The sequence below is a fragment of the Acinetobacter sp. GN11 genome (assembly GCF_054823985.1).
The window spans coordinates 1-43,344 of record NZ_JRVL01000028.1; the positions used below are offsets into that span (position 1 = coordinate 1).

Here is a 43,344-nt window from a genome sequence, read left to right on the forward strand (position 1 = left end):
TGAAATGCATGCAACTTTATATATTGAAAAAAGTAACAAGCAACCAGCTGAACTTTCAAATCAGATTAACCAATTGATGAATCAGGCACTTGCTGTTTCTCGTAAATATCCACAAGTAAAAGTGGAAACTGGTGCTCAAAGCACTTACCCAATTTACGATAACGATAGTAACAAGCTAAAAGAATGGCGTGGCCGCGCTGAAATTCGTCTTGAAAGTAAAGACTTTAAAGCTGCAAGCCAGTTAGTCAATGAATTGCAACAAAGCTTCCAAACTCAATCCATTAATTTTACAGTTTCAGATGAGCAACGTAAAAAAGTTGAAAATGATTTGATGGTCGAAGCATCTAAAAACTTTCAACAACGTGCTCAAATGTTGACTCAAGCATGGAATAAAAGCCAATACACGCTCGTTAACTTAAACTTAAATACTAACAACTATTTCCCACAGCCTGTAATGCGTGCCAGCATGGCTAAGTTCGCTGCTGCCGAAGCGGCTCCAGCTCAAGACATGGCAGCTGGTGAGTCTAAAATTACTGTGAATGCAAACGGTTCAATCCAATTTAAATAATTTCTTTCTCTAAAAAAGCCACATGAAATATGTGGCTTTTTTTATGTATAAACCAAAATATTTAACTCAAATTTTGCAGAGAATCCCAAGCAGCTTTCGCCAAAATATCTTTATAAACTTTTGGATTTGAAGGCACACGTTGAGATAACCACGCACGGCAATAGTTCTCTGTAGATCCAATCACTAATGAAAGTAATAGCTCATGAGGGATAGATTTTAAAAACTCAGCCTCAGCATAATTTGAAATTTCGCTAAAGATCTTTTGATTTCTTAATTTATTTTTCTGAACAAGACATTCCTGATCTTCCCCCTGCATCACACTAAAACGAGCAGATATTAAAAATTTAGCGAACTCAGGCTGTTCACTTACCCAATCAACATAGCCATGAATAAAAGCATATAACACTTCTTGAAGAGAGTTTGTACCCTCCAAATAGTCATCTCTTAATGCAGCTTGGTCATCTAAAGCTGCAAAGAATAAAGTCGCAACAATCCCTTCTTTATTTTTAAAGTGGTGATAAATAGCCCCTACACTGCTGTCAGATTTCGAACGAATCATTTCAATGCTAGTGGTTTCAATTCCATTTTCTAAGAAACAAGACAAAGCATCTAATAAAATCTGTCTTTTTAAAGCAGCCCTTCTGCCTGGATATAACCGTTCTAATAACTCTTGTGCAGATTGCATTGTTTGTTCCCTAACCAGTTATCGGAGATATTCTGAATGACTTGACTCACTTTTGTAAACAGAATTATATTCCGTTAAAGAATATAATTCTGTTTTTATTAATATGGAGCTTTAAACCATGGCAACTACTTTAGAACTTTGGAACAAAGTGTCTACTTTTCCGAAAGGAAAATGGACTTTCTCACGCATGCTATGTTTAAAAGCACCGTATTTCGGCAGTATTTCGCCGCTATTTATTGAGTTAAAACCGAATTATTGTGAAATAGCCATTAAGAAAAAACGTTCTGTTCTCAATCATATTGGAACAGTTCATGCGATTGCGATGTGTAATATGGCCGAGCTTGCAGGTGGCACAATGACAGAAGTTACTGTGCCTTCCACACATCGCTGGATTCCCAAAGGTATGACTGTCGAATATTTAAAAAAGGCAGGAACAGACTTAATTGCAGTTGCAACGCCTGTAGAGAAAAATTATGACTGGGATAAAGCTGGGGAATATTTAGTGAATGTAGAAGTCTATGACTCTCAAAAAGAGAAAGTCTTCCAAGCTATAATTACCATGTGGATTTCTAAAAAGAAGTAATAAAAAAGCCCTGAACTGATCAGGGCTTTTTTTGTTTATTTTTTAAATGGTAAGGCATATTTTAAGATACGACCAACAACCTGACCAAACTGTTTAGTCAAACTTGCGTTGTTATAATTCAGGCCATATTTTTTACATACAGCTTCAACTTTTGGTGCCATTTGGCGATAACGGCGCGCTGGAACATCAGGATATAAATGATGCTCAATCTGATGGCTTAAATGTCCGCTCAAAATATGTAATGCTTCTGAACCTTTTAAGTTTGAAGAACCACGAATCTGGCGCATGTACCAGTGACCACGGCTTTCATCCTGTAAAACAGACTTTGGAAATACTTCTGCATCTTTAGTAAAGTGACCACAGAAAATAATCGTAAACGTCCAGATATTACGAAGACCATTCGCAACCAGATTTCCTGTCAATACAGGTAATGCTGCTGGCCCTGCAATTAATGGGAAAAAAACGTAATCTTTGAAAAGCTGGGTACCAATCTTTTTATTTACTGGTTTTAATTCTTCCACGAATTTTGCCATGCTCTTACGCTTATAAAGAACGCGACCAATTTCAAGGTTCTGAATAGCTACGCCCCATTGGAACAATAAGCAAAATGGAATGCTATAAACCGGTTGAAACAAGAAACCTGGTTTCCAGCGTTGCTCTGGGAATAAGCGAAGTAAACCATAACCAATGTCATCATCGATACCTTTAATGTTGGTATATGTGTGATGTTTATAGTTATGCGTTTGACGCCAGTTATCAGAAGTACCAACTGTGTCCCATTCGTAAGTTTGACCATTAAATTTAGGATCGTTCATCCAGTCGTATTGGCCATGCATAACGTTATGACCAAGTTCCATGTTTTCCATAATTTTAGAAAAGCCTAATAGACCTGTTCCTAAAACCCAAGCTGGTGGGAACCAACCTGCAAATAAACATGCTCGGCCTAAAAAGCTACTGTAGCGAACTGCTGCATAGACACGGCGGATATATTTAGCATCTTTCTCACCCAAATCATCCAATACTTCTTGTTTGATCTGATCAAGCTCTTTTGCAAATGCGTCAAGTTCTGCTGGAGTCAAATCTCGATTTTTAGGATTTTTAAAATATTCGACTTTCACTGGCATATTCATAAAAGTTCTCTCTTAAAGATCAATAACTAGATCAGATTGTGCTGAGTTCACACAAATTTTGAGTAATTGGCTTGGTTCGGTATTTTCACTACCGTTGAGTAAGTTACGTGTAGAACCTTGAGCTTTACTACAAACGCACTTATTACAAATTCCCATACGGCAGCCGTGTGTTGGCTTGAGGCCTTCATGTTCCAGACTCACCAAAATTGATTCGCCTTTTGGAATTGCAATAACCTTATTAGACTGGGTTAATGTGACATTTACATAACCAACTTCAGCCGTACTATCACGCGTTAAGCTAAAAGCTTCTGTTAAGACAGTTGGTGCTTTTTCAAAAAGCTGTTCCACTGTTGAAACGAAACCAGAAGGTCCACATGCATATATGGTGCTATTTTCCAAATCGTCTACTAATGCTAAATGCTCTGCATTTAAACGTTCATCATTTGGTGTTTCTTGTGTATAGAAAACCTGATAACTAAAATTTGGGAATTGCTGCGCAACTTTTTCAAAGTATTCAACAAAAGCTGCATCTGAGCGTTGCTTTACCCAATATAAAAGCTGTACTTGAACTTTATCTAACTGCTGACTTTGTTTAATTGCAGTGATTAAGCTCAACATTGGGGTAATACCACTACCCGCAGCCAGCATAATTAATTTGGGTGTTTTGATATTTTGTTGCATGTCGCCATAAGGCTGACCAAGCTCAAAAACATCGCCAATTTGGCTTTCAGTCATAAACCAGTTACTGACGATACCATCGGCTACTTTTTTAATCGTTAAACGTAAATGTTGTTCGTCAATTTGCGTCAAGCTATAAGTACGTTCATAACGACGACCAGCAATTTCAACAATGACAGGATGATGCTGACCAGCAACCCCTATTTTCACTAAACGGTTACATTTTAGTGTAAGACTTACCATGTCATGAGCGACAAATTCTTTTTTTACAATTTGAACAAGCCCATGTTTTACAGACCATAAAGGATTAACTTTTTGTAGCCAGAAGTTAGCCATTTCTTTATCAAAAATGGTTTGTGTCAATGAATTGAATAGAGAATTTCTCTTTTCGATTGCTTGCATAGCTGGAGGCTCTGTCGCTCTTTTTTAATTATTATACACATGTATATATATTTGTATATACACCCGTACTTTTAATTACAATTTCACAAGTTCAGCTTCTAAGGCTATAATCCTAAGAGTTTACAAATATATTGAACAGCATGACCCAATCTTCACTTTCTCAGAACCTGAATGACACACCTCTACAACAAGATGTCATTGAAATTAAAACAGCTACGCGTTCTGTGGGAAGAAAAGCGACAATTACTAAAGAAGAACTTTTTCAGGCTGCTCTGAATCTGATTGGCCCACAAAAGAGTATTGCTTCATTAAGTTTACGTGAAGTAGCACGAGAAGCTGGCATTGCGCCAAATAGTTTCTATCGACACTTTAAAGATATTGATGAGTTAGCCATTTCTTTAATTGACCGTGCAGGTATTGTTTTACGTAAAATTATCCGTCAGGCTCGCCTACGTGCTTCCTTACAAGAAAGTATTATTCGCAGTTCTGTCGATATTTTTCTTCAGCAGCTCGATGCCGATGAAGGTAATTTAAGTTTATTACTACGTGAAGGCTTTACAGGTTCTACCTCTTATAAAGCTGCGGTTGATCGTCAATTAAACTTTTTCCAGCAAGAGTTACAAGAAGATTTAATTCGTCTAGAGCACTTAAACAACAACCACCTATACCACCCTGAACTTGTTGCAAAAGCAATTACGCAACTTGTGTTTCACATGGGCGCCAAAGTGATTGATCTTCCAATTCATCAACGTGCGGAAGTGGCTGAGCAAACGATGATTATGATTCGAATGATTTTAGAGGGTGCTCGGCATTTGGATAAAGCAGAAATTCGTTAAAATGATCTAATGAATGGCTTGTTAATGAACAGGCCATTTTTACATCTAACTCCTCTATTTTCCAATAAAAATATAATTCACTGATTGAAGCGAATAGCTTGCAAGAGTATAAATAATTATTCCATTGGCTCTTTTTTCTATATTCCCAACGATCTCAGGGATCAACATGCAAAATTTGAATAATCGTCAAAGTCTGATTGCAAGCTACATTCTTATGGGCATCTTTTTGCTTTCGGTTATCCCATTACATCTATTAGCAAGTTTTTTTGCAGGCTTTCTTATTTATGAAATTATTATTAGCTTAAGCTCGGTTGTAGAGCGTTATATTGATGGTCAAAGAGCCCGCATTTTTATTAGTATTTTATTAAGTATTATTACAATTTCACTCATTGCATTTTTCTTTACAAGTTTAATTAGCTTTGTTGTTCATGATTTAAAAGGTGTAGGCATCCACAACATCAACAGCAAAGTTGATCAAACCCTGCTGCATTTACAAGCTGAAGTCAGCAAATATCTTCCGGGCTATATTCCTGATAGCGTGACAGAATTAAAAGATGAAATTTTCGCGTTTATGAAAGATAACGTGACTATATTAAAAAATACCAGTTCCGATATTTTGCATAACTTCGTGACGATGGTTATGGGCCTCATTATCGGTATTTTGGTCGCTATACATGGTTTTCACCGCCGTACTCCGCAACCTGTTTTTAAATCTCTTCTGATCCAACGTATTCAGAAATTATCAATTTCATTTAAAAATGTCGTTTTTGCACAAATAAAAATTTCAGCAATTAATACGCTGCTCTTTATTTTATTTGCCTTTATTATATTACCGCTTTGGGGAGTCCACCTTCCTTTTGCCAAAACTCTTACTATTTTGACCTTCATGTTTGGACTGATTCCAATTTTAGGTAATCTTATTTCCAATACATTAACGTTCATTGCCGCTCTTACTGTTTCCCTTGGACTCGCAGGTGCAGCGTTGCTCTATCTCATTCTGGTTCATAAACTCGAATATTTTATTAATGCTAAAATTATTGGGCATAAAATTAATGCAAATGCATGGGAGATTTTATTAGCAATGCTGGTATTTGAGTCAATTTTTGGCTTAGGTGGTTTAATCGCAGCTCCAATTTTCTATGCATATTTAAAATTAGAACTAAAAGATGCTGGTCTCATCTAATTCAAAATAGATCTATAAAAAAAAAGCGCCCTCTAGGCGCTTTTTTTTATTTGAAGTTAATTATGGCTTAACCACAACTAATACTTGAATCGCTTCTGGCGTAACAGTTAAACCTTCAAGCAAGCTCAAACCTTCTTTTTGCAGCTTTTGTAAACGGTCAATTTCATCTTGACGAATACTTGGGTTGAACTGTTTTAAATAAGTTAAACGGTCAATTTCATATTGCCATTTACTACCATAATGCTCTTTTGCTTGCTGCTGAAGCTGTGGCAAATCAACTTTTGCAATATCCAACGCTTGTTTATAACGTTCCTCAATGATATCACGGCGAGCTTTAACCACCTGACGACAGCTATTGCCATCTAAGTGATGTAAATATGGTTTCAAAATTGCTGGATCAATTTTTTCAGACAAATCTTGACCAGTTTCGCTTAATAGCACACGAATTAACTGCTTAGGTAAGCTCGATGGTAGATTCAACGCCTTAGGCGCAACTACATCGACTTTAAACCACACTTCAATTAATACTGAACCCTGCTTTAATGCATTAGATTTGAGTACAGCAACATTGGTACTACCAAATGATTGCGTACGGATCATTTCCATTACACTTTCAATGAATGGATGCTCTAAAGTTAAATATTGAGCATCTTCACGAAGCTGAGCCTGATCACGATAGAAAGTAGCTGTCATGCCTTCTTCGTCTAGAGCCAAACCTTGCACTTGCATTTGGTCTGTTGGACGAATAATCACAGTACCGTTACTTTGCTCATCAAAGTCAATATTGGTTGATGACATGAAACGCTTCACAAACATTGGTAGCGTTGTATTGTCATCATAATCTTCTAAAGCCTGAACAATCTCTTGCGCCACGATAGGACGACATGAGTTATATTCAAGTAAACGATCTCGGCCCGCTTGAAGTTCAGCTTCTAAAGCTTGACGTTGAACATTCACTTCTTCAAGCAAATCTTCAAATGTTTGACCTTGGTCTGCAAGTAAGCAATCTTTCAATTCAACAATAAAGTTTTCTTGCAGCGTTTGCGCTGTTGGTGAAATATTGCTGAAAATATTAAGTGCTTCATTGTACCAACGGAACATACGCTCTTGAGCTGTTCCAACAAGATATGGCACATGAATCTGAATACGGTTTTCTTGACCAATACGGTCTAGACGTCCAATACGTTGCTCTAAAACATCTGGATTAGCTGGTAGATCAAATAAAATTAGATCACTGGCGAATTGGAAATTACGGCCTTCAGAACCAATTTCCGAACACAGAAGAATCTGTGCACCATAGCTTTCTTCAGCAAAATAGGCAGCCGCTTGGTCACGTTCAAGTAAGCTCATGCCTTCATGGAACATTGCAGTACGAATGCCTGCATGCAAACGCAATACATTTTCTAAAGCTTCAACAACGGGTCCACTACGCGCAATTAAAAGCACTTTTTTATGCTTAAGATCTCTGCGCAGAATTTCCATTACCCATAGCACACGTGGGTCATTTTGCATCCACGAACCATCAAGGTGTGCTTCTTCAGGCCACATCTGCTCACGCAGTTTTCCATCTTTTGACCAATCTTCTGGTGCTGGTAATGGTGCTGGCTGACAATCACGCCCTGGGAAGCCTTGAATTGCTTCACGCGTATTACGGAATAAGATACGACCCGTACCGTGACGGTCTAATAATTCGTGAATTGCTCTAAAGCGTTGGTCCGGCTGGTCTTCAATACTGTGACCTAACAAACCTTCTAAAGCAGATAAATGCTCTGGAGCTAAAGGCTGATCAGACATGAGTACTTCAGCAATTTTTGCAGTCTGCTGATACTGAGTTTCTTCATCTAAGAAGCGCTCTAAACTACTAAAACGCTGCGGATCAAGTAAACGTAAACGTGCGAAATGACTTTCCACACCAAGCTGTTCAGGTGTTGCAGTAAGCAATAACACCCCAGCCGTATTTTCAGCTAGCTCTTCAATTAAATCGTAACGGTCATTACCGCCTTCTTCTTCGCTCCACATCAAATGATGTGCTTCATCGACCACGAGCAAATCGAAGCCAGCTTCTATTGCTTGCTCACGTAAGTCATCATGGTCAACCATCAAATCAACGCTGGCAATAATGCATTGCTCAGTCAAGAACGGGTTGAGTTCTGGATCATGTTCTTTAATAGATGCAGTACGTGTTAAATCAAACAGAGAGAATTGCAAGTTAAAACGACGGCGCATTTCAATCATCCACTGATACTGTAGAGAATCAGGGACTAAAATAAGAATTCGTTCTGAGCGACCGGTTTTAAGCTGTTGGTGGATAATTAAGCCAGCTTCAATTGTTTTACCCAAGCCCACTTCATCGGCAAGTAAAACACGAGGTGCAAAACGTTTACCAACTTCATGTGCGATATAAAGCTGATGTGGAATTAAACCAACACGTGCCCCAACCATGCCACGTAAAGGGCTATTCTGCATTTGTGCTTGCATAAGCATCGCTTCAATACGCAGGTCATACCACTCTTTATAATCAACTTGACTTGCAAGCAAACGATCTAAAGGTTTCGACAACTGAATTTGCGCACCGATACGTGTTTCATTCAGTGCTTTACGATCTTGTTCACCATTTTCTGAGGTACGAACAACGTTGTAACGCAAAACGCCATGTCGGTCTTCAACAGACTCAACAATCCACTTCTTGCCTTCCTGATCTTGAACTTCATCATTAGTGTTAAAGATGATACGAGATAGTGGAGCATTATTACGTGCATAGACACGTGTCTCATCACTTTTGGGGAATAAAATGCTGACAGATCTTTCATCTACATCAATAAGCACACCTAAACCGAGCTCAGTTTCTGTGTCTGATAGCCAACGTTGACCAATAGCATACTGCTGCAATTTTTCCACCTTTCTCTCAAGTTCGCACTACATATTGTACGATGCAAATTAGCTTATTTTTGCATCTTTTTATGTAGTCTTTAAAGCAAAATTTTGAAGCAAAAACCAATTAAATGACTTTGCTACAAAAAATCACGCATTAAAATTTTTACATTAAAACGGTACAGGACAGTCAAAAGTTAATGTTTCTGCTGTGACAGGATGATTAAAACTTAACTGTTTGGCATGCAAACACAAACGCGGCACAAGTTGCTGCTCTGGTGTTGCATACAGCGTGTCACCTACAATTGGATGCCCAAGATATTGCATGTGTACACGGAGTTGATGGGATCGACCTGTAATTGGTGTTAATTTCACACGAGTTACGGGCTGTCCCTGAATCTGAAAATGTTCTAGAACCTGCCAATGTGTTAAAGCAGGTTTGTTGTGAGAAGCGTCTACAATATGTAAAGGTGGTCGGCTTGGATCATAGATAACAGGAATATCTACAGTCCCCTCACCCTCTAAATGACCTGCGACAAGTGCTTCATATATTTTTGAAGTTTGACGATCTTGAAATTGACGCGCAATCGCACTTTGACCACGTTTAGATAAACCAAATACCAAAATACCTGAAGTGTCTCGATCTAGACGGTGAATGAGCAAAGTTTTAGGTTCAATCGCAACCAACCTTGTCAAAACGCTATCATGTAAATCACCTTTACCAGGAACACTCAAGATGTCCGAAGGTTTATGAATCACCATAAAATCATCATCACGATAGATCAGATGTTCACTTAGAAAATCACTCAAAGTTCTATTCCCAAGGTAAGATGAAAAACAAGCGGGCAATAATAAAAAGCTTACGTCCGAATTACAATGCCGTTCGGGTAAATTAACAGCATAATTTGCAAATATTATGGAGCACTTCGGCTCTATAGTCGGTCAAGGCTTCAATAACTGCATAATATGCTGCAATGTCGGTGTTTGCATCAGCTCTTCAGCGCTTAGGCTGGCACCGTTCGCACGCCACAGGTCAACCAGATAATTTACGGCAGACTGATCTAATCCATAGTTTCTTAAATCAATTTCAGGGTGAATCTCCATGGGGTGTCGCCCTACCTGTTCAGCAATTACCAATAAAATTCCTTTATCTGACAAGATATATTCAGGCGGCGCACTTAAAGACCATGAGCGCATTAAGCTCTGCGTATTTAAGTGTTTTATATGGTCAAAACTGATCTTTTCAACCCATTGGATGTGCTGCTCTAAATTAGCTGCCAAAATCGCATCATTTACAATAGCTACATAATCGGTAATTGATAAAACAAGCTGCATGACTTGTTTAAACAAAGGTGACAAATCACCAGCTATCACAACTTGGGCTTTAGCATTTGACGACAGTCGCTGCCCCAACTGCAACATGGTTTGTTGAAGCTGAGATGCATCAATAAAAATAACTGGAATTTCGAGTGCCTGTGCTCTTTTACTTAGTAATTCTAAATGATCGGCTAATGGCTGGTGTGTCCAGTCAGGTGATTTTTCAAGTTCATTTAGCCCAACCATGAGCAAAATACTTTGCGTAGACTCAATCGACCAATTTGAAGTATTTGCTGCTAATTGGATTTTTCGAGGTAAGGGATAAAACATTGTTCTCTACAAATATAAAAATAGCTCAAATTAAAAAGCCCGTTTAACACGGGCTTTTTTGCTTACTTCATTTCGGCGAATGTTTCTTTGGCAGCCTGAATCGTAAACGCGATATCTTCATCAGAGTGAGCAGATGAAATAAAGCCTGCTTCAAATGCTGAAGGTGCCAAGTTTACCCCACGTTTTAACATGCCATGGAAGAACTTTTTGAAAGCTTCAATATCGCACGCCAACATAGAGTCAAAGCTTGTAATGTCTTCTTGATCGGTAAAGTAAAGACCAAACATTGCGCCAGCTTGCTGAGTTTTAAATGGAATACCTGCTTCATTAGCTGCGGCTTGTAAACCTGCAAGTAACTTTTCAAGTTGAGCAGATAAATTGCTATAAAAGTCTGGTTGGCGTAAATGTTTAAACATCTCGATACCCGCACGCATAGCAAGTGGGTTTCCAGATAATGTACCTGCTTGGTATACGCCACCTAAAGGTGCGATACATTCCATGATTTCACGCTTACCACCAAATGCACCAACGGGTAAGCCTGCACCAATAATTTTACCTAAAGTCGTTAAGTCTGGCTTAACGTTATAAACCGATTGAGCACCACCTAAAGCAACACGGAAACCTGTCATTACTTCATCAATAATAAATACAGATTTATATTCATCACACACATCACGAATGGCTTGTAAGAAACCGTCGATTGGTTTCACCATATTCATGTTACCTGCGACAGGCTCAATAATGACACCAGCAATTTCATGACCGAATTTCACAAAACATTCTTTTAATGCAGCAATATCGTTGTAAGGCAGCGTTAATGTATGTTTAGCGAAATCAACAGGAACACCTTTTGAAGTCGGCTCACCCTCACCTAAAGTGAGTAAGCCCGAACCTGCTTTTACTAGAAGTGAGTCTGAGTGACCGTGGTAGCAACCTTCAAACTTCACAATTTTGTCACGGCCAGTGTAACCACGTGCTAAACGGATAGCGGTCATGGTCGCTTCTGTACCAGAGTTCGTCATACGTACCAATTCAATTGATGGCATGATTTCACAGATAATATCTGCCAACGTAGTTTCGTGTACGGTTGGTGCACCAAAACTTAAACCATCTTCTGCGGCTGTTTGTACTGCTTTAATAATTTCTGGATGAGCATGACCCAAAATCATTGGTCCCCAAGAACCAACATAGTCAACATAACGCTTACCATCTACGTCCCATAAATAAGCACCTTTTGCTTTCTCGATGAAAACAGGTGTTCCTCCAACGCCATTAAAGGCACGTACCGGAGAGTTCACACCACCTGGAATGTGTTTGCTGGCTTGTTTAAATAACTGTTCTTGCTTTGGAGATAAACTCATGGAAATGCTCGTCTTAAATATCTAAAAAATAATTTTGAAAGCTTAAGAAAATAATTGTGCCCAGGCCTGTACACGGGCAGGAATTTCAGCAGTTGATCGACCTAATATATCACTAATGACTGCACAGAGGTCAGCCCCAGCCTCAATCACAGGTTTTGAGTTTTCAACCGTTAAACCACCAATTGCACAAATGGGTAAATCATATTGAGCTGCTGCTTGCTTAATCACTTCGACACCCACATTACCTGCTTCAGGTTTTGTAGAAGTCGCATAGACTGCACCAAATGCAATATAAGTCGCGCCATCTGCAATTGCTTTTTGGGCGAGTTCTAATGAGTTTAAGCAAGTACGGCCAATAATGACACCTTCTGGTAACTGCGATTTTGCATCGGTAATTTCACCGTCACTTTGCCCTAAATGCACACCTAATCCAAACTGAGCGGCCAGTTTTAGGTCATCATTAATCACAAAAGGAACTTGATATTTTTCACACAATAGTTTGATCTGTTCAACTTCAGCAGGCTGGTCGGCTTTTTCTACTTTCTTACGACGGTACTGTAAAATTGCGACCTGATGAGTTGCGAGTGCGGCGTCTAATTTTTCTAATAATAATTGGATTGGGTCATCATTGGTAATGAGATATAAACCGCGCATACTCTACTCTCGCTTTAAAAAACTTCGCTAGTATAACGGATTTATAGGACATCATAAGTACCGATTGATATAGGCTTACCAGTACCAATCGGTATATTTAGAATAGAAAGTAAAATTAACTTGGTATTTTGTCATGCTTGCGATCAGTCAAACTCAAACGACCACGTGCAACATCAGACAACATTCGCCAATCAGAAATAAAGCTATAGAAAGGTTGTTTAAAACTCGCAGGTTTATTTTTTTCAAACACAAAATGTCCAACCCAAGCGTTTGCGTAACCCGCTACCAAACCATAGAGTACATATTTGGCTTGTTTTTTACGAATTGCTTTAGAAAAAAAGTATATGCCAATACTACTGCCCACCACATGTAAGCGTCTGCTCATGATGTTACGGTGTTCAGTTAAGTAAAAACGATAAAATTCCTGATAGTTTTTAATCGGCAATTCAAACTCTGGCTGAGCTTCATGATTAAAGTTTATGGGTGCATTCACGATCATCTTCCTGATTTTTATTTGATCAAAACGTCACCTGATTGTACACCTAAATAAAAGCCAAGCATCATATGTTTGATTGTAACTTTCTCTATCAAAACCATTACTTTTAGTACTAAGCTATTATACTCATTCAAGATAGTTTAAATAACTGATTCAGGGAGATACATTATGGTTGAAGTTGAGCTTAAGTTTCAGTTACCTGAATCGAAGAAAAAATCTGTTCAACAATACTTAAAAAAGCATAAAGCACAGCAGATTCATCTACAGGCAAAATATTACGATACCCCCGATCGATTACTCGCAAAAAATGGCATGGCGCTACGTTTGCGTAAAGAAAATGATCAATGGGTACAAACATTTAAAGCCGCTGGTCAAAGCCATCTACACCGCGTTGAAGAAGAAATTCATTTAGGTGTGTGTGACCAAGAACCTGATTTAAACCTTGAGTTATATCAAGATAATAAAGTAGTGACTGATTTACTTAATACAGCCCTAGGTAAAGAAGCTAAAAAATTAAGTTTGCAATTTGAGACTGATGTACAGCGTACTTATCATGTCTTTGAAGCAGACAATACAGCGATTGAAGTTTGCCTTGATGACGGTGTAGTAAAAACTGCAACTGCTCAAAGCATAATTTGCGAAGTCGAATTTGAGCTTAAACAAGGTGCGGTGAAAACGCTTATTCAATTTGCACAGCAATGGATTAATCGTTATGCGCTCTGGCTCGATGTAAGAAGTAAAGCCGAGCATGGTAATTTATTAGCACTAGGACAAGCAGTCTCACCTGCTGTTCATGCCAAAGCCCTGACATTAAATAAAGATATTACTGCTGAACAAGCACTCAAAAAGATTGTCGAAAACTGTTTAGGACAATTCTTACCAAATATGGCTGCAATTGCTGATGGCATTGCCGAAGCTGAACATATTCATCAGGCACGTGTGAGTTTGCGCCGTTTACGTAGCGCACTTAAACATTTTTCTAGCTGGTCAAACGAGGTAAATCCTGTTTGGGAAGAACAAATTGCTGAGCTTTTCCGCCAGCTTGGAGACACTCGTGATGAAGATGCTATTCGCACCGAGGTGTTACCAATCATTAAGCAACATGGCTCACCTGAGCTTTTACTACCCGTTTCGGCACAGCCATTAAAAGAGCTCTCAATACTCTTTACCTCTTCGGAAACGATTAAACTATTACTAGAATTATTAGCATTCGCCTACTCGGAAGAAGACTCAAAGTCCAAATCAGGTGGGTTAAAAAAACATATTAAAAAGAGTTTAGATAAGTTACATCATAAAGTGATCAGCAATGCTGAACACTTCTCTGAGCTTGAAGTTGCTGAACAGCATAAAATACGCAAGACGGCTAAGCAGTTACGTTATTGTGTTGAGTTTATTTCAAGTCTTTATTCTGACAAAAAAGTACAGCAATATTTAAAACAGCTACAACCTGTACAAAATACTTTAGGTCAATATAACGATTTGTTTATTGCTGAAGTTATTTTTAATAAAGCTGTCGAAAATGACTCGTCTTTCTGGTTTGCATTAGGCTGGGTAAAAGCCAAACAACCTCACCTACAAAAGCGCTCAGCAAAAGCTTTACAAACTTTTAGTGATGCTGAAACTTTCTGGTAATTTATAAAAAGTCGCTGTAAACACGCAGCGACTTTTTATCTGTATTTACCAAATACTTTCCACACGCCGTTATCTGCTAACGGGTCATTATAGCTATCACTACGTTGCTTTCTTGGCTTATCACGAGCATCGACCAATTTAAAATGCGGTTCAACCCCTAACACAATACCATTTGTATAAAACCGTGAACGGGTATATTCACTTTGCCCATGCTGGAATACATACGTTCTTAAATCGATGAACTCACGGTGAGCAACTAGAGCCGCGGTATCGTCGCTCTGCAACCATTCTTGCATCGTAAAAATCTGATCAGTTTCGAACTGCCCGCATTTTTCAATAAGACTCGCCACACCACGGAAAGTTTTAGATTCTTTTGCGCGTGTTTTATTAATCCGAATTCGGTCTACATGAAAAAAGAATAACGGTAAATTTAAATGACTTGGCAAATGAAGGGCATCTGGTAATTCATCTTCCATAAATGGCTGAAAAAGCTCTTGTGCCCTTTCAATTAGACCCTGCCATTGGTGATAATAATTTTCGACTTCTTCTTGCAAGCCATAATAAATCGGCAGCCCTTCGACATGCTCTAAATATTGAGGTGGGAAAACATGCTGGCGTAATAAAGCAATATCTGTTTTTAAAGCTTGTATAGCAATTGCATCTTGCATATTAGATTCCCCTTTACTTAGGCTATTTACAGACTAAGTGAAAGGTTTTGTTTCCGCAAGGGTTTGCCTATAATAAGCAGCTCTATTTTTGCGGGAATAAGTCATGTCTCAAAAGATCAATGCAACAGATGTTACTGAAGAAGAAGCTTTAAATGCTGTTTTCTTTGAGCGTGCGGATGAATTCATTAAACAAGCCAATGATTTTTGTCGCCCGCCAAAAGGTGAAAAACCAGATCCAGCCGAGCTGCGTGGTCAAGTAAGTGCAGCAATGTTGTTTGCTAGTGCCCGTTTTAACACATGGGTAGCAGCAAATAATTTTAAAGATGGCGAGGAAATGCGCGCTGCTAAAGATCAAGTGATGTCTTATCTTGTGCAACAATTTCAAATGATGCTTGAAGATAATTTTGATGAGTACTGTGAACAGTTCGAAAATTATTTACGTTTCCGTAAAAATGAAGATTTTCATGCGCATAAACATGATCATTAATATGTTTTAAATACTCAAATAAAAAGCCACAATTTAGTGGCTTTTTATTTGAAAGAAGGCTTTATTTTTTTGCTGCCTGACCATATTGATCAGCCATAACTTCGACTAAATGTTCAGGTTTAATATACTTTTTAATAACTTTATTTACGTCTGCAACAGTCAGCTTTGTTAAATCTTGGTCATGCTTAATACGGTCTTGTAATGTTTTATCTGTTTCAAGCTGTAGATTTAACATTCCATGAATATTACGTTCATCTTCTAATGCCGTAACGCGTTTCTTCATGATATCTGCTTTAGCTGCTGCAAGCTCTTGCTCAGTCACACCATTTTTCAACAAGTCATTCAACACTTTATGTATTGATGCAGACACTTGTGCTGAACGACCCGAAGTATAATTTGCACTAATGCTTAAGGCCCCTACATTCGTATCACGGTCAAGTTGCAGCCCACTTCCAAAACCATAGACTAGTGCATTTTTCTCACGAAGCTCTTGAGCCAAACGTGATGAAATTTGAGACTCACCTAAAATATAGTTAAGTAAAATTAATGCAGATGCATCTGGATGGTTTTTCCCAACTGGAATTGAAAGCACACTCTGGTAGCTACCAAATTCGCGCTGCTCAGACAAAACATGAACTTGCTGTGCTGGGAAATCAACATGATTAATCAAGATTTTTTGATAAGGTTGTTTACCATTCCAACGACCAAATTCCTGATTAAGTAATTTCTGCATTTTTTTCGCATCAAATTTACCCGTAATGGCAATTTGAGCATGGTTCATTGCAAAGAAACGCTCATACAACTCTTTCACTTGCTCTTGAGTTGCGTTTTTCAATTGCTGTTTTGCCAGTTCAGGTTCAAAGTGATAACGTAAATCACCAGGTTGATATTCTTCAAGCAAACGTGAAAGTGTTAAACCAGCTACGACATCTGGCTCGGTATAAGGACGATCAAGGCTTGATAAACTTTGCGATTTAATTAAATCAAATTGAGATTGCTCAAATTTCGGATTTTTCATCACATCAAGAACAAACTCGAAAAACTCATCAAATTTTTCTGATTTAGACTGAATATTAATGGTCATGCCATTGCCGTCAGCACTTGCATAAGCCGCGCCGCCCGCATCAATCGATTTATCGGCAATATCTTGCAAACTGTATTTATCAGAACCACGAAGCAATAAGTATGAGGTTAAATCAACGACCGTCCCTTTATTAAATAAAGATTTTTCTGTTCCGAAATCCATCGTAATCGTGGCATAAGTACGATCATCACGTGTTTCAACTGGGAATAAAGCATACTTCATTCCATTTTTCAGTTTTCCACGGATAATCTTTTTCTCATTACTTTCTACATACTGTTTTGAAGCTTTTAAAAACTCCGCGACTTCTTGTTGATACACCTTTGGATCTTTTAAAGGCTCTGCCTTTGCTTCTACCTGATCTAGCGTTTTAGGTGCCTGTTTTGAATTTTGCTGTTGCGCTTTTTTCTGATCTTCAGGTGTTGGCAAAATATCACCATCAATACGATGCTCAGCCACAAGGAATTGTTTTAAAGTTTGATTCACTTGGTCTAACTTCACATTTTCTACTGAATCTAAGTCTTTAAAATATTGATCCCATTGTCCACCAGCGACCGTGTAATCACTCAAACGTGAACCAAGTGCTACCGCATCTTTAGTGATTAAATCGCCTTGGGTTTTCATTAAACTCTTAACACGATTTAATTCAACTTCAGTGAAAGGCTTACCCTTTTCAATACCCGCTAGCAAAGAGTTTTCAACTTTTTTAGGGTCATTACTTGGTGCATAAATGGCACCCAGAAACACCACATTAAAATCTTGGTCTAACCAAGTACTCGCATCAACATTTGTGGTAATGCCTGTTTCAACCATGTTCTGGTATAGGTGACCACTTGGTTGCATGGTATATAACAAAGGAGCTAACGCGAGTGTCGGCTGAATTTTGGTATTTTTACCATTCATGTAAATATGGAATTTAGCGAGATCACTCCCCTTTTTCACCACAAACTGACGATCTTTTATTTTTGCAGAGTCGAGTACAGGAACCTGTACAGGCTTCGGAACATCACGCGCCGCAATTGGGCTAAAGTATTGATCAACTGTTTTTAATACATCAGTTTTATCGAACTTACCCGAAATCACCATGACTGCATTATTCGGTGCATACCAGCTACGATAAAAACGGTCTAGCTCAGCCATTTTAATCGATTTAAGCTCAGGCAAATCACCAATCGGTAAACGACCTAAATATTGATTGCCATAAGCCGATTTCCACATTTGATCCATCAGGACAGCAAACGGCTGATCCATACGGACTTCACGTTCGCGTTTTACGATTTCAATTTCAGAAGGAACAAATTTTTCTTGTAGAACTAATTTATCCATACGTTCCGATTCAAGATATAACACTTCATTGAGCGCAGTCTTTTCCGGACGAACGATATTGGTATATTTGGTCGAGTAATAATCTGTGCTGGCGTTCGTCATCAATGTATATTGATCTAAACGACGCTGGAATTCTTCCCCTTTAACATTTTTTGTCCCCTTAAAAGCCAAATGTTCAAGCAAATGAGCTAAACCGCTTTTGCCTTGCGGGTCATTTAATGAACCTGTTAAATAAATGGTGTTAATAAAGATTTTATTTTCTTTGTCATTCGGTGCAAGTACAATCCGAAAACCATTATCTAATTTATATTCCTCAATATTTTGCTTGCTTTTTACTAGTGTGGTTTGTGCAAAAGACGCAGCACTTAAACCAAGAATACATAGGGAGAGAGTCAGTTGTTTAAACTGCATAAACATAGAAATACCAATTAATTTGAATAATAAAAAATCAATAGTTGTGGGACTATAGTAGGAAATTTAAGCTGACATTAATAGTAAAGTTTTGAAAAAAAAGCCGTTTATTTAAACGGCCTTATATTTTAAGGAAAAATTTCAGCTTGCATATAAAGTTTCCCATATCCTGAAATTTCAATACGTTCCGTCGACAAAATATTGCAATATAAAATGCCTCCGCGGCTAGAAGCCTGATAAGCCACAATATTATTTTTCCCAAGCTTTTCTGCCCATAACGGTGCTATTGCAGTATGAATTGAACCTGTTACAGGGTCTTCATCAATACCCGCGACAGGTGCAAAATAGCGAGAGACGCAATCATATTGCTGGTCGGCTTTTGATGTTATTGCAACATCCATATCATTTGCTGTAACAGCAGTACGTAACTTACCTAAAGTTTTGAGCAAATTCATGTCTGGCTGTTCATCTAATACATCTTGAACTGACTCATATTCAACAATATAGCCCTGAATATTTTGATAAACAGCTTTAAAAGGTTTGCTTAAAGCTTCACGTAAAACAGCTGGATAATCTTCAACTTGATGAGCTTTACGAATTGGAAAATCCATTCTAATTTTGCCATCATCATCTTGATGAACGATAAAAAGCCCTAAATTCCGTACATGAAAATTAATAATCTTTTTGTCAGTAAAATCTTTAAATAATACAAAAGCACTCGCAAGGGTGGCATGACCACAAAAATCTGCTTCAACCGCTGGAGTAAACCAACGAATTTCATAGTTTTCAGCGTCTATGATTTTTACAAAAGCAGTCTCAGACAGGTTATTTTCAAATGCTATCTTTTGCATTAAATCTGCATCTAACCATTCTTTTTCAACAATCACAGCAGCAGGATTGCCACGAAATAACTCTTTTGTAAAAGCATCGACTTGATACATTTTCATGATATTCAACTCTTTTAAATTAATTCATTGTCTTCAATTTTTTTAAATATAAACAGACACAGATTTTTAAAAATTAGCATTACAGCCATTATTCACACATAAAAAAACGACCCAATCCAATGAGATTGAGTCGTCTCTTACAGTTTATTAATGATGTGTTAGTTCAATTTCATCTTCACTGTTTAATATTTCTTTATCTGTCTGGCCCATTAATTGACTGGTAACAACACCCGCAGTCATTGAACCATTTACGTTTAACGCAGTACGTCCCATATCAATTAATGGTTCAATTGAAATAAGAAGCGCAACCAAAGTTACAGGTAAGCCCATTGCAGGAAGTACGATCAGTGCAGCGAAAGTCGCACCACCACCTACTCCGGCAACACCAATTGAACTTAAAGTCACAATACCCACTAATGATGCAATCCACATTGGGTCTAGCGTGTTAATTCCCATCGTTGGCGCAACCATGACTGCCAACATTGCTGGATATAAACCTGCACAACCATTTTGACCAATGGTCGCACCAAAAGAAGCAGAGAAACTTGCAATAGATTCAGGAATACCTAAACGGCGAGTTTGCGCTTCAATACTCAGTGGAATACTTGCAGCGCTTGAACGGCTGGTAAATGCAAACGTTAAAACTGGAGCAACTTTTTTGAAAAATTTAACTGGAGAAACACCTGTAAGCGTCAAAATAATGGCATGTACGACAAACATAATCGCCAAGCCTAAATAAGATGCTACTAAGAAACCGCCTAAGTTTAAGATATCTGCGACATTCGAACTTGCCACAACTTTGGTCATGAGTGCAAAAACACCATAAGGTGTAAGTGTCATCACTAAACGAACAAGCTTCATCACCCAAGACTGTAAAGTCTGGATTGCAGTTAAAATACGCTGGCCCTTTTCTTCATCATCTTTCATTAAGTTTAGCGCTGCTATCCCTAAAAAGACGGCAAAAATAACCACACTAATAATTGAAGTTGGGTTTGCACCCGTTAATTCAGCAAATGGATTACTTGGAATAAAGGAAAGAATGAATTGCGGTACACTTAAATCGGTAACTTTGCCTACATAATCTGTATTAATCGCAGTTAAGCGTGCAGTTTCAGCAGCACCTTGCACTAAACCTTTTGCCGTTAAGCCAAACAGATTAGTAACAAATACACCTACGAGTGCGGCAATCAGCGTTGTAAAGAGTAAAGTGCCGATCGTATAAAAACTGATTTTGCCTAAAGATGAGGCTTGGTGTAATTTTGCAACCGCTCCCAAAATAGACACAAATACCAAAGGCATAACGACCATTTGTAAAAGTTTTACATAGCCGTTTCCAACGATATTAAACCAGCTAATAGATTCAGCAAGAATCGGATGGCCACCGCCATAAATCAAATGTAGTCCTAAACCAAACACCACACCTAGAACTAAGCCAGCCAGAACTTTTTTCGATAAGCTCCAATCTGTTTTACGTGTTTGGGCGAGTAAAAATATTAACCCGACAAAAACCACAATATTGATGATTAAGGGTATATTCATTCCCAAACTCCAAATTATTGCTTGTGTCATCTTTCAAGGGGGCATATTTGACCATAGCCGGCCTATATAAACTACCCTTTTCAACAATTTTATAGCATCAAGATGATTACAAACTTGCGTGAGAATATAAAATGACTTTTAAATACATATATATCACTTTTAATTTATAAATTAAGTGCGATATTTATGTATAAAAATCAGCCTCTACTTAAGCAACCTTTAATTCAAATTGTTGCTCAATAAAATGAATAAATTGCTTTAAATTAGTTCCCCATGTTTCTGGTAACTGGGCAACTAAATATGTAGTGAAAAAAGCGGATTCCGTATTTAGTCCAAAACAATTAACTGAAACTTTATCTGCAACTTTTGTGAGATATGATTTCGGTAATAAAGCAAAACCCACACCCAACTCTACACAGCTCACGATTCCGTCAAGACTTCCCATTTCCATAATTTGCGAAGGTGGAATACTAAAGTCATTCAAGAAAAGCTCTATCGCATGTCGATATGAACAACCTTGTCGAAATGCAATAAATCTGGTCTTTGCAAGGGTTGCCTTATCTGGAAAACTCTGTTGTTGCTTAGGGCAAACCAAAACCAGCTCTTCATGCCACACAGGAAAACTATATAACTCAGGAATTGAATGTTTAGATGCCACAAAAGCACAGTCCAATTCCCCCTGATGTACCGCATTTAATAAATAACGGGTCGGATGAGTTTGAAGCTCAATAGGTAAAGTAGGATATTGCTGCATAGATTGATTGAGCAACTGTGGCAAACGTATTGCTGCGGTTGTTTCCATACTGCCCAAACGAATGGTTTCATTGGGGTCAATATTACCTTCTTGAAAGATTTTTTTAGCTTTCTGATGTAATGCAGTCATTTGAACAGCATAACTATGTAGCTGTTGTCCAGCATTCGTTAAAACCACAGGGTTATTACGATTAAATAAAATAACCCCTAACTCTTCTTCAAGTTTTTTTATATGGCTCGTGATATTCGATTGAACCGTATACATTTTTTGTGCAGCCAATGAAAAACTTCCACTCTCAGCCACGGCTAAAAAAAACTCTAGAGACTTAAGCAACATACCACTATCTCAAAACAAGATAACCTCTATCATATTAAATCATTTTTAATGATTGATAAACTCGCTTTTAATAATAAAAAAATTGAGCGTCTTCTCATGTCTACATTTTATCGAATGAGCTTAGTTGTCTTTTTGGCAACTTGTTTGGGAATTGGTGTTTTCAGATTTTCCTATACTGCGCTTATGCCCATCATGATTGAGCAATATCACTGGACTCATGATTTTGCCAGTTACTTAGGCAGCGCAAATTTATTGGGATATCTCATAGGTGCATTATTGGCGCTGTTGAGTATGAAAGAAAAGTACATTCCATCCATGATCGTACTTTCGACTATAGCGGGTAGCCTTAGCCTACTATGCTGTTCATTCATGGATATGCCTCTGGTGTGGTTCATTGTCTGGCGCACAATTTCAGGTATTGCTGGCGGCTTACTTATGATTTTAGCACCAAGCTTTGCCATGAAATACATCCCCACCACGCAAAGATTAAAAGTTAACTTTTTAGGATTTAGCGGGATTGGTGCAGGTGTGCTATCTGCCACCATTATTATTCCCCTACTTAAAAATATGCCCATACATTATGTTTGGGATATTTTTGCAGGTATTTCTCTATTAGGGAGCGTACTGCTTTATCAATTATTAAGCCGTAATACGGCAAAGATGATTAAGCCACCATCTACTACTCTACCAGCCTCACAAAAATCACGTTTAGGCCTTGTTATTATTATTGCCTATATGTGCAGTGCCTTTGCTTATATTCCTCACTCTCTATTCTGGATGGATTATTTATCTGGAACTTTGCATTTCCCATTACAGCAAAGGAATTTATTTTGGGTTCTCTATGGAGTGGGAAGCTGCATTGGTGCACTTGTCGCTTATTGCTTAAGCCGAATAGTGGGATATATACAGACTATTAAATGGCTATATGCCATTTACTGCCTAGCCGTTGTTTTACCTTTCCTTTCACAGACCACTTCTTTACTAGCTTTGTCTTCGCTTCTGACAGGCTTACTAACTCCCGCAACCGTATTTATTAGTTCTTATAGTCTTCTACAGATTTATGAGCAACGTTATCAAAAGCTTTGGAGCCTTGCCACGATTGGGTTTGCTAGCACTCAGCTTTTAGGTGGTGTAGTCATTAGTACTTTGCATCATTTGCATTGGTCTTATGCCCATCTCTTTCTTTTGGGTGGAATCGTTCTTCTTTTTGCGGTTTGCCTTTTATTTCCTGTACGCCCTTCTTTCACCTCAACTCTCGGAGAAACCAAATCGTGAAAACTCTGCTCTTTCCTTTGTTTCTAGTTACCTTTGTTCTTTTTATTCAAGCCCTAGACCAGAGTTATCAAAAGAAAACTGGTTTTATTAAGACTCCGAAACATACCGAGTTTATGCAATAAAGAAAGCCCTCAATCGAGGGCCTTCTTATGCAAAATTTATTTAATCATCCATATGTTTGATAATCGCATCACCAAATTCAGAACAACGTAACAAGGTTGCACCCGGCATTAAACGCTCAAAATCGTAAGTTACGGTTTTAGCTGCAATCGCTCCAGCAATTCCTTTAATGATCAGGTCAGCAGCTTCTGTCCAGCCCATATCACGTAGCATCATTTCAGCAGAAAGAATGATAGAACCAGGGTTTACTTTATCCTGACCTGCATATTTAGGCGCAGTGCCATGAGTCGCTTCATAAACTGCAATTGCACCACCAATATTTGCACCCGGTGCAATACCAATGCCGCCTACTTCCGCTGCCAAAGCATCAGAAATATAGTCACCATTTAAGTTAAGAGTGGCGATAACGGAGTAATCTGCTGGACGCATTAAAATTTGCTGTAAGAACGCATCGGCAATGACATCTTTAATAATGATGTCTTTACCAGTTCTAGGATTTTTAATTTTAACCCATGGACCGCCATCAATTAGTTCTCCACCGAAACGATCTAGAGCCAATTCATAACCCCACTCTTTAAATGCCCCTTCGGTGTATTTCATGATATTGCCCTTGTGAACAAGGGTCACCGAAGGCTTGTCATTTTCAATTGCAAACTGAATGGCTTTACGAACTAAACGCTGTGAACCTTCTTTCGAAACTGGTTTAATTCCAATACCACAGCCTTCAGGGAAACGGATTTTTGTGACACCCATTTCTTCTTGAAGAAACTTAATCACTTTTTTAGCTTCTTCAGAATCGGCCTTCCATTCAATGCCTGCATAGATATCTTCCGAGTTCTCACGGAAAATCACCATATCTGTTAATTCTGGATGCTGAACAGGTGAAGGAACGCCTTTAAACCAACGCACTGGACGTACGCAAACATATAAATCTAATTCTTGGCGTAAGGCAACGTTGAGTGAACGAATGCCACCACCTACGGGGGTCGTTAAAGGACCTTTGATTGATACAACGAATTCTCGAAGTGCTTCGAACGTTTCTTCTGGCATGTAGTTGCCGTAAATTTTATTGGCTTTTTCGCCGCAATACACTTCCATCCATTCGATCGAACGCTTGCCACCGTAAGCTTTTAAAATTGCAGCATCTATGACTGCTTTCATGGTTGGCGTAATATCTACACCAATACCATCACCCTCAATAAAAGGAATAATTGGATGATTTGGTACGTTCAGTGACAGGTCTGCATTTACTTTAATTTTGTCGCCATCTGCAGGAACCACAATCTTCTGATAACCCATTGTGTGAATTCTCCCTTTTATAATACTTAATTAACTAAAAATAATTATCGATACACAATACTTTCAACTCTTCTTAACGCATAATAGCTTAATTGAATTTAATCATTTTTGGGATTTATATGAGAAATAATAAAATTTCTCACTTAAATAAACCTCAATGTTTTCTCTAGTTATTTGAAAGAAGAAGCCATTTTTTATGAAAATTGTCATTCTCAACAAGCCTTATGACGTTCTCTCCCAGTTTCGTAAAGACGAAGCGCATATGACCGTCTCTGACTTTGTTGATGACCCGACTTTGCGTTTGGCAGGCCGTCTTGATATGGACTCTGAGGGTTTAGTTTTTTTAACCGATCATGGTGGTCTAAATCAGTTCATTACCAATCCTGCGAATAAAAAATACAAAACGTATTTAGTTCAAGTTGATGGTGATGTAACTGAAGAAGCGCTCGAGCAGCTTCGTAAAGGTGTAGAACTAAATGATGGTATGACGCTTCCTGCAACCGCCATTAAAGTAAGTGAACCAGAATGGTTATGGGAACGTAACCCACCTGTACGTTTTCGTGCAAATATTCCAACATCTTGGATTGAAATTTCAATTTGCGAAGGCCGTAACCGTCAAGTTCGTCGTATGACTTCTGCGGTAGGTTTTCCAACTTTACGTTTAATTCGTACTAAAATTGGTTCAATTGATTTAGTTCAACTCGGCTTAAAACCTGGGGATGTTAAAGAAATTGAGCCTTTGCTTTACCCTGACTTTAAAGATGTGCCTGCTGAAGAACCTTATCGTTCACGTTCATATGTGAAAAAACCAGGTGGTACTGGCGGTAAACCAATGGTTCGTAAGAATAAAGATGGCTCTACGAAGAAGTCGGGTACAAAACGTATCTGGCAGATGGATGAAGGTGAAAAACCACGTCGTAAAACGAATGGTACAACTCGTCCAAATGCTAAAGCACCACGTGGTCGTGGCCGCAATGATCGATAAAATGTAAATTTTCAAAGCTCACTTAGGTGGGCTTTTTTTATGACTTTTATTTCTATAAATAGAAAAAAGCCGGTGTATAAACACCGGCTTTTGAGCTATTTACTAACGAGTTAGTAATTAAGCATTAACAGTTGCAAGCACTGAATTAAATGTAGCACTTGGACGCATTACAGCATCTACTTTTGCTTTATCAATTGCATAGTAACCACCGATGTCCGCTGGTTTACCTTGTACTTGAGCAAGTTCAGCAACAATTTTAGGTTCTTCTTGAGCTAAAGTTTTTGCAAGTGAAGCAAATTTAGCTTTTAACTCAGCATCTTCGTCCTGTGCAGCAAGTGCTTCTGCCCAGTAAAGTGACAAGTAGAAATGGCTACCACGGTTGTCAATCTCACCTGTACGGCGTGATGGAGACTTACCATTATCAAGTAACTTGTCAGTCGCTTCATCAAGCGTCTTCGCAAGTAACTTAGCACGAGCATTATTTTCTTTAATACCCATCTCTTCTAAAGAAGCAGCTAGAGCAAGGAACTCACCAAGCGAATCCCAACGCAAGTGGTTTTCTTCAACAAGCTGTTGTACGTGTTTTGGCGCCGAACCACCTGCACCAGTCTCGTACATACCACCGCCCGCCATAAGCGGAACGATAGATAACATTTTCGCAGAAGTACCAAGTTCCATAATTGGGAACAAGTCTGTTAAGTAGTCACGTAAAATGTTACCAGTCACAGAAATCGTATCTAGACCACGTACTACACGCTCAAGTGTGTAACGCATTGCACGAACTTGAGACATGATCTCAATATCAAGACCATTCGTATCATAATCTTTTAAGTACTTTTGTACTTTCTTGATCAATTCATTTTCGTGTGGACGGTACGGGTCAAGCCAGAAGATCGCAGGCATTCCTGAGTTACGTGCACGAGTTACTGCAAGTTTTACCCAGTCACGAATCGGAGCATCTTTAACCTGACACATACGCCAGATATCGCCTTCTTCAACATTTTGAGTCAATAACACTTCACCAGTGTCAAGATCGGTAATGTTTGCAATACCAGCTTCTGAAATTTCAAAAGTCTTGTCGTGAGAACCGTATTCTTCAGCTTTTTGAGCCATCAAACCAACGTTCGGTACAGTACCCATAGTCTTCGGATCGAAGTTACCATGCCACTTACAGAAGTTGATCATTTCTTGGTAAATACGAGCAAATGTTGATTCTGGCATAACAGCTTTAGCATCATATTGCTTACCATCAGCACCCCACATTTTACCACCAGCGCGGATCATAGCTGGCATAGAAGCATCAACGATGATGTCGTTTGGTGAATGGAAGTTTGTGATGCCTTTTGCCGAGTCAACCATTGCAAGCGCAGGACGGTGTTCTTGACAAGCATGTAAGTCTTCAATGATTTCTTCACGTAATGACGTTGGAAGAGTTTCGATTTTCTCGTATAACCCAGCCATACCGTTATTGACGTTAATACCTAATTCGTCAAATAACTTACCGTGTTTTTCGAAAGCTTCTTTGTAGTAAATTTTCACACAGTGACCGAAAACGATCGGATGTGAAACTTTCATCATTGTCGCTTTTACGTGTAGAGAGAATAAAATTCCCGCTTCTTTACAATCATCAAGTTCTTTTTCATAGAAATCACAAAGTGCTTTCTTGCTCATGAACATTGAATCAATGATTTCGCCGTCTTGAAGCGCAACTTTTGGCTTAAGAACAATGCTCTTACCACTGGTCGTGATAAGTTCCATTTTCACATTACGTGCGCGATCAAGTGTCATTGATTTTTCACCATGGTAGAAGTCACCTTCTTCCATATGTGAAACATGAGTTTGTGACCACTGTTTCCACTCGCTCATTGAATGAGGGTGTTTTTTTGCGTAATTTTTAACTGCTGCTGGAGCACGACGGTCAGAGTTACCTTCACGAAGGACAGGGTTTACTGCTGAACCAAGGCACTTACCATAACGAGCTTTGATTGATTTTTCTTCTTCAGTTGCAGGATTTTCCGGATAATCAGGAATTGCATAACCTTTTGATTGAAGCTCTTTGATACATGCAGTTAATTGCGCAACAGACGCACTGATATTCGGGAGTTTGATAATGTTAGTATCTGGATCTTGTGTAAGACGACCAAGCTCTGCAAGGTTGTCGGATACCTTTTGCTCTTCACTTAGGTATTCAGCGAATTCTGCGAGCACACGTGCAGCTACAGAGATGTCACTTTTAATAATCTCGATGCCAGCTGGCTTAGTAAAGGTCTCAATGATCGGCAGTAGCGAATAGGTCGCCAATAGTGGCGCCTCGTCAGTCAGTGTGTAAATAATAGTTGACTTTTCACCAGCCATATATAGCCCCTTCCGTTTGATTGAGTGTTGAGGACCGAGCTTTTGGCCCAGTGCCTACGAACCGATATGCTTAAATAAAACCCTGAGAGTATCGGCTCTCATTGCCTTCCAGTCAACGAAATATCCAGTGATAACGACATTTCGTAGCGAAATAATACATAATTCAAATATATAGATAATTTTCTGATATCTAAGTCATTGTAATACGCACATTAAGATCACTTTTCAGGCATTAAACATCATTAAATTACATGAGATATCTTTCAGTGTTCTGACAATTATTATACTTTTCATTCAAAATAAACTCAAAGGTAAAACGGATTTCACCATTTGGACGTACTTAAAAATAAAAACCGATGTGCAAAACATCGGTTTTTTATAAACTATTTAGCTTTAATCTAAGCTTTTAACCACTTTTCAGTTTTAGCTTGATCTTCAACTATAAGTTCAACTTCAGTTAAATCAGATGTAGCAAACTCAACTTCAAAAGATATTAACTCATCACGACGGAAAGCAAAGACAGTATAAGTGCCACCCTGTTTTGCATACTTCTCGATAAGCTTAGTGGATGCTTTTAAACCATCAATTGCAATAATCACATCATTGGCAGAAATACCTGCTTTAGCTCCAGCGCTCTCACGGCGGGCACTTTGCACAAGTACACCTTCGGGCTTATCGGCAAGTTTTAAGCCTAATGGCAAAGATTTGTCGGTTTTAACTCGATAGCTTAAGCCAAACTCAGGAAGCAATTGATCAAGCGGTAATTCATCAGTCGTATTAATCAGATGATTAATTTGTTCAATCCAACTATCACCCGTCAGTTCTTTACATAAATCAAAAATGGTTCTTTCGTTTACTTGCATACCATTTTGAGTATTTTCATATAATCGATGCATTAAAGCATCAAGACTAGAACCACGTAGACGTAAACCTAAATCTAGGCACAACGCAACCAGCGCCCCTTTATTGTAATAACTGGTGCCCGCATTATTTGAGTTTTCATCTTGACGATAAAATTTAATCCATGCATCAAAACTTGATTCAGCAACTGTTTGAACAAAACGGCCTGGGTTTTGTAAATAGCGATCAATTTGTGCTTTAAGTAAATCCAGATAAGACTTCTGAGAAATTACACCACTACGTAATAAAATCAGGTCGTCATAATATGAAGTAAAGCCTTCAAATATCCAAAGCAAAGAGGTATAGCCTTCTTGATGCAAATTATAATTTGCAAAGTTTTCTGGGCGGATAAACTTGACTAACCATGAATGAAAATATTCGTGACTACATAAGCCTAAAAAGCGCTGATAATCTTTAGAAGGTTCAGTTGGTTCATTCGATTTTGGCAAATCGTCACGCGGTGTAATCAGACTTGTACTATTGTAATGCTCTAACCCACCATAACTATTCCCTGTTGCCATCGTCATGAAGGTATAGTTTTTAAATGGCGCTGAACCGAACATATTTATTTCAGCTGCACAAATCTTTTCAATGTCGGCTTTTAAGCGATCGGTATTGGCATTATGAGGGCCAGAAATTACAAACTCATGTTCAATGCCATGTGTTTCAAAACCAAAGCGCGTTTGATCAGCCAGTTCAAATGGACTATCAATCAGTTGATCATAATGATCGGCTTTTAAAGTAAAGCGCCCTTTGACTAGACTTTTTGAAGCTAAGCCAGTTGCTAACTGAAAATGCTTTAATTCATCTGGCAAGAAAACTTCGATTTCACACGCAGACTGTTCCTGCCCTTCTAATGCCAAACACACACACGCCGGATTAATATAGAGGCGTGTCTGGTCAACATATGCACCACGTACCGACAAATCATATGCATAAACATCATATTCAATCGTCATTAATTCGTGATCAGTATTAAATAAACGCCAACGATTCTTGCTCGTTTTTTTAATATCTAACATACGTCCAGCTTCATCATAAGCTTTAACGGATTCAATATGTTTTGAGAACTCTCGAATTAGATAACTACCCGGAATCCACGTTGGCAGCCAAAGTTCCTGATTCGGATTGGCTAAAAAACGAATTGTTACGTGAACAAGGTGCTGTTTGTAATCATCGAATTCGATTTGATAATGCAACATAAATTCTTCAATTTAAAATTAGAACGGTTTCACATTAGATTATCACTTTTTTGTATCGACTTGCGTAGATGTATTTTTTGGCAACAATTCCTACTAGCCTTCCACTAAAAAAAGGCATAGCATGCTGTGCATCTGTGTCCCGTATTTGCCAGTAAAAGTTAAGGTCATCCGTGAAATTTTTTCTATCTCTTTTTACCCTCTTCAGTATTTTCTGCACAACCCTAACCAATGCTGCGTTACTCAATATTGCACCTGAAAGTGTTGAAGCCGCTGCATGGACTATTGTAGATACTCAATCGGGTCAAATCATTGCCGAGCATAATAGCCATGTGCAACGTGCACCAGCATCTTTAACCAAAATGATGGTTGCCTATATTGCTTTAAAAGAGATTAAAGCTGGAAAGCTAAAAAAAGAAGAAATCATTACTGCAACACCAGTGGTTGGTGTGGTGCAGTGGGATGAATCACAAATGTATCTTAAAGCTGGTGAACAAATTTCAGTTGATCAGTTATTGGCAGGTTTAATTGTGATGTCTGCGAATGATGCAGCCGTGACCTTAGCTGAAAAAATTTCTGGTGATGTTCCTCACTTTGTACAACGTATGAATCAGGAAGCTCAGGCTTTGGGTATGAAAGATACTCATTTTAGTAACGCTCCTGGAATTACGATGCCTGATCATTACACTACGGCTCATGATTTAAGCTTATTAGGTCAGGCTGTCGTTAAACAAACGCCTGAATATTTGCATTATTCAAAAATGCCAAGCTTTAGCTACAACCAACGCTTTCACCATGCGACTAACCTTGCATTGAAATATGACCCATCTGTTGACGGTCTAAAAACGGGCTACACTAAAGCAGCGGGTTATAATTTGGCATTAACAGCTTCGCGTCCTTCATTTTCATCTGACTTAGCTCAAAGACGTTTATTAGTCATTGTTTTAGGTACACCAAGTGCAATAAAACGTGCTGAGATTGCAGATAAGTTAATGAATCTTGCTTATGCATATACACGTGATGAAGTCATTATTCCTGAGCAAAAATTAATTGCCGAGCTGCCTGTTGTAAAGTCGACTTTAAAAATGTTCAAGGTAGCAACAAAGCAACCTACGATTGTAACGACTTCGTTATATGCTGACCCAGCACCAATTAACTTAAATAATTTCGATAGTGTGACTCAGCGCGTTCAAGTACTTGATAGCAATCTTCAACCGAAGGTTATTGCTCCGCTCGAAACGACTCAAACACACGTCAATATTGAACTCAATGAAAAACAATTAACTGCGCCGTTAATGAAAGTAATGAGCTTAGCAACAGTATCTATTTATCAAAATAATCAACTTATCCGTAGTCTTCAAATTGAAGATAACGTGCATATTGAAGAAGCCAACATTTTCCAAAAAATCATGATGTGGTTTTCTAGCCTTTTCTCTATTTTTTCATCGAGTGAACATAGTGCTGCAAAACTCTACCCGGTAGATTCACACTAAAAACATAAAATTGTGCACAGATGCACAATAAATTTTGTAAATAAAAGATGGCATAATTCAGCCATCTTTTTTTATAGAAAAATAATTAGGTGAAAAAAATGGCCCAAAATTTACATCATATTGTAATTGTTGGTGGTGGTGCTGGAGGCTTAGAGCTTGCGACACAACTCGGTGAAACTTTTGGGAAAACTCATAAAGCGAAGATTACCTTAGTTGACCAAAACCTGACGCATATCTGGAAACCTTTACTTCATGAAATTGCTGCCGGATCTTTAAATCCACACGAAGAACAAACTAACTATTTTGCCCATGCAGAAAAGCATCACTATGAATTTGTGCTTGGAACATTAATTGGAGTTAATAAAGATAAAAAAATAATTGAGTTAATTCCTCCTCAAGTTTCTAAGGATCAACAAACTCATCTACAAGAGCTGAGTTATGACACGCTTATTTTAGCGCTTGGTTCTGTGTCAAATGACTTTAATACAGTGGGCGTACGTGAAAACTGTCATTTCCTCGACAGTAGAAAACAAGCCGATATTTTCCAGCAAGATTTATTACATCTGTATATTGAAGCTCAAAATCAACAAAATCAGCGGACTTTAAATATTGGGATTGTGGGTGCTGGTGCAACAGGTGTAGAACTTGCTGCCGAACTCATTGAAACGACTAAAAACTTTTATCGATATGGTTTAAAAAAGATTCATCCCAACCAAGTTAAAATTACCCTAATTGAGGCTTCTGAGCGCATTTTACCTGCTCTAAGTGAAAAAACGGCTGAGCATAGTGCAAAACAGCTCAAAAAAATGGGCATTGAAGTTTTAACAAAACATCGCGTTGAAAAAATTGATGAGCATTCCATCTATTTTAGTAATGGTGATCAATTAAAAAGTGATATTACCGTCTGGGCTGCTGGTGTAAAAGCACCTAAAGTTTTAGAAAGTTTCAATGATTTTGAACGCGATAATATTAACCGCCTGATGGTCTACGCAACATTACAAACCTATTCCGACCCAAATGTATTTGCTTTTGGTGATTGCGCCCGTTGCCAACTTGATGCAAGACACCCTCCACTTGGCCCGCGTGCTCAAGTTGCAAGCCAACAAGCGAGCTTTTTAGTCGATGCTATGGCTGCTCGACTTAATGGCCGATCACAACCCATGTTTAGCTTTAACGACAAAGGTTCGCTTGTGTCTTTAAGCCGTAATAAAGCCGTTGGAGAATTACTTGGCGATGTAAGTGTGCAAGGTTATATTGCTAAAACAATGTATGTATCTTTATATCGTTTACATCAAGCAACGATTCATGGATACACACAGGCTGGACTACTCACAATGAAAGATTTACTTACAAGACGTGTACGTCCAAAAATTAAACTATATTGAGTTGAATTTTTTAAGTTCATCCCTATTTAGATAAAAACGCATTATATAAAAGTGTTAAAGATTCAAATTTTGTAGTCTACAAAATTTATTTTTCACTTTATGATGTACGCTTTAATTGATTGAATGGATCAAAAACATGACTGCTATTGCAAATAACCACGTGGTTTCATTCCACTACAAATTAACAAACGCTGAGGGTGAAACACTTGATCAATCTCAAGGTGAACCACTTGCCTATTTGCACGGTGCAGGCAATATCATTCCTGGTTTAGAAAATGCATTAACAGGTAAAACTGTTGGTGAAAAATTTACTGTTAATGTACCAGCAGCTGAAGGTTATGGCGAATACAACCCAGACCTAGTTCAAGAAGTTCCAGCTCAAATGTTCCAAGGTGTTGAGAACATTCAACCTGGTATGCAATTCCAAGCGCAAACAGATGACGGCGTTCAGATCGTAACTGTTAAAGCGGTTGAAGGCGACAACATTGTTGTTGATGCTAACTTCCCACTTGCTGGTCAAGATTTAACTTTTGAAGTTGAAATCGTAGAAATCCGTGAAGCTTCTGAAGAAGAATTAGATCACGGTCACGTACACGGTGCTGGTGGTCATCACCACTAATTCATCTTTAAAGATGATAAGAGCAAAGCTTCGGCTTTGCTTTTTTTATGTATTTATTTTTATATAATATCTGGATAACAAACCTCTAACTCACTCAACTTTATAAGGGTATCTTTCATGTCAAACGTAAATCAGCTTATTTGGTTTCGTCAGGATTTGAGAGTTCGGGATCATGCTGCATTATGGCATGCCTGCCAACAAGGACCTTCAATGGGGTTAGTTATTTTGTCGCCTGAGCAATGGAAAATACATCACGATGCACCTATAAAAATTAATTTCTATTTACGTCAGCTTCAACAACTTAAAAAAGAATTAGAACAGCTTAATATTCCACTTATTATTCAAGTGATTCCCTACTGGAAAGATATTGCAGATTATATTTGCGAACTCACATATCAACTTCATATCGAAAATGTTTACTCAAATATAGAAGTAGGCGTGAATGAGTTGAAAAGAGATAAAACCGTACAACAAGCTTTAAATCAGCGGAGTAAAGAACTTTTTTTATTTCATGACCGTACGATTTTTCCTTTACGTTCCATTCGTAATCAGTCACAGCAGCCCTATCAGGTTTTCGGTGCATTCAAAAAAGCATGTTATTCGAAACTAGATATAAGTGGTTTGCCTCAGTGCTATCCAATTCCTGAAAAGCAAAAATCCAAACCGGAGTCTGATTCAAATATAAAAAGTTTAAGTCTAGAATATATCAAAGCTTTTTTTGACTCATCTATTTCTAAAGAGCAACAAGATTTATGGCCGACTGAAGAAGATTTTGCTCTCGATCAGCTCGATGTATTTATTGAAGATCATTTATCTGCTTATAAATTAGAACGTGACTTTCCAAATGTAAAAGGAACCAGCCAACTTTCTCCCTATTTAAATCTTGGAATTTTGTCTATTCGTCAATGTTTACAAGCCCTTTTCCGAGCTGAACATGGCAACTTCCATCTGGCAAACGAAGGCCGACAAACATGGTTAGATGAGCTTCTTTGGCGAGAGTTTTATCAGCATATTTTATTTGATTTTCCACATGTTTCTAAACACATTCCGTTTAAAAAAGATACTCAGAAAATTAAATGGAATCATAATCCAGAGCACCTAACCGCATGGCAAACTGGCCAAACAGGTATACCGATTATTGATGCGGGCATGCGTCAGCTACAAAAAACAGGATGGATGCATAATCGTGTCCGCATGATTACCGCTATGTTTTTGTGTAAAAACTTACTCATTGATTGGCGAATAGGTGAACAATGGTTTATGGAGCACTTAATCGATGGTGATTTAGCAGCGAATAATGGTGGTTGGCAATGGTGTGCCTCGACAGGAACTGATGCTGTACCCTATTTCCGAATTTTTAACCCTATTGCTCAATCTAAGAAATTTGATCCAAACGGAGACTATATTCGTCAATGGGTAGATGAGTTAGCTCATCTAGATAATAAAGTGATTCATGAACCCTACTCAGCTAAAACTAATCTTCAGTTGAATTACCCCAAACCAATTGTTGACTTAAAGGAAACTCGTATGAAAGCAATTGAAACTTTCAAGAGTATTTAGATAAGAGTTGCGTCTTATCTGTTTCTTTTTAATTAAAAATAATAACAATATTTGACTATAGTGTGACTTTACTCTAAAAATAATACTAAAGGGATTTATAAAAGGACAAACACAACAATAAATTCAAAAATCATCACAGTTCATTATAAAAGTATAAAAATTAACATTACAAAAAGGTAGCGAGAGCTCGCATGCAACAAAAGAACCCAGGAAGAACACTCGTCTTATGGATTATCGCAGCTCATCTATTTATGGGGATGGTGGCATATGAATGGCTGCCTGTAAGTTTTAGAGGAAGCTGGATTTTTATTCTTATTCTGTTAATTTCTGGGGCTTTTTTAGAAGTCGGCGCATCATTAATTGTTGGCTTAATCGCTTTCGTAGGTGTTGCAGTATATTTTCTACTTGACCTTGGGGCACAAACACATATTGAACGTCAGCTCCTTTTACTTTTTATTATCCCCCTCATTCCTCTTTTTCTGAGTGCTGTACGCCATAATATTGAAATTAACGTCCAAAAGTATCGTGATATACAAAGTTATGATCGAAATTATCGCCGTGATATTTTCCCGCTTAGCGCACTTAAATATTTCCAACATAGTTTCTTTAAGCTTCTTGATCATCATCACATACAAGACTATGAAGTCTTTGAAATTAGGGTTCTCAACCGAACCTTAATTAAAGAAATGTTAGGCGAGGATGTATGGAAAACAACTCAAAATGACATGATTAAAATTTTGAGCCAACACAATGCGCAAGAAATTGTTTTCCAGTTTGCCGATGATGATCTAGAAACGATATACAGTATTGTTATTCGTAAACAAAAAACAGAAGAAGAACCTGAGTTTATTAAAAAGCTAAAAGAAATTATGACTTTGCGGATTGAAGTCGAATATAAAATTATTCTAATTCCACCTGAAGAGGAGATTACTTAATGTCTACTCTTCTTAATATTTGTGGAATTATTATTGCCACTAATCAATATCCAGATGGCACTTTACAGCAGTTTTATCGTCAATATTATCATTGTGAGATTAAAGCTGAACAAACAAAAACTGAAGTTCAAAGTATTAATGACCTTTCCATGTTTTTCCCATCACAGGACACATGGTGGCCTATTTTTACAATTGACCAAATCAGTTCAGATAGCTTTCAAGGGTTGATTCATAAAGGAATTAAGCCAGGCATCATATTACCAGATGAGGTTTTTAGCTTTTCTCACTATTTCTTATTAAAAGAAGCAGTGAGCCAAGGTGCTATTCCGATTGCACTTTTTAAATCGGAACAACCTCAATATTTTGCCGCCAAAGCTACATTTTCGACTGCAATTGGTTTACGGCCTATGGCTGCTTTTGTTTCAACAGGTTGGGATGAAAACTTAATTTCACAAACTGCTGGCAGCTATATTGTTCAGTTTAATCCACTGGAACTTCCGCTGCCCTCTAGAGAAATTAAACAAAAGCAGCACTTATTCTATTCAGCTAAAAGTTTTAATGGTCATGTGTCTGGTTATGAAATTATTATTAACCCTCCTGCTGATCTACCGACCACAAATATTCGATATCCTCAACTCGGAATATCATGGAAATTTAATAATATTAACTACATAAGTACTTCTGAACATGTGAACACTAGTTTTCTTGGGTATATTTTTATTGGTTTAAGCACAGTCGTAGTTCCACTCGATCTTATTTTAACCACGACCTATCCTGACCTTCTTGGTACCTTCGGCAGCTATGTTTCATGGATCTCCTTGGTCATCGGGGTGATTTTATTGTTATTGCTGATCTCGTCTATTATTAGGAGGGTTAAATCAAATGGCTCCCATTGATATTCTCTTCCTATTTGGTTTTTTAGGCATCTGGATTCCTCAAGCATTTTGGGCATGGCTGAGTTATCAGGCTTGGAAATACTCAAAAACAGCCGAAAAAGAGTTGCAGAACCTGCCTGTGCCCGATAGATGGCCTGTTTTGAGTGTCTTGATTCCTGCCTATAATGAAGGCGTAGTGATTGAAGATACTTTACATGCAATCGCGCAACAGGATTATCCAGCCGAAGCATATGAAGTTTTGCTGATTAATGATGGCTCTAAAGATAACACCCTAGAAATCGCCGAAAATCTAGCGCGGATTTATCCTTGCATAAAAATTGTCAACGTTCCTAAAGGAATGGGAGGCAAAGGTAAATCTAGGACACTGAATAATGGCCTACCCCATGCAAAAGGTGAACTCATTGTTGTTTATGACGCAGACAGTACACCTGAACCAGATTGCGTAAGGTTATTAGCACAAACGCTACTTGCAGATAAAAAATTAGTGGCTGTAAATGGCAAAGTAAGAACCCGTAATTGGCAAGATAGTATTTTGACTCGCTTTATTGCCATTGAGTTCATCTTTTTCCAATGGATTTTTCAGGGCGGTCGTTGGCAACGTTTTGAACTATCCACATTGATGGGTACCAACTATGTCATTTGGCGTGATGCTTTAGAAACCTTAGGTGGTTTTGATGAGAAGTCATTGGTCGATGACACTGAAATGAGCTTCCGGATTTTTATTGGCCAAAAACGAATTAAATGGGTTCCCTACGCAATTGGTTGGCAACAAGATCCGCCATCTTTAAGTGTGTTTGTTAAACAGCGCTCACGTTGGACTCAGGGTAATTTTTATGTGACTCGTAAATATTTACCAGTAGCGTTAAGAACCCCATTTCCTATTGGAATTGAAATTCTAAATAACATTATGTGCTACATACTTTTCGTACCCGCTTTATTCTGGAGTCATATCACCTTGACGCTTGGGTTACTGGGTATTGCAGGCATTTCAGTTCCAGGTCCCTTCACATTACTGTGGGGCCTCTCGTTTTGTCTATATGTCGCACAAATGTGGTTTACCCTTTCACTCGAAAAAGTTAAACCCGAACTCTATTTTTACTCTGTTTTATCTTATGTAAGTTACTCACAAATATTCCTATTTATTGTTTTTAAAGCCGCATATGACATGCTTAAAAATAAAATACAGGGCAACTCCCTTCAATGGTACAAAACGGAACGTAGCAAGGAGAAAAAATAAATGAAAAAGACTTTTGATCTCTACAAAACAGCTCAAGTGCTCCTTGCCAGCACCAGTCTTATGCTCGCCATGTCTGCTCATGCGTACATATGGAAACTCGACGATATTAGTACTTCAACTAAATATACGGTCGAGCCTCATTTTTTCTATATTGGAAAAGGTGCTCAGTGGCAAAACATTCAATTTTCAAGTGATTATTCCACTGAAAGTGATACAACTTTACTCGTAAAATATGATGATAAACTCATTTATAACACTACGCTGAGTGGCGATGGTCAATTCAAATTTGATATCCCAGCAAGTCAGAGTGGCTTTCATCGTTTAGATTTTATTATTCAGCAATATTCCAAACCGACTACGCTGAATCAAACCAAAGAAACATTCTGTACAGAAGATATTGATCACTTAACTTATTTAAGCAATTCCCAACTCGACTTTACGCCTATCCGTAATGTATACCGTTTAAAAGACTTACCAGATGCTTTAGCTAATCCACAAGCGAGACGGCCTACTCCGTTTGTTGGTATTTTAAAATATAACCGTAAAGAGATTATAGAAGCTTCCATGCTTGCTAGATTAGCAAGTTCATGGACTTCAATCACGCCAATTGAATGGGTTGATTCAGGACAAACTAATTTAAATGATGAAACAAATTTTATTATTGAAGTGATTCGCTCAGCTACGCCACTCAAAGGTGGAGCATTCGTACAAATTGCAAAACCAACAGATGGAGTGGCTACTCTTTCAATTACTTATCACACACCACAAGAACTCACTGCTGCTATAAATGGACTAATCAATCCCTCCTATGTAGAGCAACTTGATACAGGAAGTGCAATTTTTCCCACAACGATCTCCACCCCAACTTGGGCACAATTTAAAAAAATCAATACACTTGCCGATTTAGGCATTGAGGACTTCAGATTAAATCACGCTGAAAAGAACTTATTCCTTGATTTCCCAGCGGTATGGCAACCAACCGATATCTTGCAAGGGCAAATTGCTTTACGTATTCAAAGTGGTTTACTGCAAGGTTCAAATATTACGGCTTGGATTGATGGCGGACTTGCAGGCAGCATGAAAACAGCCGACCTTGCTTCCGATCCCGTTAACCGACAATTCAACATTTTTGCCAAAGCTATTTCTAATACGACCAATTTTAGTTTAAAGCTAGAAAACTCAGTCATTGCTAATTCACAGTGTTTACCCACTGCACATGGTTCGCTCTGGATTGATACAGCTAAATCTACCCTAAAGCTACCCCATAAACTCAAAAATGGCGTAGCCGCAATTTCAATGACTTTAGCAACGACTCCGACTATTGCAATTGATGATCAATCTGGTGCGTTAAATATCGCGATTGTATTAGGCCAAACTGCGAAAAAAATGCTTTTAACACAAGGGCCAATGCCACTTAACCTAGTCCGTTATTCGCCAAGTGCTCCACAAGCAATAAATGTTCGTGTGAATAAAGATATTTATCAACAACAGGTATTAATGCATCAAGATACTATTTATGCGCCTGCTGCTGTTAATGGTTTTATTGTGAGTTATAACAATAATCGCTTTGACGTGATTACCGACTCACAAGGCGGTGCACAAGCTTTCATGCACCTTTGGGAAAAAATACAACATAAAATTCCAAACAATGTGACAAAAATGTTGGTTTCAGAAAATGGAAATATTTATGTTTTACAAAAACTTATTGTTGGAAATCAAAAAGCGCCTTTAGTCCAACAATCTTCTTTCTTCTTATTAGTTGTGATTATCTCTGCAATCATGATAATAATTATCTTCTTGTGGTACTGGTTAAGACGAAATAATGAAAAAACAGATACCAATTAAAATAGCTGCTTTTATTATTTTAATTATTTGTAGTGTTATAGCTTATGCGGGGTTGTTCAAACATCAAAGACAAGCCCCGCATATTGAAGGAATTTTCTGGCAGCCCGACAATAACACTACTCCACCAGAGGGAAACTGGCACTATTTAGGTGTTGATACATTTGTTCCCCAATGGTCTGTTGTCGAGTCTAAATCATGGTGGAAAGAATCAAATTTTCCTCAATGGGAAAAAGCAATTAATTTAGAAAAAATTAAACAAGAGCCTTGGGCTAAAAATCTAATATTAGGCTTGGCTGGCGAATATAATGAACCTAAAGCTCGGGCAAATGTTACTGAGTTAGGGGAAAAATCTGCTGAAATTATAAAAGAGCAAAAAAATAAACCTAAAGGTTATTATTTTCCAGTGGAAGCAGATCCAACTTGGTTACGAGTAAGTGCTTTAGGTCAGGTTTTAGCTAAACTTCCAGTACCAGTTTGGGTGAGTATTTATAGTGGTGAACGCGAACCCGAACATTATGATTTATGGGTTAAAAGCTGGTTACCAGAACATAACGGCGTTTTCTTCCAAGACGGAGTTGGCGTAGGTGTACGGTCTCCTCAGCAAGCTAAACATATTTTAGATCAACTTGAACAACAGCTTGGAAAAGATAAAGTAATTATAGTACTAGAAGCATTTAGAGTTAAAAAGAATGGGCAATTTAGAGCTGCATATCCTTGGGAAATTATTTCTCAACTAAAAGCATATGAAGGAAAAACCGTCTATATTTTTGATGGTCCCCATTACATGAGCCGCTGGTGCGTCAATATTGTGAGTTTGTGGTATCGCTTCACTTATGGTGGTATTCCTACCACCATAAAGCAAGTAGAACACTAGACTAATTTTTTTATTAATAGAAACCTCTACTATTAGAAATCCTTATAAAAGACGAGTTCCACTCGGGTATTGTTGTAATGATCTTTTGTATTTACTGGCACATCTTTAAAGTAATTGCCATATAGTCGTTCAACACGTAGTTTTATAGGTTGATAATTAAAAGGTTGCCATGAAATGCCAGGGCCATATTCAAATAAATTATTGTAATACTCATCTTTACTGTCAGCTAAGCCATGCAATTTTAAATAAGCCTGTACAGTTCCGTTCTCGCCTTTATAGACATTTAAGCCAGTACGTAAGCGTAAATCACCAATAACGTTATAATCTTCTCTAGAATAAGTTGCTGCATTGCCATATAAATCAGTGAAGTAATCATTAAAGCAAAGTGAATGATTACAATTATTTTGAGAATACCACTCTTGATACCCTGTCACCCCACCGACAACACTTTCACGAAATTTATCTCTATTTCGATCAATCAGATCGTAACTTCCACCTACTTCTAAATACATGCGCACAGGTATAGATGTCCAAGGTTGATAATTAGCGCCCACACCTAAAGTTACCGCATTTTCATCAATAATTTCAGGTCGTACACCACCCTGAGACTGAGTATCGCGGTTTAGGTTTAAAAAGCCATATACCTGTGCTCGACCATTATCAAGATTCTTACCATAACGGGCTTTAAGTGGAAAAATCACATCGTCGTAACGTGACTCATACGAAGGTGCAAAATAAACATCTCGGAAATAAGTTTTGACTTCCCCTCCACTTAAATTCTTTACGGCCTGTGTCGCCTTATTGGCAATATCAGCATCTTTAGATTGCGTAAGCTCCTTAAAAACTACCAAAGCTTCTTTATCATTTTTTTGAGAGTTAAGCAGATAGGCTTCTTGGAGTTTTAAATTATCGTCTACTGGGTCTAATACCTCTGCTTTTCTTAAACTTTGCAAAGCTGCTTCTTGTTTGCCTATTCTAATCTGCAAATAAGTTAAACTTTTCCATACTTTAATATCTTGAGGTGTCATTTCGCCGAGTTCTAATAATAACTTCTCGGCATTTTCCGGTTGAGTCTTCTCAATTTTATAAAATTGGTCCCATTTATCATAAATAGGATTACCTGGTTTATATTCTTGATTAACAATCTCTTGGGCAAATGTAGTCTCCATGCTTAAGAGGCCTAAAGCTGGACAGATCGAACCAATAACGATAAAGGAACGGGTTAGAGATTTTATTGTTTTGTTATTCATTGAGACCTCTAGAGTAAAGTAGATAGAATGTTTGCGTAGAAGTAAGATTAAAATTTAATCAATAAATATTATAATTAAACTCATAAATTACATTGTTGGGGTAAGTAGGCTAGGTTCCATAAGTCATTCATTTTATCTCCTTTTATATTATGTTTTGAAAAGTAGTTATCTGATTGTTTTTCCTATAATGACACATTTTTTAATCGTATTATTGTAAATAATCTTATAGGATAAGATAAAAATTTATAACTAAAAAAGGTAAAGTCATGTCCTTTTCCCAACACCCAGAACATCATTTTATTCACCGCTCAGGTTGGTTAAGGGCAGCCGTTTTAGGTGCGAATGACGGAATTATTTCTGTTACTAGTCTAATCATGGGAATGGCTGCAAGTGGAGCCACTGCTCATACGCTTCTTATTACCTGTATTGCTGGTTTAATTTCTGGCGCAACCTCTATGGCAGCCGGAGAGTATATTTCTGTAAAATCACAAGAAGATATTGAAAAAGCAGACTTAAAATTTGAGGCACAAGAACTCAAAAAGCATCCGCAACGTGAATTGGATGAGCTCACCCAAATTTATATAGCCAGAGGCTTAGCACCGGATTTAGCTCGACAAGTTGCGATTGAACTTACAAATCATGATGCCTTGGGTGCTCACGCTCGTGATGAAATTGGTATTCATGAAAATACTGCTGCAAATCCTGTTCAAGCCGCATTAGCTTCAGCTGGCTCATTTTCATTTGGGGCATTGTTTCCTATGCTCGCTATTTTACTCAGTCCTGATATATGGATCGAAAAAACAGTTTTAATATTTGGCATTATTTCATTAGCTTTTTTAGGG

At 38.0% G+C, this 43,344-nt stretch carries 37 protein-coding genes; 19 read left to right on the forward strand and 18 right to left on the reverse strand.

Annotation, left to right across the window (positions count from 1 at the left end):
• Positions 1 to 568, forward strand: a 568-nt coding sequence (locus NL42_RS03500) for an SIMPL domain-containing protein (RefSeq protein ID WP_461311767.1), incomplete at its 5' end; no start/stop codon positions are given.
• A gap of 61 nt (positions 569 to 629) precedes the next feature.
• On the opposite strand, the gene NL42_RS03505 is transcribed toward NL42_RS03500, so the two are convergent.
• Positions 630 to 1,253, reverse strand: coding sequence for a TetR/AcrR family transcriptional regulator (locus tag NL42_RS03505; protein WP_461311768.1), 624 nt, complete (start codon positions 1,251 to 1,253; stop codon positions 630 to 632).
• A 118-nt stretch (positions 1,254 to 1,371) separates the two neighbouring features.
• Here NL42_RS03505 and NL42_RS03510 point away from each other — a divergent pair, with 118 nt between their 5' ends.
• On the forward strand, positions 1,372 to 1,836 hold the full coding sequence (locus tag NL42_RS03510) for a hotdog fold domain-containing protein (protein WP_461311769.1): 465 nt from the start codon (positions 1,372 to 1,374) through the stop codon (positions 1,834 to 1,836).
• Between the two features lie 35 nt (positions 1,837 to 1,871).
• Here the strand turns inward: NL42_RS03510 and NL42_RS03515 are convergent, their stop codons facing one another.
• Complete coding sequence (locus NL42_RS03515; RefSeq protein ID WP_461311770.1) at positions 1,872 to 2,966, reverse strand: fatty acid desaturase family protein; 1,095 nt, start codon at positions 2,964 to 2,966, stop codon at positions 1,872 to 1,874.
• Positions 2,967 to 2,978: 12 nt separating this feature from the next.
• Positions 2,979 to 4,046 carry a ferredoxin reductase gene (locus tag NL42_RS03520; RefSeq protein WP_016137432.1) on the reverse strand — a complete coding sequence of 356 codons (1,068 nt, stop codon included), beginning with the start codon at positions 4,044 to 4,046 and terminating at the stop codon, positions 2,979 to 2,981.
• A gap of 140 nt (positions 4,047 to 4,186) precedes the next feature.
• Between NL42_RS03520 and fabR the strand changes: the two genes are divergently transcribed.
• Both fabR and NL42_RS03530 read left to right on the forward strand, forming a co-directional pair.
• On the forward strand, positions 4,187 to 4,882 hold the full coding sequence (gene fabR, locus NL42_RS03525) for an HTH-type transcriptional repressor FabR (RefSeq protein WP_016137431.1): 696 nt from the start codon (positions 4,187 to 4,189) through the stop codon (positions 4,880 to 4,882).
• Positions 4,883 to 5,048: 166 nt separating this feature from the next.
• A complete protein-coding gene (locus NL42_RS03530) occupies positions 5,049 to 6,065 on the forward strand; it encodes an AI-2E family transporter (protein WP_016137430.1) in 1,017 nt (338 codons plus the stop codon).
• A gap of 60 nt (positions 6,066 to 6,125) precedes the next feature.
• Here the strand turns inward: NL42_RS03530 and rapA are convergent, their stop codons facing one another.
• The 6 genes from rapA to NL42_RS03560 form a co-directional block, all read right to left on the reverse strand.
• The gene (rapA, locus tag NL42_RS03535) at positions 6,126 to 8,963 is read right to left on the reverse strand and encodes an RNA polymerase-associated protein RapA (protein WP_461311771.1); all 2,838 of its coding nucleotides are present in this window, start codon (positions 8,961 to 8,963) and stop codon (positions 6,126 to 6,128) included.
• Between the two features lie 144 nt (positions 8,964 to 9,107).
• Complete coding sequence (locus NL42_RS03540) at positions 9,108 to 9,746, reverse strand: RluA family pseudouridine synthase (RefSeq protein ID WP_009393487.1); 639 nt, start codon at positions 9,744 to 9,746, stop codon at positions 9,108 to 9,110.
• Between the two features lie 132 nt (positions 9,747 to 9,878).
• Positions 9,879 to 10,583, reverse strand: a complete 705-nt coding sequence (locus NL42_RS03545) for an acyl carrier protein (protein WP_461311772.1) — start codon at positions 10,581 to 10,583, stop codon at positions 9,879 to 9,881.
• Between the two features lie 62 nt (positions 10,584 to 10,645).
• Entirely contained in the window at positions 10,646 to 11,944 is a 1,299-nt protein-coding gene (gene hemL / locus NL42_RS03550) for a glutamate-1-semialdehyde 2,1-aminomutase (RefSeq protein ID WP_461311773.1), read from the reverse strand.
• A gap of 42 nt (positions 11,945 to 11,986) precedes the next feature.
• Positions 11,987 to 12,598: a thiamine phosphate synthase gene (gene thiE, locus NL42_RS03555; protein ID WP_461311774.1), complete on the reverse strand. Its 612-nt coding sequence runs from the start codon at positions 12,596 to 12,598 to the stop codon at positions 11,987 to 11,989.
• A gap of 115 nt (positions 12,599 to 12,713) precedes the next feature.
• Positions 12,714 to 13,097, reverse strand: a complete 384-nt coding sequence (locus NL42_RS03560) for an Mpo1-like protein (protein WP_017390055.1) — start codon at positions 13,095 to 13,097, stop codon at positions 12,714 to 12,716.
• A gap of 165 nt (positions 13,098 to 13,262) precedes the next feature.
• On the opposite strand from NL42_RS03560, the gene NL42_RS03565 reads away from it, so the two are divergent.
• Positions 13,263 to 14,726 carry a CYTH and CHAD domain-containing protein gene (locus NL42_RS03565; protein WP_461311775.1) on the forward strand — a complete coding sequence of 488 codons (1,464 nt, stop codon included), beginning with the start codon at positions 13,263 to 13,265 and terminating at the stop codon, positions 14,724 to 14,726.
• Between the two features lie 35 nt (positions 14,727 to 14,761).
• On the opposite strand, the gene NL42_RS03570 is transcribed toward NL42_RS03565, so the two are convergent.
• Positions 14,762 to 15,394 (reverse strand): hypothetical protein, encoded by a 633-nt coding sequence (locus tag NL42_RS03570; protein WP_461311776.1) that lies wholly within the window; start codon positions 15,392 to 15,394, stop codon positions 14,762 to 14,764.
• A gap of 103 nt (positions 15,395 to 15,497) precedes the next feature.
• Between NL42_RS03570 and NL42_RS03575 the strand changes: the two genes are divergently transcribed.
• Entirely contained in the window at positions 15,498 to 15,881 is a 384-nt protein-coding gene (locus NL42_RS03575) for a DUF3144 domain-containing protein (protein ID WP_336167333.1), read from the forward strand.
• A 61-nt stretch (positions 15,882 to 15,942) separates the two neighbouring features.
• On the opposite strand, the gene NL42_RS03580 is transcribed toward NL42_RS03575, so the two are convergent.
• From NL42_RS03580 to NL42_RS03595, 4 genes are all read right to left on the reverse strand, one after another.
• Positions 15,943 to 18,705: a M16 family metallopeptidase gene (locus NL42_RS03580; protein ID WP_461311777.1), complete on the reverse strand. Its 2,763-nt coding sequence runs from the start codon at positions 18,703 to 18,705 to the stop codon at positions 15,943 to 15,945.
• Positions 18,706 to 18,827: 122 nt separating this feature from the next.
• Positions 18,828 to 19,646 carry a PhzF family phenazine biosynthesis protein gene (locus tag NL42_RS03585; RefSeq protein ID WP_461311778.1) on the reverse strand — a complete coding sequence of 273 codons (819 nt, stop codon included), beginning with the start codon at positions 19,644 to 19,646 and terminating at the stop codon, positions 18,828 to 18,830.
• Between the two features lie 147 nt (positions 19,647 to 19,793).
• Positions 19,794 to 21,185, reverse strand: a complete 1,392-nt coding sequence (locus NL42_RS03590; protein ID WP_461311779.1) for an L-cystine transporter — start codon at positions 21,183 to 21,185, stop codon at positions 19,794 to 19,796.
• Positions 21,186 to 21,393: 208 nt separating this feature from the next.
• On the reverse strand, positions 21,394 to 22,275 hold the full coding sequence (locus NL42_RS03595) for a LysR family transcriptional regulator (protein WP_461311780.1): 882 nt from the start codon (positions 22,273 to 22,275) through the stop codon (positions 21,394 to 21,396).
• A gap of 48 nt (positions 22,276 to 22,323) precedes the next feature.
• On the opposite strand from NL42_RS03595, the gene NL42_RS03600 reads away from it, so the two are divergent.
• On the forward strand, positions 22,324 to 23,550 hold the full coding sequence (locus NL42_RS03600) for a YbfB/YjiJ family MFS transporter (RefSeq protein ID WP_461311781.1): 1,227 nt from the start codon (positions 22,324 to 22,326) through the stop codon (positions 23,548 to 23,550).
• A complete protein-coding gene (locus NL42_RS03605; protein WP_461311782.1) occupies positions 23,547 to 23,672 on the forward strand; it encodes a hypothetical protein in 126 nt (41 codons plus the stop codon). The genes NL42_RS03600 and NL42_RS03605 overlap by 4 nt, the downstream gene beginning before the upstream one ends.
• A 40-nt stretch (positions 23,673 to 23,712) precedes the next feature.
• On the opposite strand, the gene icd is transcribed toward NL42_RS03605, so the two are convergent.
• A complete protein-coding gene (icd, locus tag NL42_RS03610) occupies positions 23,713 to 24,969 on the reverse strand; it encodes an NADP-dependent isocitrate dehydrogenase (RefSeq protein ID WP_461311783.1) in 1,257 nt (418 codons plus the stop codon).
• A 196-nt stretch (positions 24,970 to 25,165) separates the two neighbouring features.
• On the opposite strand from icd, the gene NL42_RS03615 reads away from it, so the two are divergent.
• Entirely contained in the window at positions 25,166 to 25,954 is a 789-nt protein-coding gene (locus NL42_RS03615; protein ID WP_003650388.1) for an rRNA large subunit pseudouridine synthase E, read from the forward strand.
• A 117-nt stretch (positions 25,955 to 26,071) separates the two neighbouring features.
• Here the strand turns inward: NL42_RS03615 and NL42_RS03620 are convergent, their stop codons facing one another.
• Both NL42_RS03620 and NL42_RS03625 read right to left on the reverse strand, forming a co-directional pair.
• Entirely contained in the window at positions 26,072 to 28,309 is a 2,238-nt protein-coding gene (locus tag NL42_RS03620) for an NADP-dependent isocitrate dehydrogenase (RefSeq protein WP_461311784.1), read from the reverse strand.
• A 398-nt stretch (positions 28,310 to 28,707) separates the two neighbouring features.
• Complete coding sequence (locus tag NL42_RS03625; RefSeq protein WP_461311785.1) at positions 28,708 to 30,411, reverse strand: M61 family metallopeptidase; 1,704 nt, start codon at positions 30,409 to 30,411, stop codon at positions 28,708 to 28,710.
• Between the two features lie 170 nt (positions 30,412 to 30,581).
• On the opposite strand from NL42_RS03625, the gene NL42_RS03630 reads away from it, so the two are divergent.
• The 9 genes from NL42_RS03630 (at position 30,582) to NL42_RS03670 (ending at position 41,252) form a co-directional block, all read left to right on the forward strand.
• Positions 30,582 to 31,901, forward strand: coding sequence for a D-alanyl-D-alanine carboxypeptidase PBP6B (locus tag NL42_RS03630; RefSeq protein ID WP_461311786.1), 1,320 nt, complete (start codon positions 30,582 to 30,584; stop codon positions 31,899 to 31,901).
• A gap of 98 nt (positions 31,902 to 31,999) precedes the next feature.
• Positions 32,000 to 33,286, forward strand: coding sequence for an NAD(P)/FAD-dependent oxidoreductase (locus NL42_RS03635; RefSeq protein WP_461311787.1), 1,287 nt, complete (start codon positions 32,000 to 32,002; stop codon positions 33,284 to 33,286).
• A 136-nt stretch (positions 33,287 to 33,422) separates the two neighbouring features.
• Complete coding sequence (locus tag NL42_RS03640; RefSeq protein ID WP_003650377.1) at positions 33,423 to 33,905, forward strand: FKBP-type peptidyl-prolyl cis-trans isomerase; 483 nt, start codon at positions 33,423 to 33,425, stop codon at positions 33,903 to 33,905.
• A gap of 117 nt (positions 33,906 to 34,022) precedes the next feature.
• Positions 34,023 to 35,465 (forward strand): cryptochrome/photolyase family protein, encoded by a 1,443-nt coding sequence (locus NL42_RS03645; protein WP_461311788.1) that lies wholly within the window; start codon positions 34,023 to 34,025, stop codon positions 35,463 to 35,465.
• A gap of 191 nt (positions 35,466 to 35,656) precedes the next feature.
• On the forward strand, positions 35,657 to 36,400 hold the full coding sequence (locus NL42_RS03650; RefSeq protein WP_461311789.1) for a hypothetical protein: 744 nt from the start codon (positions 35,657 to 35,659) through the stop codon (positions 36,398 to 36,400).
• Positions 36,400 to 37,296 (forward strand): hypothetical protein, encoded by an 897-nt coding sequence (locus tag NL42_RS03655; protein ID WP_461311790.1) that lies wholly within the window; start codon positions 36,400 to 36,402, stop codon positions 37,294 to 37,296. Before NL42_RS03650 ends, NL42_RS03655 begins: the two co-directional genes overlap by 1 nt.
• A complete protein-coding gene (locus NL42_RS03660) occupies positions 37,283 to 38,533 on the forward strand; it encodes a glycosyltransferase family 2 protein (protein WP_461311791.1) in 1,251 nt (416 codons plus the stop codon). The genes NL42_RS03655 and NL42_RS03660 overlap by 14 nt, the downstream gene beginning before the upstream one ends.
• On the forward strand, positions 38,534 to 40,378 hold the full coding sequence (locus NL42_RS03665; RefSeq protein WP_461311792.1) for a hypothetical protein: 1,845 nt from the start codon (positions 38,534 to 38,536) through the stop codon (positions 40,376 to 40,378).
• A complete protein-coding gene (locus NL42_RS03670; RefSeq protein ID WP_461311793.1) occupies positions 40,356 to 41,252 on the forward strand; it encodes an alpha-amylase family protein in 897 nt (298 codons plus the stop codon). Before NL42_RS03665 ends, NL42_RS03670 begins: the two co-directional genes overlap by 23 nt.
• 32 nt (positions 41,253 to 41,284) lie before the next feature.
• On the opposite strand, the gene NL42_RS03675 is transcribed toward NL42_RS03670, so the two are convergent.
• Complete coding sequence (locus tag NL42_RS03675; RefSeq protein ID WP_461311794.1) at positions 41,285 to 42,502, reverse strand: tetratricopeptide repeat protein; 1,218 nt, start codon at positions 42,500 to 42,502, stop codon at positions 41,285 to 41,287.
• A 266-nt stretch (positions 42,503 to 42,768) separates the two neighbouring features.
• On the opposite strand from NL42_RS03675, the gene NL42_RS03680 reads away from it, so the two are divergent.
• On the forward strand, positions 42,769 to 43,344 hold a 576-nt coding region (locus tag NL42_RS03680), incomplete at its 3' end, for a VIT1/CCC1 transporter family protein (protein WP_461311795.1).

Bases quoted from the DNA above. Each gene is read 5' to 3' on its own strand.
- NL42_RS03505 (WP_461311768.1), bottom strand. From the start codon at position 1,253: ATGCAATCTGCACAAGAGTTATTAGAACGGTTATATCCAGGCAGAAGG.
- NL42_RS03510 (WP_461311769.1), top strand. From the start codon at position 1,372: ATGGCAACTACTTTAGAACTTTGGAACAAAGTGTCTACTTTTCCGAAA.
- NL42_RS03515 (WP_461311770.1), bottom strand. From the start codon at position 2,966: ATGAATATGCCAGTGAAAGTCGAATATTTTAAAAATCCTAAAAATCGA.
- NL42_RS03520 (WP_016137432.1), bottom strand. From the start codon at position 4,046: ATGCAAGCAATCGAAAAGAGAAATTCTCTATTCAATTCATTGACACAA.
- fabR (WP_016137431.1), top strand. From the start codon at position 4,187: ATGACCCAATCTTCACTTTCTCAGAACCTGAATGACACACCTCTACAA.
- NL42_RS03530 (WP_016137430.1), top strand. From the start codon at position 5,049: ATGCAAAATTTGAATAATCGTCAAAGTCTGATTGCAAGCTACATTCTT.
- NL42_RS03545 (WP_461311772.1), bottom strand. From the start codon at position 10,583: ATGTTTTATCCCTTACCTCGAAAAATCCAATTAGCAGCAAATACTTCA.
- hemL (WP_461311773.1), bottom strand. From the start codon at position 11,944: ATGAGTTTATCTCCAAAGCAAGAACAGTTATTTAAACAAGCCAGCAAA.
- thiE (WP_461311774.1), bottom strand. From the start codon at position 12,598: ATGCGCGGTTTATATCTCATTACCAATGATGACCCAATCCAATTATTA.
- NL42_RS03560 (WP_017390055.1), bottom strand. From the start codon at position 13,097: ATGATCGTGAATGCACCCATAAACTTTAATCATGAAGCTCAGCCAGAG.
- NL42_RS03565 (WP_461311775.1), top strand. From the start codon at position 13,263: ATGGTTGAAGTTGAGCTTAAGTTTCAGTTACCTGAATCGAAGAAAAAA.
- NL42_RS03570 (WP_461311776.1), bottom strand. From the start codon at position 15,394: ATGCAAGATGCAATTGCTATACAAGCTTTAAAAACAGATATTGCTTTA.
- NL42_RS03575 (WP_336167333.1), top strand. From the start codon at position 15,498: ATGTCTCAAAAGATCAATGCAACAGATGTTACTGAAGAAGAAGCTTTA.
- NL42_RS03580 (WP_461311777.1), bottom strand. From the start codon at position 18,705: ATGTTTATGCAGTTTAAACAACTGACTCTCTCCCTATGTATTCTTGGT.
- NL42_RS03585 (WP_461311778.1), bottom strand. From the start codon at position 19,646: ATGAAAATGTATCAAGTCGATGCTTTTACAAAAGAGTTATTTCGTGGC.
- NL42_RS03590 (WP_461311779.1), bottom strand. From the start codon at position 21,185: ATGAATATACCCTTAATCATCAATATTGTGGTTTTTGTCGGGTTAATA.
- NL42_RS03595 (WP_461311780.1), bottom strand. From the start codon at position 22,275: ATGTTGCTTAAGTCTCTAGAGTTTTTTTTAGCCGTGGCTGAGAGTGGA.
- NL42_RS03600 (WP_461311781.1), top strand. From the start codon at position 22,324: ATGATTGATAAACTCGCTTTTAATAATAAAAAAATTGAGCGTCTTCTC.
- icd (WP_461311783.1), bottom strand. From the start codon at position 24,969: ATGGGTTATCAGAAGATTGTGGTTCCTGCAGATGGCGACAAAATTAAA.
- NL42_RS03615 (WP_003650388.1), top strand. From the start codon at position 25,166: ATGAAAATTGTCATTCTCAACAAGCCTTATGACGTTCTCTCCCAGTTT.
- NL42_RS03620 (WP_461311784.1), bottom strand. From the start codon at position 28,309: ATGGCTGGTGAAAAGTCAACTATTATTTACACACTGACTGACGAGGCG.
- NL42_RS03625 (WP_461311785.1), bottom strand. From the start codon at position 30,411: ATGTTGCATTATCAAATCGAATTCGATGATTACAAACAGCACCTTGTT.
- NL42_RS03635 (WP_461311787.1), top strand. From the start codon at position 32,000: ATGGCCCAAAATTTACATCATATTGTAATTGTTGGTGGTGGTGCTGGA.
- NL42_RS03640 (WP_003650377.1), top strand. From the start codon at position 33,423: ATGACTGCTATTGCAAATAACCACGTGGTTTCATTCCACTACAAATTA.
- NL42_RS03645 (WP_461311788.1), top strand. From the start codon at position 34,023: ATGTCAAACGTAAATCAGCTTATTTGGTTTCGTCAGGATTTGAGAGTT.
- NL42_RS03650 (WP_461311789.1), top strand. From the start codon at position 35,657: ATGCAACAAAAGAACCCAGGAAGAACACTCGTCTTATGGATTATCGCA.
- NL42_RS03655 (WP_461311790.1), top strand. From the start codon at position 36,400: ATGTCTACTCTTCTTAATATTTGTGGAATTATTATTGCCACTAATCAA.
- NL42_RS03660 (WP_461311791.1), top strand. From the start codon at position 37,283: ATGGCTCCCATTGATATTCTCTTCCTATTTGGTTTTTTAGGCATCTGG.
- NL42_RS03665 (WP_461311792.1), top strand. From the start codon at position 38,534: ATGAAAAAGACTTTTGATCTCTACAAAACAGCTCAAGTGCTCCTTGCC.
- NL42_RS03670 (WP_461311793.1), top strand. From the start codon at position 40,356: ATGAAAAAACAGATACCAATTAAAATAGCTGCTTTTATTATTTTAATT.
- NL42_RS03675 (WP_461311794.1), bottom strand. From the start codon at position 42,502: ATGAATAACAAAACAATAAAATCTCTAACCCGTTCCTTTATCGTTATT.